46 protein-coding genes and 3 pseudogenes (2 of these 49 running past the window's edge) are annotated in these 57,671 nt (G+C 59.4%); 21 read left to right on the forward strand and 28 right to left on the reverse strand.

Annotation, left to right across the window (positions count from 1 at the left end):
- The 3 genes from M6G53_RS00750 to M6G53_RS00760 all read left to right on the forward strand — a co-directional run.
- A protein-coding gene (locus M6G53_RS00750; protein WP_253328321.1) for an efflux RND transporter permease subunit crosses the window boundary here: on the forward strand, window positions 1-970 show its 3' end. 2,168 nt of this gene lie to the left of the window's left edge; 970 of the gene's 3,138 nt are visible here — the last part of the coding sequence; its start codon lies off the left edge, out of view; it ends in the stop codon at window positions 968-970.
- A gap of 1 nt (window position 971) precedes the next feature.
- A complete protein-coding gene (locus M6G53_RS00755) occupies window positions 972-2,414 on the forward strand; it encodes an efflux transporter outer membrane subunit (RefSeq protein ID WP_366519466.1) in 1,443 nt (480 codons plus the stop codon).
- A gap of 156 nt (window positions 2,415-2,570) precedes the next feature.
- Window positions 2,571-2,924, forward strand: a complete 354-nt coding sequence (locus tag M6G53_RS00760) for a DUF1493 family protein (protein WP_253328322.1) — start codon at window positions 2,571-2,573, stop codon at window positions 2,922-2,924.
- Between the two features lie 7 nt (window positions 2,925-2,931).
- Here M6G53_RS00760 and M6G53_RS00765 read toward each other — a convergent pair whose 3' ends face one another.
- Window positions 2,932-3,501: a DJ-1/PfpI family protein gene (locus tag M6G53_RS00765; protein ID WP_253328323.1), complete on the reverse strand. Its 570-nt coding sequence runs from the start codon at window positions 3,499-3,501 to the stop codon at window positions 2,932-2,934.
- A 135-nt stretch (window positions 3,502-3,636) separates the two neighbouring features.
- Here M6G53_RS00765 and M6G53_RS00770 point away from each other — a divergent pair, with 135 nt between their 5' ends.
- The gene (locus tag M6G53_RS00770; RefSeq protein ID WP_253328324.1) at window positions 3,637-5,175 is read left to right on the forward strand and encodes a long-chain-fatty-acid--CoA ligase; all 1,539 of its coding nucleotides are present in this window, start codon (window positions 3,637-3,639) and stop codon (window positions 5,173-5,175) included.
- A 39-nt stretch (window positions 5,176-5,214) separates the two neighbouring features.
- On the opposite strand, the gene M6G53_RS00775 is transcribed toward M6G53_RS00770, so the two are convergent.
- Window positions 5,215-6,489 carry a Glu/Leu/Phe/Val family dehydrogenase gene (locus M6G53_RS00775; protein ID WP_253328325.1) on the reverse strand — a complete coding sequence of 425 codons (1,275 nt, stop codon included), beginning with the start codon at window positions 6,487-6,489 and terminating at the stop codon, window positions 5,215-5,217.
- Between the two features lie 618 nt (window positions 6,490-7,107).
- Between M6G53_RS00775 and M6G53_RS00780 the strand changes: the two genes are divergently transcribed.
- Entirely contained in the window at window positions 7,108-8,565 is a 1,458-nt protein-coding gene (locus M6G53_RS00780; protein WP_253328326.1) for an amino acid permease, read from the forward strand.
- 110 nt (window positions 8,566-8,675) lie between these two features.
- Complete coding sequence (locus M6G53_RS00785; protein WP_253328327.1) at window positions 8,676-9,296, forward strand: helix-turn-helix transcriptional regulator; 621 nt, start codon at window positions 8,676-8,678, stop codon at window positions 9,294-9,296.
- 33 nt (window positions 9,297-9,329) lie between these two features.
- Here the strand turns inward: M6G53_RS00785 and M6G53_RS00790 are convergent, their stop codons facing one another.
- From M6G53_RS00790 to M6G53_RS00805, 4 genes are read right to left on the reverse strand one after another with little or no spacing between them, the layout of a single operon-like run.
- Window positions 9,330-10,775 carry an NAD-dependent succinate-semialdehyde dehydrogenase gene (locus tag M6G53_RS00790; RefSeq protein ID WP_253328328.1) on the reverse strand — a complete coding sequence of 482 codons (1,446 nt, stop codon included), beginning with the start codon at window positions 10,773-10,775 and terminating at the stop codon, window positions 9,330-9,332.
- Window positions 10,772-11,818: an aldo/keto reductase gene (locus M6G53_RS00795; RefSeq protein WP_253328329.1), complete on the reverse strand. Its 1,047-nt coding sequence runs from the start codon at window positions 11,816-11,818 to the stop codon at window positions 10,772-10,774. Before M6G53_RS00795 ends, M6G53_RS00790 begins: the two co-directional genes overlap by 4 nt.
- A 10-nt stretch (window positions 11,819-11,828) precedes the next feature.
- Window positions 11,829-12,332 carry a formaldehyde-activating enzyme gene (fae, locus tag M6G53_RS00800; RefSeq protein WP_253328330.1) on the reverse strand — a complete coding sequence of 168 codons (504 nt, stop codon included), beginning with the start codon at window positions 12,330-12,332 and terminating at the stop codon, window positions 11,829-11,831.
- A gap of 34 nt (window positions 12,333-12,366) precedes the next feature.
- Window positions 12,367-13,728, reverse strand: coding sequence for an MFS transporter (locus tag M6G53_RS00805; RefSeq protein ID WP_253328331.1), 1,362 nt, complete (start codon window positions 13,726-13,728; stop codon window positions 12,367-12,369).
- Window positions 13,729-13,958: 230 nt separating this feature from the next.
- Here M6G53_RS00805 and M6G53_RS00810 point away from each other — a divergent pair, with 230 nt between their 5' ends.
- Both M6G53_RS00810 and M6G53_RS00815 read left to right on the forward strand, forming a co-directional pair.
- Complete coding sequence (locus tag M6G53_RS00810) at window positions 13,959-14,864, forward strand: LysR substrate-binding domain-containing protein (RefSeq protein ID WP_253328332.1); 906 nt, start codon at window positions 13,959-13,961, stop codon at window positions 14,862-14,864.
- A 72-nt stretch (window positions 14,865-14,936) separates the two neighbouring features.
- Window positions 14,937-15,521, forward strand: coding sequence for a glycerol-3-phosphate responsive antiterminator (locus M6G53_RS00815; protein WP_253328333.1), 585 nt, complete (start codon window positions 14,937-14,939; stop codon window positions 15,519-15,521).
- Here M6G53_RS00815 and M6G53_RS00820 read toward each other — a convergent pair.
- From M6G53_RS00820 to M6G53_RS00830, 3 genes are read right to left on the reverse strand one after another with little or no spacing between them, the layout of a single operon-like run.
- The gene (locus M6G53_RS00820) at window positions 15,502-16,950 is read right to left on the reverse strand and encodes an FGGY-family carbohydrate kinase (protein WP_253328334.1); all 1,449 of its coding nucleotides are present in this window, start codon (window positions 16,948-16,950) and stop codon (window positions 15,502-15,504) included. The genes M6G53_RS00815 and M6G53_RS00820 overlap by 20 nt on opposite strands.
- A 24-nt stretch (window positions 16,951-16,974) precedes the next feature.
- Complete coding sequence (locus tag M6G53_RS00825; RefSeq protein ID WP_253328335.1) at window positions 16,975-18,258, reverse strand: MFS transporter; 1,284 nt, start codon at window positions 18,256-18,258, stop codon at window positions 16,975-16,977.
- Complete coding sequence (locus M6G53_RS00830; protein ID WP_253328336.1) at window positions 18,228-18,401, reverse strand: hypothetical protein; 174 nt, start codon at window positions 18,399-18,401, stop codon at window positions 18,228-18,230. Before M6G53_RS00830 ends, M6G53_RS00825 begins: the two co-directional genes overlap by 31 nt.
- Window positions 18,402-18,635: 234 nt before the next feature.
- On the opposite strand from M6G53_RS00830, the gene M6G53_RS00835 reads away from it, so the two are divergent.
- Together M6G53_RS00835 and M6G53_RS00840 are read left to right on the forward strand one after the other, a co-directional pair.
- Entirely contained in the window at window positions 18,636-19,421 is a 786-nt protein-coding gene (locus M6G53_RS00835) for an SDR family oxidoreductase (protein ID WP_253328337.1), read from the forward strand.
- Between the two features lie 57 nt (window positions 19,422-19,478).
- Window positions 19,479-20,933 carry an FAD-binding oxidoreductase gene (locus tag M6G53_RS00840; protein WP_253328338.1) on the forward strand — a complete coding sequence of 485 codons (1,455 nt, stop codon included), beginning with the start codon at window positions 19,479-19,481 and terminating at the stop codon, window positions 20,931-20,933.
- A 100-nt stretch (window positions 20,934-21,033) separates the two neighbouring features.
- On the opposite strand, the gene M6G53_RS00845 is transcribed toward M6G53_RS00840, so the two are convergent.
- Complete coding sequence (locus tag M6G53_RS00845) at window positions 21,034-23,223, reverse strand: TonB-dependent siderophore receptor (protein WP_253328339.1); 2,190 nt, start codon at window positions 23,221-23,223, stop codon at window positions 21,034-21,036.
- Window positions 23,224-23,425: 202 nt separating this feature from the next.
- On the opposite strand from M6G53_RS00845, the gene fes reads away from it, so the two are divergent.
- Genes fes through entS form a run of 4 tightly spaced genes read left to right on the forward strand, consistent with a single transcriptional unit; the run spans window position 23,426 to window position 34,894 of the window.
- A complete protein-coding gene (fes, locus tag M6G53_RS00850) occupies window positions 23,426-24,733 on the forward strand; it encodes an enterochelin esterase (RefSeq protein ID WP_253328340.1) in 1,308 nt (435 codons plus the stop codon).
- Between the two features lie 30 nt (window positions 24,734-24,763).
- Complete coding sequence (locus tag M6G53_RS00855; RefSeq protein ID WP_253328341.1) at window positions 24,764-24,988, forward strand: MbtH family protein; 225 nt, start codon at window positions 24,764-24,766, stop codon at window positions 24,986-24,988.
- Window positions 24,989-25,039: 51 nt separating this feature from the next.
- Complete coding sequence (locus M6G53_RS00860) at window positions 25,040-33,550, forward strand: non-ribosomal peptide synthetase (RefSeq protein ID WP_253328342.1); 8,511 nt, start codon at window positions 25,040-25,042, stop codon at window positions 33,548-33,550.
- Window positions 33,551-33,610: 60 nt separating this feature from the next.
- A complete protein-coding gene (entS, locus tag M6G53_RS00865) occupies window positions 33,611-34,894 on the forward strand; it encodes an enterobactin transporter EntS (protein ID WP_253328343.1) in 1,284 nt (427 codons plus the stop codon).
- 63 nt (window positions 34,895-34,957) lie between these two features.
- Here entS and kdpC read toward each other — a convergent pair whose 3' ends face one another.
- From kdpC to M6G53_RS00915, 10 genes are all read right to left on the reverse strand, one after another.
- Window positions 34,958-35,578 carry a potassium-transporting ATPase subunit KdpC gene (gene kdpC / locus M6G53_RS00870; RefSeq protein ID WP_253328345.1) on the reverse strand — a complete coding sequence of 207 codons (621 nt, stop codon included), beginning with the start codon at window positions 35,576-35,578 and terminating at the stop codon, window positions 34,958-34,960.
- An 11-nt stretch (window positions 35,579-35,589) separates the two neighbouring features.
- Window positions 35,590-37,659, reverse strand: coding sequence for a potassium-transporting ATPase subunit KdpB (gene kdpB / locus M6G53_RS00875; RefSeq protein ID WP_253328346.1), 2,070 nt, complete (start codon window positions 37,657-37,659; stop codon window positions 35,590-35,592).
- Between the two features lie 36 nt (window positions 37,660-37,695).
- On the reverse strand, window positions 37,696-39,423 hold the full coding sequence (gene kdpA / locus M6G53_RS00880) for a potassium-transporting ATPase subunit KdpA (protein WP_253328347.1): 1,728 nt from the start codon (window positions 39,421-39,423) through the stop codon (window positions 37,696-37,698).
- Between the two features lie 587 nt (window positions 39,424-40,010).
- Window positions 40,011-40,490, reverse strand: a complete 480-nt coding sequence (locus M6G53_RS00885; protein ID WP_253328348.1) for a GNAT family N-acetyltransferase — start codon at window positions 40,488-40,490, stop codon at window positions 40,011-40,013.
- A gap of 130 nt (window positions 40,491-40,620) precedes the next feature.
- Complete coding sequence (locus M6G53_RS00890) at window positions 40,621-40,782, reverse strand: hypothetical protein (RefSeq protein WP_253328349.1); 162 nt, start codon at window positions 40,780-40,782, stop codon at window positions 40,621-40,623.
- Window positions 40,783-40,923: 141 nt separating this feature from the next.
- On the reverse strand, window positions 40,924-42,990 hold the full coding sequence (locus M6G53_RS00895; RefSeq protein WP_253328350.1) for a TonB-dependent copper receptor: 2,067 nt from the start codon (window positions 42,988-42,990) through the stop codon (window positions 40,924-40,926).
- A 225-nt stretch (window positions 42,991-43,215) separates the two neighbouring features.
- Entirely contained in the window at window positions 43,216-43,617 is a 402-nt protein-coding gene (locus M6G53_RS00900; protein ID WP_072265387.1) for a DUF2946 domain-containing protein, read from the reverse strand.
- Window positions 43,618-43,981: 364 nt separating this feature from the next.
- Window positions 43,982-45,283 (reverse strand): PQQ-dependent sugar dehydrogenase, encoded by a 1,302-nt coding sequence (locus tag M6G53_RS00905; RefSeq protein WP_253328351.1) that lies wholly within the window; start codon window positions 45,281-45,283, stop codon window positions 43,982-43,984.
- Window positions 45,284-45,293: 10 nt separating this feature from the next.
- Window positions 45,294-45,719 (reverse strand): DUF2231 domain-containing protein, encoded by a 426-nt coding sequence (locus M6G53_RS00910; RefSeq protein WP_047730692.1) that lies wholly within the window; start codon window positions 45,717-45,719, stop codon window positions 45,294-45,296.
- A 326-nt stretch (window positions 45,720-46,045) separates the two neighbouring features.
- The gene (locus M6G53_RS00915; RefSeq protein WP_253328352.1) at window positions 46,046-46,378 is read right to left on the reverse strand and encodes a VOC family protein; all 333 of its coding nucleotides are present in this window, start codon (window positions 46,376-46,378) and stop codon (window positions 46,046-46,048) included.
- A gap of 842 nt (window positions 46,379-47,220) precedes the next feature.
- Here M6G53_RS00915 and M6G53_RS25560 point away from each other — a divergent pair.
- A complete protein-coding gene (locus tag M6G53_RS25560) occupies window positions 47,221-47,292 on the forward strand; it encodes a DUF4113 domain-containing protein (RefSeq protein ID WP_366519472.1) in 72 nt (23 codons plus the stop codon).
- 92 nt (window positions 47,293-47,384) lie between these two features.
- Here the strand turns inward: M6G53_RS25560 and M6G53_RS00920 are convergent, their stop codons facing one another.
- A complete protein-coding gene (locus M6G53_RS00920) occupies window positions 47,385-47,633 on the reverse strand; it encodes an Ltp family lipoprotein (RefSeq protein ID WP_253328353.1) in 249 nt (82 codons plus the stop codon).
- 73 nt (window positions 47,634-47,706) lie between these two features.
- Here M6G53_RS00920 and M6G53_RS00925 point away from each other — a divergent pair, with 73 nt between their 5' ends.
- Window positions 47,707-48,222 (forward strand): hypothetical protein, encoded by a 516-nt coding sequence (locus tag M6G53_RS00925; RefSeq protein WP_253328354.1) that lies wholly within the window; start codon window positions 47,707-47,709, stop codon window positions 48,220-48,222.
- A 62-nt stretch (window positions 48,223-48,284) separates the two neighbouring features.
- Here the strand turns inward: M6G53_RS00925 and M6G53_RS00930 are convergent.
- Window positions 48,285-48,419, reverse strand: a pseudogene (locus M6G53_RS00930) (LacI family transcriptional regulator); the annotation flags it as partial.
- Here M6G53_RS00930 and M6G53_RS00935 point away from each other — a divergent pair.
- A pseudogene (locus M6G53_RS00935) lies at window positions 48,417-48,836 on the forward strand (sugar phosphate isomerase/epimerase family protein); the annotation flags it as partial. The pseudogenes M6G53_RS00930 and M6G53_RS00935 sit on opposite strands and share 3 nt — an antisense overlap.
- A 36-nt stretch (window positions 48,837-48,872) precedes the next feature.
- Here the strand turns inward: M6G53_RS00935 and M6G53_RS00940 are convergent.
- Window positions 48,873-49,805, reverse strand: coding sequence for an AraC family transcriptional regulator (locus M6G53_RS00940; RefSeq protein ID WP_253328355.1), 933 nt, complete (start codon window positions 49,803-49,805; stop codon window positions 48,873-48,875).
- Between the two features lie 166 nt (window positions 49,806-49,971).
- Between M6G53_RS00940 and M6G53_RS00945 the strand changes: the two genes are divergently transcribed.
- Both M6G53_RS00945 and M6G53_RS00950 read left to right on the forward strand, forming a co-directional pair.
- Window positions 49,972-50,994, forward strand: a complete 1,023-nt coding sequence (locus M6G53_RS00945; RefSeq protein ID WP_253328356.1) for an MBL fold metallo-hydrolase — start codon at window positions 49,972-49,974, stop codon at window positions 50,992-50,994.
- Window positions 50,995-51,059: 65 nt separating this feature from the next.
- Window positions 51,060-51,920: an oxidoreductase gene (locus M6G53_RS00950; RefSeq protein ID WP_253328357.1), complete on the forward strand. Its 861-nt coding sequence runs from the start codon at window positions 51,060-51,062 to the stop codon at window positions 51,918-51,920.
- A 64-nt stretch (window positions 51,921-51,984) separates the two neighbouring features.
- Here the strand turns inward: M6G53_RS00950 and M6G53_RS00955 are convergent, their stop codons facing one another.
- Together M6G53_RS00955 and M6G53_RS00960 are read right to left on the reverse strand one after the other, a co-directional pair.
- Window positions 51,985-52,665: a DUF3223 domain-containing protein gene (locus M6G53_RS00955; protein WP_253328358.1), complete on the reverse strand. Its 681-nt coding sequence runs from the start codon at window positions 52,663-52,665 to the stop codon at window positions 51,985-51,987.
- Between the two features lie 260 nt (window positions 52,666-52,925).
- Window positions 52,926-53,846, reverse strand: coding sequence for a LysR family transcriptional regulator (locus M6G53_RS00960; RefSeq protein WP_253328359.1), 921 nt, complete (start codon window positions 53,844-53,846; stop codon window positions 52,926-52,928).
- A gap of 113 nt (window positions 53,847-53,959) precedes the next feature.
- On the opposite strand from M6G53_RS00960, the gene M6G53_RS00965 reads away from it, so the two are divergent.
- Together M6G53_RS00965 and M6G53_RS00970 are read left to right on the forward strand one after the other, a co-directional pair.
- A complete protein-coding gene (locus M6G53_RS00965) occupies window positions 53,960-54,424 on the forward strand; it encodes an NAD(P)H-binding protein (protein WP_253328360.1) in 465 nt (154 codons plus the stop codon).
- Entirely contained in the window at window positions 54,337-54,840 is a 504-nt protein-coding gene (locus tag M6G53_RS00970; RefSeq protein WP_253328520.1) for an NmrA family NAD(P)-binding protein, read from the forward strand. Before M6G53_RS00965 ends, M6G53_RS00970 begins: the two co-directional genes overlap by 88 nt.
- A 60-nt stretch (window positions 54,841-54,900) precedes the next feature.
- Here the strand turns inward: M6G53_RS00970 and M6G53_RS00975 are convergent, their stop codons facing one another.
- The 3 genes and pseudogenes from M6G53_RS00975 to M6G53_RS00985 form a co-directional block, all read right to left on the reverse strand.
- Window positions 54,901-56,436 carry a phospholipase D family protein gene (locus tag M6G53_RS00975; RefSeq protein ID WP_253328361.1) on the reverse strand — a complete coding sequence of 512 codons (1,536 nt, stop codon included), beginning with the start codon at window positions 56,434-56,436 and terminating at the stop codon, window positions 54,901-54,903.
- 301 nt (window positions 56,437-56,737) lie between these two features.
- Window positions 56,738-57,055: a cupin domain-containing protein gene (locus tag M6G53_RS00980; protein ID WP_253328362.1), complete on the reverse strand. Its 318-nt coding sequence runs from the start codon at window positions 57,053-57,055 to the stop codon at window positions 56,738-56,740.
- 236 nt (window positions 57,056-57,291) lie between these two features.
- Window positions 57,292-57,671 (reverse strand): annotated as a pseudogene (locus tag M6G53_RS00985) (NAD(P)/FAD-dependent oxidoreductase) (it continues 663 nt past the right edge of the window).

Raw genomic sequence — 57,671 nt, forward strand, 5'->3', positions numbered from 1 at the left:
GCAGGTGGAGATCGACAACGGCAAGCTGCAGGCGCTCGGCCTGAGCGCCGCCGACGTCAACAGCACCCTCAGCAGCGCGTTCGGCAGCACCTATATCAACGACTTTATCGATCGCAACCGGGTGAAAAAAGTCTATATGCAGGGCGATGTGCAGTACCGCGCCAAGTCGGAAGATCTCGACCGCTGGTTTGTGCGCGGCACCAACGCGTCGGGCGCCAGCAGCATGACGCCGTTCTCCGCCTTTGCGTCTTCGCACTGGATCTACGGGCCGGAAAACCTGTCGCGCTATAACGGGCTGTCGTCGTTCGAGATCACCGGGCAGGGTGCCGCCGGCGTCAGCTCCGGTACGGCGATGAGCGAGATGGAGAAACTGGCGGCCACATTCTCCGCCGGCAGCAGCTATGCCTGGAGCGGGCTGTCCTATCAGGAGCGGCTGACCAGCGGCCAGGCGTCGTCGCTGTACGCCATTTCGCTGATCGTGGTGTTCCTGTGCCTGGCGGCGCTGTATGAGAGCTGGTCGATTCCGTTCGCGGTGATGTTGGTGGTGCCGATGGGCGTGGTGGGCTCGCTGCTGGCGATCACCCTGCGCGGGCTGGAAAACGACATCTACTTCCAGGTGGCGCTGCTCACCATCATCGGCCTGTCGGCGAAGAACGCCATTTTGATCGTCGAGTTCGCCGAGGAGATGCATCAGCGCGGTGAAACGCTGATTGGCGCGGCGGTCCACGCGGCGCGCATGCGCCTGCGGCCGATCCTGATGACCTCGCTGGCGTTTACCGCCGGGGTGCTGCCGCTGGCGGTCTCCAGCGGCGCCGGCGCCAACAGCCGCATCGCCATCGGTACCGGCATTATCGGCGGCACCATCACCGCCACCGCATTGGCCATCTTTTTCGTCCCGCTGTTTTATGTGTTGGTGCGCCGCATGTTTACCCGTCGGCCCGCCAACCCGCCGTCACAGGCAGGAGAATAACGTGTTGCAACGAGTCATGATGTTAACTTTACCGCTGCTGCTGGCCGGCTGTCTGTCGCTGGATCCGCACTACCAGCGCCCGGCGGCGCCGGTGCCCGCCAACCTGCCGCAGGACGAGGCCGGCGGCAACCAGGCGCTGAGCTACCCGGACGTCGCCTGGCGCGACTATGTGCAGGACGCCCGGCTGCGCCAGGTGGTGGCGCTGGGGCTGAACAGCAGCCGCGATCTGCGCGAGGCGATCGCCAATATCGCCTCGGCGCGCGCCCTGTACGGCGAGCAGCGTTCGGCGCTGTTCCCGACGGTCAATGCCACCGCCGACGGCAGCCGCGGGCGGGCGCTGACCGGCAGCGGCAACGCCACCGCGCTGAGCCAAAGCTACGAAGCCGCGGCCGGCGTCAGCGCATTCGAGTTGGATCTGTTCGGCAAAAACGCCAGCCTGTCGCGCGCGGCGTTCGAAACCTATCTGGCGAACTCGGAGGCGGCGAAAAGCACCCGTCTGACGCTGATCGCCGATATCGTCACCGACTGGGTGGCGGTGGCGGCCGAGCGCAGCAATCTGGCGGTGGCGCAGCAGACGATGGCGAGCGCCAAACGGTCGCTGGACGTCACGCGCAACAATCAACAGCACGGGATTGCGTCGCTGGTTGACGTGGCGTCGGCGGAAACCGTCTACCAGCAGGCGCGCTCGGACGCCGCTAGCTACGCCACCAGCGCCGCGCAGGCGAAAAACGCGCTGGATTTGGCGGTGGGGCAAAGCGTGCCGGAAAACTTGCTGCCGAGCGGTATCGAGGCGCTGGGCGGGATCATGCGCGATCTGCCGGCCGGCGTCGCTTCGCAAGTATTGCTGAAGCGGCCGGACGTGCTGCAGGCCGAGCATAACCTGAAATCCGCCAACGCCAATATCGGTTCGGCGCGGGCGGCGTTCTTCCCGTCGATCAGCCTGACCGCCAGCGGCGGCGTGGGCAGCGGTGAACTCTCCTCGTTGTTCAGCCACGGAGCCGGCGTCTGGTCGTTCGCACCAAGCATCAGCCTGCCGATCTTCAGCGGCGGCTATAACACGGCTCAGCTCAACTACAGTCAGGCGCAGAAAGACCTGTATGTCGCCACCTATGAGAAAGCGGTGCAGACGGCATTTCAGGAAACCGCCGACGCGCTGGCGCGCAAGGCCACGCTGCAGGAACAGCTGGCGGCGCAAAGCGGCTATGTGGCGGCGGCGCAGCAATATTATCGTCTGGCCGAGCTGCGTTACCGCCAGGGCGTAGACAGCTACCTGACGCTGCTGGACGCGCAGCGCACGCTGTACACGGCGCAACAGGCGCTGATCGCCGCGCAGCAGACCGCGTACGACAATCAGGCCACCCTGTATAAAGTGTTGGGCGGCGGCGTTACCGCCGAGCGGCAGGGGGACGACGTCATCGCCGACAAGACGACGCTCAGCCGCTAACCGTCGACCGCGCGCGCCAGGCTTTTGGTTGTGCGCGGTTTTTTTATGGAAAGTGTAAAGAAACAGAAAACCCGGCCAGCGGCCAGAACTCGCCGCGGTGAGCAGAGTCAGACAGAGAACCGCATTCACCTTTATTCATATCGGCTCGAGGTCGTCATGGCAGAAGACATTCAGCAACAGGTCATCGCGCTTATCGCCGCCTTCAACGCGCCAGGGCGGCTGAAAAAGGGCGTGGCCATCACCCCGGAAACCGAGATCAACACCGCGCTCAACCTGTCGTTCAGCGATTCCAATACGCTGATGCGCCGCTACTTCGATACCTTCGGCGTCGACAGCGGCAACTATAACCACGAGCTGTATTTCCAGCCGCCGAGCAACACCGGGCGCTGGTTCTCCCCCTCCGCCTGCAAAGAACACCCCCGGCCGCTGTGCGTGTCGATGCTGGTGCGTTCCGCGCGCGCCAAGCGCTGGCTGTACGACATCCACTTTCTGATCGAGCAGCTCCGCTAGCGCCGCGTTACTGCTCCAAGAGCTCGGCGAACTTGGCCAGCCACTGCGGATGCGCCGGCCAGGCCGGGGCGGTGACCAGATTGCCGTCGACGTGCGCCTGATCGATGCCTATCTCCGCATAATGGCCGCCGCCGAGCCGCACCTCCGGCGCGCAGGCCGGGTAGGCGCTGCAGGTGCGGCCTTTCAACACCCCGGCCGCCGCCAGCAGCTGCGGGCCGTGGCAAACGGCAGCGATCGGTTTTTTCGCGGCGTCAAACGCCTGCACCAGCGCGATCGCGTCGGGATTCAGGCGCAGGTATTCCGGCGCCCGACCGCCGGGGATCAACAGCGCATCGTAGTGCTCTTCTTTGGCGGCGGCGAAGTCGGCATTTAAGGTAAAACGGTGGCCGGGTTTCTCGCTGTAGGTCTGCGCCCCGTCAAAGTCGTGGATTGCGGTTTGGATGTAATCGCCGACGGCTTTGCCGGGGCACACGGCGTCCACCTGATGGCCGATCATCTGCAATGCCTGAAACGGCACCATGGTTTCGTAATCTTCGGCGTAGTCGCCGACCAGCATCAGGATCTTTTTCTTGCTCATGATCACAACTCCTGCGGGATAGGGATTGCCTAAGGTATAGCCCAGCGCCCCTGGGAATGCGAACCGCAAAGCGCCTATCTATACTCGTGATACTGCGGCATTTTTCCCGCCGCTCAACCCCAGGGAGGATCCCCGATGCTGAATCTGGCTACCTTGCTTGAAGAGAGTGCGCGCACCTGGCCGGAGCGGCCGGCGGTGATACAGGACGACAACCCGCTCAGCTATCGGGCGCTGAACGAAATGGCCAATCGGGTGGCGAATTTGTTGGCCGCGCGCGGCGTGCGGCCCGGTGAACGGGTGGCGCTGGCCTGCCCGAACCGGCCGGAGTTTCCGGCTATCTATTACGGCATTCTCAAAAGCGGCGCGGTGGTGGTGCCGCTGAACATTCTGCTTAAAAGCGCGGAGTTCGACTATTACCTGGCGGATTCGGCGGCGGTGGCGCTGTTCTGTTTCGAGGGTAGCGGTGGCCTGCCGCTGGGGGAGGAGGCGCTGCGGGCGGCGGCGAGGGCGGAGCCATGCCGCGAGGTGTTTATCATCGGCGATAGGCTATCGCTTGAAGGGGAGCGTTTCAGCGCGGCAATAGCCGAACAGGCTACCGAATTCGCGTCGGCCGCAACGCTCGAAAGCGACACCGCGGTGGTGTTGTATACCAGCGGCACCACCGGCCGCGCCAAAGGCGCGGAGCTGACCCATGCCAATCTGGTGCTCAACGCATGGGGGTCGGTGCGGCTGTTCGACGGTTCGGAGACGGCCCCCGATCGTCACCTAGTCACCTTGCCGCTGTTTCATACTTTTGGTTCGACGGTGCAGATGAATGCCGGGTTCGCTTCCGCCGCCACTCTGGTGCTGGTCGAGCGCTTCGACGCCGCGCAGGCCATTGCGCTGATGCAACGGCACGGCATCACCTTCTTCGCTGGGGTGCCGACCATGTATTGGGCGCTGTTGAATGCGCTGAATGAACACACGGATATCGAAAGCTTGCGCAGCACGCTGCGTATGGCGGTGTCCGGCGGCGCCAGCCTGCCAGTACAGATCCTGGAGGATTTCTCGCGCCGCTTCGGCGTCAACATTCTCGAAGGGTATGGGCTGTCTGAGACCAGCCCGGTCGCCACCTTTAACCATCCCCATCGGATGACCAAACCCGGCTCTATCGGCCAACCGATCTGGGGCGTGGAGGTGCGCCTGCTTGATGCCACCGGGCAGCCGATCGACGGCATCGACCAGGTCGGGGAGATCGCGGTGCGCGGTTACAACATCATGAAAGGTTACCTGAATCGCCCCGAGGCGACGGCGGAGGTGCTGGAAAACGGCTGGTTCCGTACCGGCGATCTGGCGCGCCGCGACGCCGACGGCTTCTATTTCATCGTCGATCGGGCCAAGGACATGATCATTCGCGGCGGCTTTAACGTCTATCCGCGCGAGATTGAAGAAGCGTTGATTCGCCATCCCGCGGTGTCGTTGGTGGCGGTGATCGGCGTTGAACATCCCTCGCTGGGCGAGGAGATCAAAGCGGTGGTGGTGTTGAGGGAGATGGAGGAGCCGATTGAGGAAGAAATGCTGATCGCCTGGAGCCGGGAGCGGCTGGCGGCGTACAAGTATCCGCGTATCGTCGAGTTCGTCGAGCGTTTGCCGATGACCAGTACCGGCAAGGTGTTGAAGCGCTGTTTGCGCTGAGGAAAATCCGGCCTGCCGGGGCAGGCCGGGATGCGGGCATCAGCCTGGGTAGATGCCGCGCTCTTTACGTGCGGTCAGAATGCGCTCACAGGCCACGATGTAAGCGGCGGTGCGCAGGCTGCACTCTTTCTCGGCCGCCTTGTTCCAGACGTGGACCATGGCGTCGGTCATGATCTTGTCCATACGCTCGTTGATCTCGGACTCGCTCCAGAAGTAGCTCGCCATGTCTTGCACCCACTCGAAGTAACTGACCGTTACGCCGCCGGCGTTACAGATAACGTCCGGCACCACGGTGATGTTACGGGAACGCAGAATATCGTCCGCATCCGGGAAGGTAGGGCCGTTAGCGCCTTCCAGCACCAGCTTGGCGCTGAGGATTTCGGCGCGCTGACGGGTGATTTGGCCTTCCAGCGCGGCCGGGATCAGGATGTCCATGTCCACAGACCAGAACGCTTCGCTCTCGATCTCGCTGGCGCCAGGGAAGCCGGCGATCTGCTTGTGCTTGGCCTGGTATTCGGTCAGCGCGGCCAGGTCGATGCCGTTGGCGTTGAACAGGGTGGCGGAGTGGTCCTGGATGGTGACGACGCGCGCGCCGACGCCAACGAACAGGCGAGCCGCTTCGCTGCCCACGTTACCGAAGCCTTGTACCGCCACTTTGGCGCCTTCGATCTGCACGCCCAGACGCTTGGCCACTTCGCTGCCGGTGACGAATACGCCACGGCCGGTGGCTTTCTCACGGCCCAGGGAGCCGCCGAGGTGGATTGGCTTGCCGGTGACCACGCCGGTGATGGTGGTGCCGTGGTTCATGGAGTAGGTATCCATCATCCAGGCCATCACTTTGGCGTTGGTGCCGACGTCCGGCGCAGGAATGTCTTTCTGTGGCCCGATGATGAAGCCGATTTCGCTGGTGTAGCGGCGGGTCAGTCGCTCCAGTTCACCTTCAGACAGTTTGAACGGGTCGACGCGGATGCCGCCCTTGGCGCCGCCGTACGGCAGGTTGACCGCGGCACACTTGATGGTCATCCAGGCGGAGAGGGCCATCACTTCGTTCAGATCGACGTCAGGGTGGAAGCGGATACCGCCTTTGCCCGGCCCACGCGACAGGTTGTGCTGTACGCGGAAACCTTCGAAGTGGCGGATGGTGCCATCGTCCATCTGCAGCGGGATATCAACAATCAAAGCGCGCTTAGGGTGACGCAGCGTATCAACCCAGCGTGACAGCTCGCCGAGGTAAGGGGCGACGCGATCGATTTGTTGCAGATATGTAGCCCAAGCGGTGGTGCTGCTGTCTGAAGCGTAGGATAGCTTTTCCATAACCAACCTTTATATATTAGAGGTATTTATTTCGTTTAACCGTGGATTAGCAAGCGCATAACACTTTGCGCCGCTAAATTTACCACTAATTATGCCGGTTGTTAGCCCCCCTCTCATCGGGCCAGCGGACGGTTTTTCGCCGCCTGCGGGGCGGTAAATGAATAGTTAATTACTTTTCGTTGGCAGCGGGTGAGTACATGCATAATTTATGCATATAAAACGCATAAAAACCCTTTTTATCTATTTTTCAGAAGCTTGAATGTGATCAAAAAGTTTCATTTTATTTAACTGCCATGTTGACAATGGCAATTCCCCTCGCCAGAGTTAAATTAATGTTAAAACGGCTCCGGCGTCGTTTTTTTGTTGCACAAGGGAAAGTATAACTATTTGATATTTTAGTGTTTACCCACCACGCTCAGGCTTTGTACGCCAACCGTGGCGATACAACGGCTCACGCGAGCATTTTCTCGGTACCCATTATTATGACCACCCTGTCACAACGGGGCGGGCGGCGTTTGGTCTGAATTTTTTTGCCGGTTAGTGCGCCCACGGGCGTTTCGCTCCTGCTGCAGCCGCACAACGGTTGCTTAATCGCCTTAATGACGGACAGGTAACACCATGACAAAAAATCACTGCGATCGGCTGAACCCGGGTTCAGCCGAGGGGCCTCACTGTGCCCAAACCCTGCAGCGCGGCCTGAGCGCGCGCCACATTCAGCTGATTTCGATCGGCGGCGCCATCGGCACCGGGCTGTTTATGGGCTCGGGCAAGACCATCGCGTTGTCGGGCACGTCCATCGTGCTGACTTACGCCATCGTCGGCTTTTTCATGTTCATGGTGATGAGGGCGATGGGGGAATTGCTGCTCACCCGGCTCGATTACCGCTCGTTCGCCGATTTCGTCTCCGAATACCTGGGGCCGCGCGCCAGCTTTTTTCTCGGCTGGTCCTACTGGCTGAGCTGGGTGGTGACCTGCATCGCCGACGTGGTGGTGTGCGGCGGCTATATACAGTATTGGCTGCCGAACGTCTCGCCCTGGCTGCCGGCGCTGCTGACGCTGGGGTTCCTGTGCCTGTTCAACATGCTGTCGGTCAAGATGTTCGGCGAGGCCGAATTCTGGTTCGCGATGATCAAGGTGGTGGCGATCGTCGCGCTGATCGCCACCGGCGCCTGGATGGTGTTCAGCGGCTGGACTTCGCCGGACGGCGTGACCGCTTCGCTGCATAACGTCACCGATCCCGCCATTTTCATGCCGCACGGCATCTTCGGCTTCTTCGCCGGTTTCCAGATCGCCATTTTCTCCTGCACCGGCATCGAGCTGCTGGGCACCATGTCGGCGGAGACCAAAAACCCGCAGAAGGTGCTGCCGAAGGCGATCAACGCGATCCCGGCGCGCATCATTGTGTTCTACGTGTGCTCGATGCTGACCATTATCGCCGTCACCTCGTGGAGCCACATCTCGCCGGACAGCAGCCCGTTCGTGATGCTGTTCGATCGCGCGGGGCTGCCGGCCGCCGCTGCGGTGATCAACTTCGTGGTGTTGACCTCGGCGATGTCTTCGGCCAACAGCGGTGTCTATTCCAGCACCCGCATGCTGTACAGCCTGTCGATGGAAAAACACGCCCACGGCCAGTTCCGCATTCTGTCGCGCACCACCGCCATTCCGATCCGCAGCCTGCTGTTTTCCTGCTTCTGCATGGTGGCCGGCACCTTGCTGCTGGTGCTGGTGCCGAACGTGATGACGCTGTTCACCCTTGTCTCCACCGTGGCGGCGATCCTGGTGGTTTACAGCTGGGGCATGATTTTGGTCGCCTACCTGGTGTATCGCCAGAAGCGGCCGGATCTGCACGCCGCCTCCCACTTTAAAATGCCGGGCGGGGTGGCGATGGCCTGGCTGACGCTGGCGTTCTTCGCCTTTACGTTGGTGCTGATGGTGTTCGATCGCGATACCCTGATCGCGCTGTGCAGCATGCCGCTGTGGTTCACTGCGCTCGGCCTGATCTGGCGCTATCGGGTCCGCGACAGCGTGGCACGCGAGAGTTATGTGTTTTATCGGCGCGGCGTCGAGGCGGAGTAACCGGCGAAGGATGCGCCGCTTGCCGCCCGTCCCCTCGGCAAGCGGCGGCAACTGCGGTATGCTAAGCGGCTGAACAACAAACCAAACCGGGCTATACGGAGACCCCCAGCGTGCCGAACTCTTCTTCTCAACTCGACCTTTTGCGCTCGGTCGCCGACGGCATCGCGGCGCTGTTTTTCCCGAATGCGGAAGTGGTGATCCACGATCTGGCCACCAACAAGATCGCCTATCTGGCGAACAACCTGTCGAAGCGCAAACCGGGCGACGACGCCGGGCTGGAGGACTTTGAGCTCGATGGCGGTGCCGGCGTGACCGGGCCCTATGAAAAACTGAACTGGGACGGCAAAAAGATGCGCTCGGTGAGCATCGCCGCCCGCGACGAGGAGGGCAAGCCCAGCTATCTGCTGTGCATCAACCTGAGCACCGCGATGTTCGAAGACGCCCGCAACGCGCTGGACATGTTCCTGTCGGTCACCCGGCTACAGCCACAGCCGCAAGCGCTGTTCAAAGATGACTGGCAGGAGAAGATCAACACCTTCTTGCACGACTGGCTGCGGCGCGAGAACGCCGCGCTCGGCGCGCTGAGCCGCGAACAGAAACGGCGGCTGGTCAGCGATCTCTATCATCAGGGGGCGTTCAAGGCCAAAAGCGCGGCGGACTACATCGCCAACGTACTGTCGATGGGGCGCGCCACGGTGTACAAACATCTGCGGGAACTTAAGCAGGAGTAAACGGCAGGCGGATTTCTACGCCTGCCTGTAAGGTTAGTGTATTTGCCCCAGGTTGACGTACTTGGTTTCCAGGTACTCTTCCAGACCGATATCCGATCCCTCGCGCCCCAACCCGGACTCTTTGACTCCGCCGAACGGCGCCACCTCGGTAGAGATAATGCCTTCGTTGACGCCAACAATGCCGCTTTCAAGCAGCTGGGTGACGCGGAATGCGCGCGCCAGATCGCGGGTATACAAATAAGCCGCCAAGCCAAATGGTGTCGCGTTGGCGCGAGCGATCGCCTCGTCCTCATGTTGGAACCGGAAGCAGGCGGCCAACGGGCCAAATGTTTCCTCATGTGCCAGCCGCATTCGTTCGTCGGCGTCCGCCAAGACCGTTGGCTGGAAGAAGGAACCGCCGAGTGCATGGCGCCCACCGCCGCACATCAGACGGGCGCCCTGGTTGAGAGCATCCTGCAGATGGCTTTCCACTTTTTCGAGCGCCTTTTCATGAATCAACGGGCCTTGCTGCGCGCCAGGCGTCATGCCCGGAGCCACCTTTAGCGCCCGTACCGCGGCGGTGAGCTTTTCAACGAACTGCGGATAAATGCCGGCCTGAATATAGAAGCGATTGACGCACACGCAGGTCTGGCCGCTGTTGCGGAATTTGGCCGCCAGGGCACCGGCGACCGCGGCATCGAGATCGGCGTCGTCGAACACGATAAAAGGCGCATTGCCGCCCAGCTCCAACGACAGCTTTTTGACCGTATCGGCGGCCTGACGCATCAGCAACTTTCCAACCGGTGTAGAGCCGGTAAAAGAAACCTTGCGCACCGCCGGGCTGGCCATCAGCGCTGCGCCGATGGCGGTGGTATCGCCGGAAACGGCATTAATCACCCCGGCCGGGACGCCGGCTTGTTCTGCCAACACGATCAGCGCAAAAGCGGAAAGCGGCGTTTCATTGGCGGGTTTGATCACCGCCGTGCAGCCGGCGGCCAGCGCCGGCCCCAGTTTGCGCGTCAGCATCGCCAGCGGGAAATTCCATGGTGTGATGGCAGCGATGACGCCGACCGGCTCTTTGAACGTCAGAATACGGTTGGCAGCCTGCGGGGCTGGAATGGTTTTGCCGCAGGCGCGCTTGCCTTCTTCGGCAAACCATTCGATAAAGCTGGCGGCGTAAGCGACTTCACCCAAGGCTTCGCTCAACACCTTGCCTTGCTCCAGCACCATCAATTCCGCCAACGCCGCCTGATGGTCCATGATAAGCCGGAACCATCGCTGCAGGATCTGCGAACGCGTCTTGGCCGGCAGGGCACGCCATGCGGGGAGCGCGGCGGCGGCGGCGGCGATCGCCGCTTCGGTCTCAGACGCACCGGCGCTAGCCACCTCGGCAACCACCTTGCCGTTGGCCGGGTTGTACACCGGGTAGCTAAGCTGCGCGGTGCGCCATTCGCCATCACAGTACCACCCGTGGCGCAGTAATGAAGAGTAGGCAGTCATGCGATGTTCCTCGTGTCGAGATTATCCTGAATAAATACGCCGCGCGCCGGGCGGCCGCTGCGGGCAATGCGTTTGCCGGCGGTATAGTCATTGATGACGTCGCACGGCGTGTAGTTGCGTTCTAACTCATAGCGTTCATCGTCGCTGAGCTGGGTGGCCAGCGCCGCCATCGCGCTGTCGATCTGCTGCACCGTATCCGCGCCGACCAGCATGCAATCAACGCCCGGGTGACCAAGCACCCAGGATTGGGCGATTTGTGCGGGGGAAACCCCGCGCAGTTGCGCGACCTGGCTGACCGACTGCGCCACACTGAGCGAAGTTTGATCGGCGTACATCTCTTGGGTAAAGAAATCGGTCTGGTTGCGCACCGAGTTGAAATCACAGCTCAGCAGCCCCCGAGCCAGCGGGCTGAATACTGAGACGCCCAGCCCCTGATCGCGGCAGAAGGGGATCATTTCCCGTTCCTCTTCGCGGTAAGCGCAGTTAAGTTGCAACTGCATATTGATGGGTTTTACATAGCCATGGCGTTCGCAGAACCAGAGGATCTTCGCCAATTGCCAGGTATACATGGTAGACACACCGACGTAGCGCGCTTTGCCTGAGCGAACGATGTCGTTCATCGCCGACCAGGTTTCTTCGATAGGGGTGTTGACGTCGAAGTAATGCAGCATGTAAATGTCAACGTAATCCGTGCCCAGGCGCCGCAAGCTGGCCTCAATGCCGGCCATAATGTGCTTGCGCGAATGGCCCTGATTGTTCCGGCCGCCGCCAATCGGGTAACCGACCTTGGTGGTCAGCACCAGTTCGTCGCGGTTCCCCAACCGCGCGATGATGCGGCCTACCACTTCTTCACCGGCGCCGCTGGAGTAAAAATCGGCCAGATCGATAAAGTTAATCCCGCATTCCAGCGCGTGTCTGATCAGCGGTTCGCTCTGCGCCTCGTCGAAGATCCACGGTTTCCACTGCTTGCTGCCCATATTCATGGTGCCGAGGCACAGACGAGAGACCTGCAGCCCACAGTCGCCCAACGTAAGGTATTCCATGTATTTCTCCTCAGGACTTCGGGGTATAAAAAGGATTGCCCAGTTGCGGCAGCGCACGCATCAGTTGGTCGCGATCTGGCAGTTGGCCCATCGCCGCACGGATCGCCTGGCTGCAGGCACGGTAATTGTTCCGATACACCTCATCGAGGTCGTCACAGCCTGGGTTTACCCAGTTGGCGGTGACGATGCACCAGTGGTCTTCGGCCTCCGGCGGCAGAATGCCTTCCAGCAGCGCTTCGGTCACCGCTTTGGCGATGGCAGCCTGGGAGGCACCCCAGGTGGCGTTGCCGTGCAGCTCGCTGCCGATCGCCGCTTTATTGACATACAGCGTCATCGGTTTGGCCGGCACGTTGGGTTTGATAACCACCATGAACGGGCAGTGCCCCTGGCTGGGCGACGCCAGGCTGGAGGAGAACGCCTGGCCTACCGCGCCGCTGCGCGGCCCGATCATGATATTGATATGCGACGCGTTAACGCCGTTCCCTTCAAAGCCTTCACCGATATACATTTCCACGTCGTTGCTCCTGTTTTCAGTCATCGAGGGTGGGTTATTTGGCCGGCGCGGCCAACGGGTCGTCCGTCCGTCGGGCCGGTGCCTGCGCCGCATCCACCAGGGAAAGCCCCTTGGTTTCCGGTGCCCAGGCGATGGAAACGATAGCGCCTGCAGTCAACACCAGCGCCAGAATGCCGGTGGTGGCGGGCATGCCATAATTGAGGATCGCCAGTGGCAGCAGGCCGGTGCCGATCGCCGAGCCGAGACGGCTCATTGAGGTGGCGAAACCAACGCCCATCGAGCGCACTTCGGTCGGGAAGCTTTCTGCCGGGAACACGCCCACCAGATTGCTCACCGCCGACATCACCAGCGTAAAGGCGGCGAACAGGGCGATCAGCCAGGTGGTCTGGCTAGAAGGGATGACGCTCAACAAGACCAGGCAGGCGGCGAGAAACAGGAAGGAGCCGATCAGGAAGCCACGGCGCGAGCAGACCACCGTCAGCAGGATACCGAGCAGCGCGCCGACGATCAGCAGGCCATTAAGCAGCAGATCGGTGGCAAAGTTCTGAGCCAGCCCCATCACCTGCAGTATCGACGGCAGGAAGGTGTAGATGGCGAAGTAGGGGATCACCAGGCAAACGAAGAACAGACTGTTAAAGGCGGTGCGGCGGCGATAGCGCGGGCCGAACAGCGACAGAAAACGCTGTTTACTCAGGGTCGGCGCTTCGTCGATCAGCATGACGTGCGGACCGAAGTGGCGATGCACGATTGCCATCGCCTGCTCCCGACGCCCCTTACCCATGAGCCAGCGGGGCGATTCCGGCGTGCCGATACGCATCAGCAGGATGATCAACGCCGGCACGGCGGAAGATGACAACAGCCAGCGCCAGGCATCCGGCCCCATCGCCGTCAGGAAGTGCCCGGCAAAACCGGCGGCGACATAGCCGAAGGTCCAGATAACGCTGAATGAGCCGAGCAGCACACCACGATGTTTGCGCGGTGAGAATTCCGCCAGCATGGTGTGGCCGACGGAGAAATCGCCGCCCAGGCCAATGCCGACCAGCACCCTCAGTAAAAACAGCTGTTCCGGCGTGGTGGCGAAGAACTGCAGCGCCGAAGCTAACGTGATCACCACAAAACTGAAGCAAAAAATCTTTTGCCGGCCGATGTAATCGGCAATCCAGCCGAGAAACAGGCTACCGAGAAACAGTCCGATCAGCGCCGAGCTGCCGAGCATGCCTTCCCAAAAGGCGGAGAGTCCCATCTGCGGCTTGATTTGCGCCAGTGCGAAACCGATGACGCCCAGCACGTAGCCGTCGGTGAAATGCGCACCAAAGGTCAGCCCGGCGATTTTGAGATGGAATCGGTTCAACGGTACGTCATCCATACGGATTTGTTGTTGTGTCAGCTGTTGCATTTGACCTGTCCTCCGGTGTTGGAGCGGTGTAGGGTTATTGTTGTAATTACGTTAACAATGTGGCAGTTGGCAGGAGGTTAGGCGAGTGCGTTTTAGTCATACCCTCAGGTGCAAAACGCATGTGATCTGCTTCCGGTTTTACGCAAATAGCGCTGCGGCCATCGTCGAAGTACTGCAAATTGGCAACGTGGAATTAACATTTTTGCGCATGGGGAGAGGCTAAGCTGATCGTGAGAAAACTTCCGTCACTCAGTATGTTGCGTGTTTTTGAAGAAACTTGCCGAACGCTGAGCGTCAGCAAAGCGGCGGAAGCCTTGTTTATCACTCAGAGCGCCGCCAGCCGCCAAATCAAACAGCTGGAATCCTTTCTCGGCAAATTGCTGTTTGTCCGCAGCCACAGCGGGCTGGCATTGACCCAAGACGCCATATTACTGTTGCCGGCAGTGCGCCAGTCGCTGGATATCCTGGAAGAGGGCATTCAGCATGTTCAACTGCGTAACCCGCTGCAGCATTTGCGGCTGCAGGTGGCGCCCACCTTCGCCACTCGCTGGTTGGCGCCGCGCCTGGTGACGTTGCGCCGTCGCAATAGCCAGCTGCAGATTGCGTTGATCAGTGAAACCCGACAGAAATACTGCGACTTCGACTGCGCAGTCCGTTTCGGCACCCCGGCCGACTGTGCCGACAACGGTGAGTGGCTATGCCACGAACGTCTGGTGTTGGTCGGTAGCCCGTTGCTGATGGTTAACGGTGTGTTTCCGCCGTTGCACACGCAGCCTCAACTGCACGTGCTCAACGGCGACGTGCGTCTGGACAATTGGCCGTACTGGCTGAACGCCGCCGGCCATGATGCCCGATCTCTGCAGGGTGGTCTGGAGTTCAGCACCCAGGATCAGGTGATCAATGCCTGCATCACCGGTGCGGGCTATGCGGTGCTCGATCGCATGATGATCCGTAACGAACTGCAAAGCGGCCTGCTGCTGCGGCTTGCCCCGCTGGAGCTGGAAAGCCGCAACGGCTATTGGCTGGAGATCCCGCCCGGCAAGCGAAACTTGCCGCGTGTAGGCTACTTCCATGATTGGCTGCAAGAAGAGGTCCGGGAGGCACGGCAATCTGCCGAATCCGTGGCTGAATACTGAGGGATCGGCATGTTATGCTGGGGTTTATCGCATTGTCATATCCTGCCGCGGCGGGTTTTTCAGGGGAATAGCGTGTCTACCATCGTTGAAGTGTTAAAGTTGCATCCGATCATTGCGGCGGTAAAAGATAATGCCAGTCTGCAGGTAGCAGTGAAGTCCGATTGCCCGATTGTTTCGGTACTTTATGGCAACATCTGCAATATTGGACGTATCGTCCAGCAAATCAAAGAAGCGGGTAAATACGCTTTTGTGCATGTCGATTTGTTGGAAGGCAGTTCCAATAAAGAGATTGTGATTAACTTTCTAAAAATCGTCACCGCCGCCGACGGTATTATCAGCACTAAATCGGCGATGGTGAAAGCGGCGCGCCAGCAAGGCTTTTACGCCATTCATCGCCTGTTTCTTCTCGACTCCATTTCTTTCCATAACGTTGACAAGCAGGTGGCGCAATCGACGCCTGACTGCGTCGAGATCTTGCCGGGCTGCATGCCGAAGGTGTTGGGATGGGTAGCCGATAAGATAGATTTGCCGATCATCGCCGGCGGTCTGGTCTGTAATGAAGACGACGCGCAAAACGCGCTGAAGGCCGGCGCCATCGCCGTCTCCACCACTAACCACGAGGTATGGAAACTCCGCCTCAATCCATCAGCGAACTGAGCGAGCGCAACAGCGGATCGAGATGTTGGTTTAGCCGCTGGTACACCTGCTGGTTTAGCCGGCAATAGAGGCCATGGTTGCGCTCGTTCGGGGTAAAGCTGTCTCCGGCTCGCACCAGCTTTTCGGCAGCCTGCTCGTAGCTGTCGAATACGCCGATCGCCATGCCGGCGTTAATCGCACAGCCGATCGCCGCCGATCCGTTCATCAGGTTGCGTTGGGTTGGGATACCGAAGACATCGGCGAAAATCTGCATAAACAGATCGCTGTTGGCGCCGCCGCCGGAGATGATCAGACGGCTGAAGGGCGTTTTCAACTCATGGGCCATTTTGTCCATGTGGTTCTTCATGGTGAAGGCGATACCTTCCAGGAGAGAACGATACATATGCGCCCGCGTGTGGCGGCCATCGAAACCGATCATCGCACCTTTGCGAAATTCGGCTTCGGCTGGCGGCGCCCAATCATGGACGGTAATCAAGCCTTCGCTGCCGGCGGGCACCCGCGTTGCCTCCTGATTCAGCAGTTCCTCGATGCTGACGCCGGCGTCATGGGCGGCGGACAACGCTGCCGCGCCGAATTGATCGCGGAACCAACTGACGGTCCACATGCCGCGGCGCACACCCATGCATTCATACAGGTAACGGCCGGGGATCGATGCCTGGAACGGCCAGAAATTTTGCGCATTTTTCAGGTTGGCGGTGCCATGCACCATGGCGCCTATGTAGGTGCCCAGGGAGATAAGCGCCACGCCGTTACCGAACGAACCGGCGCCCAGCGCCTCCACCGCTTTGTCATGCGCCGTCGCCACGACAGGGATGCCGGCCGGCACGCCGATTTGCTGCGCCACCTGTGCGCTGAGCTGCCCGAGGATCTCACCGGGCTTGACGACTTCGAATACCTGCTCACGCTGCAGATTGCAGCGCCGCCAGGCCTCCGGGTCGCGGCTCCAGTCCAGACTGTCGTTATCCATCGGCCACCAACCGATATAGTTGGCGCAAGTATCTTTGAACTCACCGGTCAGCCGGTGGGTGATGTAGCCCGAGGTGGTGGTGACATAGCGAACCTGACGGTAGGCATCAACATATTCATAGGGCTTGTTCATACGCTTATCCATCCAGTTAATCACCGGATAGGCCAACTCGCCGTTTTCTTGCAGCAGCGCCCGGCAGCAGCGAACGATGCAGATCCCCATCGCCAAAATATCATGCCGCTGGCCGCCGCCATCGGTAAAACGCTGCATCGCGCGGCGAAAAGCGACCTTCAATGCATCCCACAGATCGTCGTGCGGATGTTCGGCCAACTGCGGTGCGGGAATATCCAGCGCACGCAACTGCTGCCGACCTTCACACAGAATATTGCCGTCCAAATCGAAAAGGGTGACCTTAGCGCTTTGGGTACCCACATCCACCCCCATCAAATACTGCTTTTTCATCCGTTAACTCCTTAAGAAAAGACGTTACTCAACGGCCGGACGTGGCGCGTTCTTTTTTGTTTCGGCGCGTTTGATATTGTTTGCCAACAGCAGGGTAAACACCACCACCACTGCGGTGGAGCCCAAGCCCATCAGCCACATATTGCGATACGCGGCGGCGGCGGGCAGGCTGTCTTGCCAGTGGCCGACCAACGGATAGACGAACACGTCGGGCAAAAAACCTATTACCGAACAGATGCCAACGGTGGTGCCCATAATGAACCGGGGCGTACGAGCCTCACCGATGCAGGCGAAATACAGGCCGCGCGAGGCATAGCAGGCGAAAGCCAGCAATAAAATCAGCCCGATGCCCACCGCAACCGACGCCGGATGGTTATTGGTGAACAACAGGGCGCACAGCGTGATCAGGCTAACCAACGCCAATAGCTGGATCACCCGGGTAGGAGACCTGAGGCGGCTGTAGGTGGTGATCAACCCTCCAACCGGACCGCACATGGCGCGGAAAATTTTGTTGATCACAATGCCCATGTAACTGGCCGCGACCAGCGTCATTCCGTACATTTCGGTCAGGTAATTGGTGGAGTAACTCAAAATAGCGTAGATGGTATAGACACCGAAGATGATCATGCTGCAATACCAGGTGGTGCTGATGCGCAACACGCGCAGGATGTCGGTGAGGCTAAAACGGCGCGCCGTTTCGGCACTGTCCGTTGCCGGGGTGAAACCGTCGTTGACGAAGAACCAACACAACACCCCGAGCAGGATGTAGACGCCGCTGTAAATCAAAATAACCGCTTTCAGACTACGGGGATCTTCAGGGGCGAACAGGGAAAATATCCACATGGTGAAGACAGCCAGCGCCATGACGCCGACGCCGCGCAGGCCTTCCATCCAGCCCATGATTTTCCCTTGTTCCTGATGGCTGCCCAGTAGTGATGCGGCTTTGATGGATACCGACCACAGCATCAAAATGGTCGTCAGGGCGAATGCCACCTGGATCAGGATCATCACCCAGAACGACGGGTAAAAGGCCATCACGCAGCCCAACAAGCCGGAGGCGATCATGGCGGAACTCATCATTTTTTTATGGGAAAATTTATCGGCGACAATGCCACTGGGGGCATACAAAATAATGGCGGTAATGCCGAAAGTGCTCATTATCAGCCCGATTTCGGTGTTGGAAAACCCCATAAACTTCGCCATGGGTATTTGGTAAATATAACGCAGGTAGGCCAGATCGAAACTTACGCCGCCGCTGATGCTTATTATCGCCAACGTTAACCATCGGTGAGAATTTGATTTTTCCATGGTACGGTCTCGCCAGTAAAGTTAAACAAAAAAAAGAGAAAGGCAGACTCCCCGCCAAGCAGGAAGTTACTTTTCTCTTCGGCTCTTTCAGTAACTGCGGTAATAAATAGCATGACGGCATTAATGCCTTCTGTGAATATCATCACAAAACCATGAGCGGGTGAATTGTCGTTGTTTTATGTGGGAAATGAAATGACGCATTGCACTTATTTTTTATCTGATAATTTTGCGATAATCATCACGGAATAGGGTGAAGACGATATGTTAGCGTGTTTCCCAGTTACTGGAGACGATGAGAAAAGTAACTTCTCTGCCACCCGCAGAGAAGCTTGCTTTTCTCTTTTTTTTTGCATTTTTCCGGGCCAAGGGGCAGGAGCATGTCACTAAACGCATTGAATGAGTTCTCACTGGATTTCTTTTCGCTGAAGGGTAAGACGGCGATCGTAACCGGCGGCAACAGCGGCCTGGGGCAAGCGTTTGCCGTTGCGTTGGCCAAGGCCGGCGCCAATCTTTTTATCCCAAGCTTCGTGATGGATAAGGGGCAAACCCGTGAAATTATTGAACAACAGGGCGTGCGCGTCGAATTTATGCAGGTGGATATCACCGAGAAAGGCGCGCCGGCGAAAGTGATCGCGCAGTGTCTGGAGGCCTTTGGTGCGGTTGACATTCTGGTGAACAACGCCGGTATCTGTAAACTCAACCAGGTTCTGGATTTCGGCCGCCAGGACTGGGATCCCATGATCGACGTCAACCTGACGGCGGCGTTTGAGCTGAGTTATGAAACGGCGCAAGTCATGGTGCCGAGAAAACAGGGGAAAATAATCAATATTTGCTCCTTGTTTTCCTACCTCGGCGGCCAATGGTCACCGGCATATTCAGCCACCAAGCATGCTCTGGCCGGGCTAACCAAATCTTATTGCGATGAATTGGGGCAATATAATATTCAGGTCAATGGCATTGCTCCTGGTTATTACGCCACCGATATTACTGCGGAAACACGTAAGAATCCGCAGACTAACCAACGCATACTGGATCATATTCCGGCCAACCGCTGGGGTGATACGCAAGATTTGATGGGTGCGATGGTGTTTTTAGCCAGTAGAGCGTCCGATTATGTTAATGGCCATTTATTGGTGGTGGATGGCGGTTATTTGGTTCGTTAATAAAACATTATTTTTACGGAATCTCACTTATATTCTGACTATCAGGAAGGGTTAATTATGTCTCTGACTCGAGAAGCTATCGTCAGTCATTTGAAAGAAATCGTTGGGCCGACACGGGTGATTACCGACGAAGAGGTGCTGAAAAAGAACAGCGTTGATCGTTTCCGTAAGTACGCTGATATTCATGGCGTATTTACGCTGCCGCTGCCGGCGGCGGTCGTGAAGCTGGAAAATACCCGCCAGGTTTCTGACGTGCTGGCATTTATGAACGCCAACGGCGTTAACTGTGTGCCGCGTACCGGCGCTTCCGCCACCGAGGGCGGGCTGGAGACGGTCGTGAAGAACTCCGTGGTGCTGGACGGCTCTGGCATGGACCAGGTTATCAGCATCGACATTCGCAATATGCAGGCTACGGCGCAGTGCGGCGTGCCGCTGGAGGTGCTGGAAAACCAGCTGCGGGCGCAGGGGTACACCACCGGCCATTCCCCGCAGTCCAAACCGTTGGCGCAGATGGGCGGGCTGGTGGCGACACGCAGCATCGGCCAGTTTTCCACGCTGTATGGCGCGATCGAAGATATGGTCGTTGGCCTGGAGGCCGTGTTCCCCAACGGCCAGATCACCCGGATCAAAAACGTGCCGCGCCGCGCTGCGGGTCCGGATATTCGTCACGTGATCATCGGCAATGAAGGCGCACTGTGCTTCATTACCGAAGTGACGGTGAAAATCTTTAAATATCGCCCCGAGAACAACCTGTTCTATGGCTATACCCTCGACAATATGCAGACCGGCTTCGATATCCTGCGCGAAGTGATGGTCGAAGGTTATCGGCCGTCGATCGCCCGATTGTATGATGTCGAAGATGGCACTCAACACTTTACCCACTTCGCCGCCGGCAAATGTGTGTTAATTTTCATGGCGGAAGGTGCGCAGGGCATAGCACAGGCGACAGGCGACGGCATCGAGGCCATCGTCAAATGCCATGCCGAATGCAAGAAGGTGGATTCGCGACTGATTGAAGAATGGTTCAACAATTTGAACTGGGGACCGGAGAAGGTAGCTGCGGAACGCTTGCAGATCATGAAGACCAACAATATGGGCTTTACGACCGAAGTGTCCGGCGATTGGGCAAGCATCAACGTCATCTATGAGAGCGTGCTGCATCGCATCCGTGAGGAGTTTCCGCACGCCAAAGACATCACCATGCTGGGCGGCCATTCCTCCCATAGTTATATCAATGGCACCAATATGTACTTTGTTTACGATTACAACGTGGTGGACTGCAAGCCGGAAGACGAGATCGAAAAGTACCACAACCCGTTGAATAAAATCATTGTGGAAGAAACGCTGCGGCACGGCGGCTCTATGGTGCACCACCACGGTATCGGCAAACACCGTGTACATTGGACCAAAGATGAACACGGCAGTGCTTACTACATACTGAAGGGGTTGAAAGCGGTTTACGATCCTAACGGCATCATGAACACCGGCACAATCTACCCGATTGAAAAATAACGTCTCATTGGCCCGGCCTACCGGGCCTGTTCACGACCTGCCTGAAATACAACAAGCCGGATAAACGGAAGAAATGGGCGGCGCTGGCCGCCCATTTTTGTTACCAGCGGTAGTTGACCGAAGCGATGATGCTGCGGCCGCTGCCGTAGAAGCAGGCATATTCGCCGCTGCATGAAGAAACGTATTTCTTGTCCGTCAGGTTCTGCACGTTGAGCTGAATAGCCGCACCACGCAGCGCCGACGAAGCCTGGCCGAGGTCATACTTCACCATGGCGTCGTACAGCGTGTAGTGCGGCACATCGTACTGGCCGATGGCGTCGGCCGGCGCATTGCCGATGTAACGCACGCCGCTGCCGACGGTCAGGCCGTTCAGCGCGCCGCTCAGGACGCTGTAGCTACCCCAGGCGGACGCCGCATGGCGCGGAATGCCCGCCGGGCTGTGGCCGATTTCGTCCGCCGAGTTGGAGTCTTTGGTCACCACGTCGGTGTAGGTATAGGCGGCGGTCAGCTTGATCTCCGGCGTTGGCTGAGCGTGCACTTCCGCCTCAATCCCTTTGGATTTCACCTCACCGATCTGCTCGTAGGCGGAGGTAAGGCGGTTATAGGACGCCACATTGCGCTGGGTAATGTCGAACCAGGAGAGGGTCAGCAGGGTATTGCCGCCCGGGATCTGGTATTTCACGCCCACTTCGGTTTGTTTGCCGGTGGTCGGTTTGAGCGGATCGGCACCCGGCGCGCTCGGGTACAGATTAGGATCGAACGAGGTGCTGTAGCTGACATACGGTGAAATGCCGTTGTCGAAGGCGTAAAGCAGGCCCGCGCGGCCGGTGAACTGGGCATCGTTGTAGGTTTGCTCTTTACCGCCGCTGGTGCGATCGCGCGTGTTGACCTGCGACCAGTCCTGGCGGCCGGACAGCAGCAGGTTCCAGTTATTCCACTCCAGCTGATCCTGCAGATACACCCCGACCTGATTCAGCGTCTTCAAGTCGCTGGAAGCCAGCGCCAGCGTGCTGCCATCGATGCTGGGGCGAACCGGGTTGGCCCAGTCGATCGGGTAATCGTTGCCGCGATCGCGGTACATTTTATAATCGCTATGGCTGTAGCGGTAATCCAGCCCGCCCAGCACCGTGTGCTTCACCTCGCCGGTGTCGAACACCCCCTTCAGCTGATTGTCCACGCCAAACTCGTTGGTCATCTGCGTTTCATGCTGCGCCATGCGCGTGACGGTATGGTCGTTGACCTTCGAGTTAACGTTATAAACCAGATATTTATAGTCTTCATCGCGGTGGGTGAAGCGCAGGTTCTGGGTGAACGACAGCGCATCGCTGAAGTTATGTTCGAGGCTGTAGCCGATCGACGCCTGCTCGCGCCGCGACTTGTTGAAGCTGGGTTCGCTGATGTTAAAGTCATAGGGCACATAGCCCGCACTGGTCGGGAACAGCGTGCCGGCACGCGGCAGGAAGTTGCGCGATCCGGCTTTCGGATCGTTCTGGTAGCTGGTCAGCAGCGTAAAGCTGGTGTCTTCGTTCGGCAGCCAAGTGAAGGCCGGCGCGATGGCCACCCGTTGCTGCTTGCTGTCTTTGACAAACTCATGCTCGGTTCTGGCGATGCCGTTCAGGCGGTAGAACAGGGTATTATCGTCGTTGAGCTTGCCGCCGAAATCGAACGCCGTTTCCGCCAGATGGCGGTTGCCGGTGCTGAATTTGACTTCATGAATGCTCTGGGCGGTAGGGCGCTTGCTGGTCATTACCACCACGCCGCCGGGGCTGACCTGGCCGTACAGCACGCCGGCCGGGCCGTGCACCATCTCCACGCGCTCCAGCAGCCAGGGATCGATCTGGCCGGCGCCGCCGTTTTGGCTCGAAAGGCCAAAGTGCAGGCCGTCGAGCAGCTTGGGCGCATAGCGGAAGCCGCGGCTGATCACTTCGTCATTGCGGTTGGAGTTGCCGCGATAGGTGGTGATCACGCCGCTGGTGTAGTTCAGCGCGTCGGCCACCGACGCCGGCTCCTGATCGTTCATTTGTTCGCGCGTGACCACCGAGATAGCCTGCGGTGTTTTACGCAGCGGAACGGCGGTCTTGGTGCCGGCCGCGCTCTCTTTGGCGACGATCCCTTTGACCGGCGCAGTCACGCTGTTTTGCGCGTCGGCGGTCACCACGATCGTCTCGTCCGCCGTGGCGGCGGCGCTTTGCGCGAGGGGCAATAAGGCCAGCGCCGATCCCAGCAGCAGACGCGTGGCGGACATCGCATCCGCATTCCCGTTGGTTATCCCTTTGTTTTTAATCTTCATTATCTCTCCTGCATACCTGCTTTAGTGTGTAATGCCACCCTGATAAATCCCGAAATGCCGACAGGCAATCTTCTCCTCGTCGACGCGGCAGCGCCGTGTCTGCACGACGGTAAAAATCCGACAAATAGTATTGAAAATGATAATGAGTATCAATACGATTGTCAGGTTTTGTAAAAATCACTCATGTTGTGTAAGGGGCACTATGGAGTTTTTGCCGGAAAAAGAGCCAGAAAGCGGCCATGAGGGATTGGCAGCACAATGGCTGCGTGAAGAGGCGGCGGGGCAGCCTGACTGGTGGCAACGGGTGGCCTCGCATGGCACGCCCATCGTCGAGCCGCACGATGACCACCACGTCAAAATGACCTGGCTGTGGCGCGATCCGGCCGGCGATGAACGGCACTCGCCGATCCGCCGCGTGTACGCCGACATCAACGGCATTACGGATCACCACAGCACGGCCCCCAGCAGCCTGACCAGGCTCCCCGGCACCGACGTTTGGTACGGCGCGGCCGTTATCGATCGCCGCTGGCGCGGCAGCTACAGCCTGATCCCCATCACAGAGCGAGATCTTCCCCCCGTCTTCAGCGACGACGAAACGCTGCGCGATCGCCAGCAGCGCGCCTGGTGGGTATCGCTGTTTCCGCTGGCGATCGCCGATCCGCTGAATCGCCTCTCGCTGGGGCCTTCGCATCGTCCGCGCCCGCTTTCCCTGGCCCAGGGGCCGGATGCCGACGACCAAAGCGCCTGGCAGGCCGCCGATCGGCCGCTGGATGAGGCGCGATTGCACCGTTTTCAATGGCACAGCGAACGGCTCGGCACGCCGCGGCGCGTCTGGCTGTATGCCAGCGGCGACGCAGCGGTGAAAGCGAACCGCCCGTTGGTGTTATTGCTCGACGGCCAAAACTGGATCGAAAGGCACGCGCTGTTGCCGGTGATCGAGCACGAAACCGCAAAAGGGCGGCTGCCGCCCGCGTGTTGGCTGCTGATCGATGCGATCGACGGTGAACACCGGGAAAACGAGCTGCCCTGCAACGCCGCCTTCTGGCAGGCGGTGATCGACGAACTGCTGCCGCAGGCGCAGAAGCGCGAAGCGTTCAGCGAGGAAGGGGCGCGTACCGTCGTCGCCGGCCAAAGCTACGGCGGGCTGGCGGCGTTATACGCCGGTCTGCACTGGCCAGAGCGCTTCGGCCTTGTGCTGAGCCAGTCCGGCTCCTTCTGGTGGCCCACGGTGCAATTCGTTACCCAGTTCGAAAAACGCCACGAACTGGAGGAAGGCTGGCTGATACGCCAGGTTCGGCAACGCAACGTGGCGGCGCCCACGCTCACCGTGATCCAACAGGCCGGCGATCGCGAGGCGGATATCGAATTCGTCAATCGCCAGATGCACGAGGCGCTGACGGCGGCGGGGCACCGTGCTGAATACCGCGTGTTTTCCGGCGGGCACGATGCGCTTTGCTGGCGCGGCGGTCTGGTGGACGGCGTGCGCCAGCTGCTTTCCGGGATGGAATAACCCACACATTTTGACAGACAGGTAATGCAAATGACTCAGGAACAACAAAACCCGTTCGATGACGAAAGCCTCCGTTTCTCCGTTTTGGTCAACGCGCAGCAGCAGTATTCGCTGTGGCCGCAGTTCGCCGATACGCCGCAGGGGTGGCGCGTGCTGATGGGGCCGGCATCGCGCGGCGAATGCATCGAGTACATCGAAACGCACTGGCAGGACATGCGGCCGGCGACGCTGAAAGCGGCGGATGCGGCGCGTTAAGCGCCAGGCAGCCACATCGATACATTCCGTTTAAGGAAAAGGACAGACACCATGTCAGAAACGCTTTCTTTGCCGGATACTCAGGTCGAGTATCGGGATTATCCGCTGGTTGCAGCGCAACCGGGGATCTGGATCGCCGACCAAATCGCGCTGCGCCGCAACAGCTTCGCCGTGGCGCACTACACCGAACTGCATGGCGCTATCGATCGTTCAGCGCTGGAGCGCGCGATCCGTCAGGGGTTGGCCGAAGCGGATACGGTGCAGGCGCGGTTCTTTGAGGCGCAGGACGGCCAGCCGGTGCAGCGTTTGCCGCTGATCGCCGATCCTGCACGCGTGCAGGCGCCGGAGTGGTTTGATTTCAGCGCGCGGCCGGACGCCGAACAGGCGGCGCTGGCGCTGATGAACGACGATCTGGCACAGGATCTGCCGGCAGACGGCGAGCGGCCGCTTTACCGCCATGCGCTGATCCGCGTCAGCGCCGATCGCTGGTTCTGGTACCAGCGCTTTCATCATTTGACCCTGGACGGCTTCAGCTTCGAAGCCATCACCCGCCGGATCGCCGATATCTATCGCGCGCTGCGCCACGGGCTGTCCCCGGCGACCTCGCCGTTTACCCCGTTCGGCAAGGTGGTGGAAGAGTTTCAGCAATGGCAAACGTCGCCCGCACGTCAGCGGGCGGCCGAGTTCTGGCAACAGCATCTGCGCGATCTGCCGTCGCCGCTGTCGTTATCGACGGAAAACCGGGAGGTTGAAGCGGGTGCCCGGCCGCTCAAACAGGCGCTGGTACTGCCTGAATCGCTGTTTGACGAAGCGCGGCGCGATAACGCGCTGCGGTCGCTGCAACCGGCCGATATCGTCACGGCGGCGCTGGCGATGTACCTGGCGCGCATGAGCGGCGAAACCCGCTTTGCGATCGGTTTTCCTTTCATGCGCCGGATGGGGTCGCAGGCGCTGGCGGCGGTCGGCCCGGTCGTCAACGTGCTGCCGCTGCTGCTGAATGTGACGCCGGAACTGTCGCTGGCGGACGTCTGCCAGGCCACCGTGGCGGAAATCAAGCAGGCGCGCCGCCATCAACGCTATGAGGCGGAGCAGATCAAACGCGATCTCGGCCTGGTCGGCGGCCATCAGGAACTCTACGGACCGGTGGTCAACGTCAAGGTTTACCACAGCGCCTTGTCGTTCGACGGTCAGGCGGCCGTGACTCACACGCTGGCGATGGGGCCGGTCGACGATCTGGAGTTTGAGATCGGTTTTCGAAGCGGCGTGCTGACGCTGTCTTTGGTCGCCAACCCGGCCAAATACTCGCCGCGCACCTTGCATCATCACGCGCAGCGCATCGGCCATTGGCTGCAGCAGCTGGCGCGGCAGCCGCATCAGCCGCACGGTCAACTGGCGTTGATCGGCGAAGGGGAACTGCGTCAACTCGCAGCCTGGGGGCGTGGCGCAGAGCTGACGGCGCCGGCCGGCATGGTCTCGATCATGGATGCGTTCCAGCGCCAGGTTGCGCGCCAGCCCGAGGCGCTGGCGGTGGCCTGCGGCGAGGTGCGCCTCAGCTACCGGCAGCTCTCCGAACGGGTGATGCAGCTGGGGCGAGTGCTGATCGCAAGCGGCATCGGTGCCGAAGACGTGGTTGCCATCGGCATTCCGCGCTCGGTGGACACGCTGGTCGCGCTGTTCGCCGTGCTGGCCAGCGGCGCGGCCTATATGCCGCTCGATCTGGACTATCCGCGTGAACGTTTGGCGCTGATGTGCGACGACGCGCGGCCGGTGATGCTGCTGACCCATCGCGCCACGCGGGCCAACATGCCGGATCTGCCGCAGGTGTTGTGCCTGGACGACGCGCCATGCCTGGCGCGCTGCGCGGCCGCCGAGGCCACGCCGATAACGGATGCCGAGCGGCGGGTGCCGCTGAGCGAAGCGCATCTCGCCTACATGATTTACACCTCCGGCTCGACCGGCAAACCCAAAGGCGTCATGTCCACGCACCGCGGGCTGCTCAACCTGTTCCTGTCGCACCAGGCCTCTCTGTTCGGCCCGGCGATCGAAAAATTCCAGGCTCGCCACGCGCGCCGCTTGCGCGCCGGCCATACGGCATCGTTTTCCTTCGACTCCTCCTGGGAACCGCTGTTCTGCATGATGATGGGCAGCGAACTGGTTATCTTCGATGAGGAGCTGCGCCGCGATCCCTGGGCGCTGCTGGAACAAACCCAACAGACGCCGATCGATCTGCTGGACATCACGCCGTCGTTCTTCTCGCAACTGGTGGACTGCGGCCTGCTGAAGGGGCAGTTCCCACTGCCGTCGTTCGTGATGATCGGCGGCGAGGCGGCGACGCCGACGCTGTGGAACCTGATGCAGCAGCATCCGGAGGTGGAGATCCACAACTATTACGGCCCGTCCGAATACACCGTCGATACCCTCGGCGCGCCGGTGACGGCCGCAGACCAGCCGGTGATCGGCCGTCCCCTCGCCAATACCTCAGTTTGGCTGCTCGACAGCCGCCTGCAGCCGGTGCCGATCGGCGCGGCGGGCGAGCTGTACATTTCCGGCAAGGGCATCGCGCGCGGTTACCTGCGGCGCCCGGATCTGACGGCGGCGCGCTTTGTCGCCAACCCGTTCGCCGAAGGCGAGGTGATGTACCGCAGCGGCGATCTGATGCGCTGGAGCGCGGAGGGCCAGCTGGTGTTCATTGGCCGCACCGATCACCAAATCAAGGTGCGCGGCTTCCGCGTCGAGCTGGGTGAGGTGGAAAGCGCCTTGGCCGCCTTGCCGGACGTGGGGCGGGCGGTGGTGATCGCCGAGCCGATCGGCGCCACCTATCGCCTGATCGGCTACTGCTCGGTACAGGATGACGCTCGCCGCGCCGCGCCGGCGCTGCAAAACGAGCTGCTGGGGCAGCTGGCGCAGCGTCTGCCGGATTATATGGTACCGGCGATCCTGGTGGTGATGCCGGAGCTGCCGCTCAACGTCAACGGCAAAATTGACCGCCAGGCGCTGCCCAAACCGCAGGAGACGCTGGCGCAAAGCATTCGCGAACCGGCCACCGAGCAGGAAAGGCTGATTTGCCGCGCGATGGCGCAGCTGTTGGGGATGGAGCGCGTCGGCGCCGACGACGATTTCTTCGCGCTCGGCGGCGACAGTATCTCGGCGATGGGGCTGGGCACCGCTCTGCGGCGCAACGGTTATCTGCTGCGGCCGCGTGAGATCTTCGCGCTGCACACCCCCGCGCGCATGGCGCAGGCGATGCAGCCGCTGGCCGCTGACTCTCAGACCGCGCGCAGCGTGCGGCAAGGCCCGATCGACGGGCTGCCGATCCTGCACTGGTTTGCCGAGACGGGCGATATGCATCGCCGCTTCGCGCACGGCGTTTTCCTGCACGTGCCTGCGGAGCTGCAACCGGAACAGCTGCGTGATGCGTTGGACCAGCTGCGCGCGGCACACCCGGCGCTAGGCGCGCGGATCCGCGATGGCCAGTTGGTGGTTGAGGAAGCCGCTAGCGCTGAGTTCATGCAGGTTCTGGCCGTATCCGGCGAGCTGGAGTCGGCGGCGGAACAGGCTTTCGACGCCGCACTCGAGCATCTCGACCCGGCGGCCGGCGCCATGATGCAGGCGATCCTGTTGCAGCGTGACGGGCAGAGCCTGGGGCTGGTGCTGGCGATCCACCACCTGGTGGTCGACGGCGTTTCCTGGCGCATCCTGCTCGACGAGCTGCGGCAAGTGGCCGACGGTGTCATGCAGGGGCAGCCGATCACGCTGCCGCCGGAAGAAACCTCGCTCTATGAGTGGTCTGCGCGTTTACGCGCCGACGTGGAACGCCGGGAAGCCGAGCTGCCGTTCTGGCGGCAAATGCTGGCGGACGGCGTGCCGCGTTTGGGCCGGCGCGCGCTGGAACCGCAGACCGATCGCCTTGCCTCGGTGAGCGAACGGCGCACGCTGCTCGACAGCCGGCTGACCGCCGCGCTGCTCGGCACATTGCCGCAGGGATATCGCGCCCAGGTTGAAGAGATCATGCTGTGCGCGCTGGCTTTGGCCTGCCGCCGCCGTTTTCAGGCCGCGTCGCTGCGTTTCTCTCTGGAGTCGCACGGCCGCGCCGAGCTGGACGACGGCCTCGATCTGGCCCGCACCGTCGGCTGGCTGACGGCGGAGTATCCGCTGCGCATCGAACTGCATGACGCCGAACACAATGAGGCCGTGCGCGCGGTGAAACGGGCGACGCGCGCGGTGGTCGATCGCGGCGTCGGTTACGGCCAGCTGCGTTATCTGCATCCGCAGCGTGACGACCTGGCGGCGCTGGCGCAGCACAACGCCCCGGAGATTTTATTCAACTACCTCGGACGTTTCAGCCAGGATGAGGGGCACTGGACGCCGCAGCGCAGCCAAACCCGCTTCCGCGATGCCTTCGCCGTGGCGCAGGATGCGCAGCAGGCGCTGTCTTACGGGCTGGAAGTGAACATCTTTGTCGAGGAACGGCGCGACGGCGCCTGCCTGGCGATTAACTGGAGCTGGCTGGAGGCAATCTTCAGCGAGAGCGACATTGCGCAGCTGCACAGCGGCATCGAGCAAGCGGTGCGTTCACTGTGCGAGTTTGCCGAACAGCATCCCGAACGCGCGGCGGCGACGTTGGTGGCGGCCGAGATCGCCCAGCCGGGCGTCGACGATCAGGCGGTGCGCGCCTGGGAGCGGGAGTGCGGGCCGTTAACCGCGGCGCTGCCGCTGTTGCCGTTGCAACATGGCCTGCTGTTCCATGCGCAGACGGCGCAGCAGGGCGGCAGTTATAACTCGCTGACGCGCCTGAGCCTTAGCGGCGAACTGGACGTGCATCAGCTTCAGCAGGCGCTGGATGCGGTGATCCGCCGCCATCCGCAATTGGCCGCCCGATTCAACCGCGAGGGGGAGCCGCTGCAGCTGATACCGCAGCAAAGCCATTGGCCGCTGGACAGCCACGCGCTGCCGCCGCTGACGGAAGAACAAGAGGCGCAGGCACTGCACCGGCTGGAGCAGCAGGAGCTGCAGCGCGATCTGTTCAACCAGCCGGGCGCGATGCTGCATGCGCTGCGGGTCAAACACGGCGATAGCGAACGCTACACGCTGTTCCTTAACGCGCACCACCTGATCGTCGACGGCTGGTCGACGCCGGTGGTGCTCAACGATCTGATGCTGGCCCTGCGTGAAGGCGAGCAGGCGTTGCCGCCGCTGCGTTCGAACTATGCCGATATCGTGTGCCGCCTGACCGCGCGGGATGCCGAAGCCTCGCGCCGCCTGTGGCGCGAGACACTGCAGGACGTGCGGCCGACGTTGCTGTTCGGTGAAACGCAGGACGAGCGCGTGCATGAGCTGGAAATGACGCTGCCGCCGGCCGAGGAAAGGCGCTTGCTGACCCTGTGCCGCGAACGCGGGTTGACGCTCAATACCCTGATGCAGGGCATTTGGGCCTTGCAGTTGGCCAGCTGTTGCGGCCAGCAGGACGTGGTGTTCGGCTCGCCGGTTTCCGGCCGTTTTGGCCAGATAGAAGGGATCGAGGAACACGTCGGCCTGTTCAGCAACACGCTGCCGGTGCGGGTTCGTCTGCAGCACGATCGTCCGTTGACGGAGCAGTTGACCGACCTGCAGCACCGGCAGATTGAACTGCTGGAGCACGACGATTTGGGGTTGGGGGAAATTCAACAGCTGGCCGGAGCGGGCACGCTGTTCGATACGCTGTTGGTGGTGGAGAACTACCCGGACAACGACGCTCTGCTGGGCGGCGCAGGTTCGCTGCGCTGTGATGCCATCCGCAACAAAGGCTATACCCACTATCCGCTGACGCTGTTGGTACTGCCGGGCGAACGTCTGCGCCTGCTGATGGAGTACCGCGCCTCGGTGCCACAGCCCGAGCGCTTCGCCGCGCGGCTGCTGGCGCTGCTGCAGCAGTGGATCGCCGAGCCGGATCTGCCGCTGCCGCGCTGGCAGTTGCAAACCCCGCAGGAGCAGGCGCTGATCGCGGCGGTCAACCGCACCGGGCAGGCGGTGGCGGACACCACCTTGCATCAGGCGATCGCCGATCAAGCGCGGCGCACGCCGGAACGCATCGCGCTGCAGGATGCCGGGCACAGTCTCAACTACCGTGACATGCAGCGCCAGGCCGCGCTGCTGGCCGAGCGACTGACGGCGGCCGGCATTCAGCCGGGGGATATCGTCGCGGTGGCGTTGCCGCGCTCCGTGCGCCTCAGCCTGGCATTGACGGCGATTGTACAGACCGGCGCCGCCTGGCTGCCGCTGGACACCGGCTACCCGGACGAACGTCTGGCCTACATGGTGGAGGATGCCAAGCCGCGGCTGATTATCACCGAAAGTGCATTGGACACCCGCTTCGCCGCGCTGGCGCCGACGCTGCTGTTCGATGCGCTGGACGACAGCGGGCGCGAACCGGCGCCGCGCGAACCGGCGGGGAACGGCGATTATCCCGCCTACGTGCTGTATACCTCCGGCTCTACCGGGCGGCCGAAAGGCGTGGTGGTGAACCACCGGGCGATCGTCAACCGCCTGTTCTGGATGCAGCATGAGTATGCGCTCGATGCGCAGGACGTGGTATTGCAGAAAACGCCGTGCAGCTTCGACGTTTCCGTGTGGGAATTCTTCTGGCCGCTGATGGTCGGCGCCCGCCTGGTGATGGCGCCGCCGGAAGCGCACCGCGATCCGCAGGCGCTGACGACGTTGATTGACGATTATGGCGTGACCACGCTGCATTTCGTTCCGTCCATGTTGGCTATCTGGGTGGAGGCATTGAACGAGCGGGCGCCACGGCGCGCCGCCGCCAGCCTGAAACGCGTGTTCTGCAGCGGTGAGGCGCTGTCGTGTGAACTGGCTTCCCGCTATCAGGCGTTGGTTACCGCGCCGCTGCACAACCTGTATGGCCCGACGGAGGCAGCGGTTGATGTCACTTATCAACCGGCGTCCGGCGCGGCATTGGCGGCGGTGAACGGCGCCGGCGTGCCGATCGGCAAACCGGTCTGGAACACCCAACTGAGCATTCTCGACGCCATGTTGCGGCCGGTGCCCGTTGGCTGCGCCGGCGATCTCTACCTGCGCGGCATTCAGCTGGCGGATGGCTATCTGCATCGGCCGGGGTTGACGGCGCAGCGGTTTGTCGCCGATCCCGCCGGCAACGGGGCTCGCATGTATCGCACCGGCGATATCGCCCGCTGGCTGGAAGACGGCAGCGTCGAATATTTGGGGCGCAGTGACGATCAGCTGAAGATCCGCGGCCAGCGCATCGAGCTGGGCGAAATCGAGCAGGCGCTGCTGGCGCAGCCGGGGGTAGCGCAAGCGGCGGTTAGCGCCATCGAGCTGGGCGAGGGCGCGACGGGGCTTGGCGGCGCCGATATGCGCCAGCTGGTCGCCTGGCTGATCGCCCAACCGGGCGTGACGCTGGATACCGGCGTGCTGCATCAGGCGCTGGAGCAGCGTTTGCCGGCGCACATGATGCCGGTCAGCTATGTCATGACCGACCGCTTCCCGCTCAGCGCCAGCGGCAAGCTGGATCGCAAGGCGTTGCCACGGCCGCAGCTGGCCCGGCAAGCCGGGCGCGCGCCGCACAGCGACAGTGAACGCCTGCTGGCAGGGCTGTTCGGGGAATTGCTGGGGCGCGAAAACGTATCTGCCGACGACGACTTCTTCGCACTGGGCGGCCATTCGCTGCTGGCGATGCGCCTGGCGGCGGAGCTGCGGCGGCGCGTGCCTCGGCCATTGAGCGTCGGGCAGATCATGTTCGCCCGCAGCCTGGAGAAGATGGCGCACCTGCTCGATGACGCGCAGGCGGCCAACTCGGCCGAGAGCCGCGGCGTCGGCGAGTGCCTGCAACTGCGGGCCGGCCAAGGCCCGGCGCTGTTCTGCCTGCATCCGGCTTCCGGTTTCGCCTGGCAGTACTCCGGGCTGAGCCGTTACCTGCCGGGGAACTACCCCATCATCGGCCTGCAGTCGCCAAGGCCGGACGGCGCCATCGCCACCTGTGAGGATATCGAGCAGATGGTCGATCGTCATCTCGCCCATCTGCGCCGCCTGCAGCCGCAGGGGCCTTATTACCTGCTGGGCTATTCGCTCGGCGGCACGCTGGCGCATTCGATGGCCGCGCGCCTGCAGCAGCAGGGCGAAGAGGTGGCCTTCCTTGGGATGCTGGATACCTATCCGCCGGAAGGCCAGGATTGGACCGGCCCCAGCGAGGAGGAGGCGCAGAAAGAGGTGGCCCAGGAGCAGGCTGAGTTTATGGCGGAAGATCATGGCGATCCGGCGCTGATGGCGGAGAAGGCGGCGATGTTCGACAGCATCGTCGCCAACTACCGTGACGCGGTGCGCATTCTGTCTCAGGCGCGCAGCCGGCGTTTCCACGGCACGGCGACGCTGTTTGTCGCCGACCGGACGCTGCCGCCGGAGATGGATATCGCCGCCGTGTGGGCGCCGTATCTGGATGGGCTGATCTGCCATCACCAGCGCTGCGAACACGCGGACATTCTGTCGCCGGCTTCGCTGGAGACGCTCGGCCCGCTATTGCACGAGCTGCTGACGCGGCAATACGGGTTGGTATAACGCAACCGGGCCGGGGGGCGTGCGTCCCGGCCCGCACCAAAACATGATATGCAGGACACTATGGCCAGACCTTCTTTTTTTCTTGATTTCAGTTTGCTGAGAAGCAATGCGCATTTTCGCGCGATTTTCTGCGCCCGCATGCTGTCGGTGTTTTCCCTCGGCATGTTGGCGGTAGGGGTGCCGATCCAGATCCAGGCGATGACCGGCTCCACGTTGCAGGTGGGGGTCGCGGTGGCGCTGGACGGGGTGGGCATGTTTATCGGCCTGATGCTGGGCGGCGTGCTCGCCGATCGCTACGATCGCCGCAAGCTGATCCTGTTTGCGCGCGGCACCTGCGGGCTGGGTTTTGTCGCCCTGAGTCTGAATGCCTTCGCCCCGGCGCCGTCGCTGTGGGCGCTTTACCTGCTGGCGGCCTGGGATGGGTTCTTCGGCGCGCTGGGCATGACGGCGCTGATGGCGGTGATCCCGCTGCTGGTCGGGCGCGAAAACCTGGCGGCGGCGGGAGCCTTGAGCATGGTGACGGTGCGCATCGGCGCGATCCTGGCACCGGCGCTGGGCGGGATCATCATCGTATTTGGCGGCGTGGGACTGGCGTTCGCCGTGGCCGCCGCCGGGACGCTGGGCACCCTGGTCCCGCTGGTGCGCCTGCCGACGCTGCTGCCGCAGCAGCAGGAGCCGGAACACCCGTTGCGCGCGCTCGCCAGCGGCTTCCAGTTTGTCTGGCGCAATAAGGTGGTAGGCTCGGTGGTGCTGCTGGGGATGCTGATGAGCATCGTCGGCGCCGTCAGGGTGCTGTTCCCGGCGCTGGCGCAGGACGCTTACCACGTCGGGGCCTCCTCTATCGGCCTGATGTATTCCGCGGTGCCGCTCGGTGCGATGCTGGGCGCGCTGACTAGCGGCTGGGTGGGGCGTTTATCTCGGCCCGGCGTGCTGATCCTGGTCGCCGCCATCGTCGCGTTTACCGCTATCGCTTCGCTGGGGCTGTTCAGCCACCTGGCGCCGGCGCTGCTGGCGCTGGTGTGCTACGGCTATGCCAACGCCATCGCCTCGCTCCTGCAGTTCATGCTGATCCAGAGCAACACGCCGGATCATCTGCTGGGGCGGGTGAACAGCCTCGGCACCGCGCAGGACGTGACCGGCGATTCGATCGGCGCGCTGGGGCTCGGCGTACTGGGCAGGGTATTCACTCCGCTAATGAGCGTGCTGTCGTTCGGTGCTTTCGCCGCTGTGCTCGGCGTGCTGGTGGCCTTCAGCGTGCGCACGCTGCGCCAGTGCCGGCCGGCGGACGCGCTGGTCGAGCACGATGATCCCGCGCCGGCCACCTCAGCAGCGGCGGACAACTAACCCCTCACGGCACCGGCTGTTCCGGCCGGTGCTGCTCCCCCCAGTGGCACATCATGTCGATGTCTATTTCTCCTTCGCCCTCTTTTCTAACGCAATATTCAGCTCCAGTACGTTTATCCTTTGCTCCCCGAAGATATCCATAATGGGCGGTTGAATATGCGATTGGATAAGATCTTCAATCTGCGAAACCGGTATTCCACGTGACTTTGCAACCCAGGGGGCCTGAAGAAATGCGTTATCGGGGCTGATATCCGGATCGAGTCCTGATGCTGAGGTCGTCAGCATATCGGCTGGTAACAAGCGATTGCGCAGTTCCGGATGGGCGGATTCCAGCGCCTGGCGATCGGCAGTGATTCGATCGCTTAGCGTTTTACTGGCCGGCCCCAAATTAGATCCCGACGAGTTATTTGCGCTATAGGGCGCAGCAATCGTTTTGGTTGCATCACTCGGATCAGTCATCAGAGTTGCCGATGGGCGACCATGAAACCATTGCGCTCCGTTCCATTGTTGCCCTATCAGGTGTGAACCTAATGGTTTACCCGCAGGGGTAATTATCAGACTGCCATTGGCCTGGGCCGGGAATAAAGCTTGCCCCAGCCCATTGACCAGGAAGGGATACATCAAGCCACAAAGCAGCCAGGTAATGATGCTGACACGCAGCGCGCTGTTTAATATGCTCAACATGGTGTCGCTCCTTACATGATAAGAGACAAAAACAGGTCAATCAGCTTAATGCCGATAAAAGGGGCAATTAACCCGCCTGCACCGTAGATAACCAGATTGCGATAGAACATCGCATCCGCGCTCTTTGGTTTAAATTGCACGCCGTGTAGCGCCAGTGGGATCAGCACCGGAATGATCATGGCATTGAAAATTAATGCGGAAAGGATGGCGCTTTGTGGGGTGGATAGTGCCATCACGTTCAACACAGAGAGCCCAGGCAGTGCCGTAATGAACAGTGCGGGCAAAATGGCGAAATATTTCGCGACATCGTTGGCAATGGAGAATGTTGTCAGGGCACCGCGGGTAATAAGCATTTGTTTACCGATACTGACCAACTCCAGCAGCTTCGTCGGGTCGGAATCCAGATCAATTATATTTGCGGCCTCGCGTGCAGGTTGAGTACCGGAGTACATCGCCACGCCCACATCGGCCTGGGCTAATGCCGGTGCATCGTTGGTACCATCGCCGCTCATGGCGACCAGTTTCCCCTGGCGTTGCTCATTACGGATGAAATTCAGTTTGTCTTCAGGTTTGGCATTAGCAATAAAGTTATCCATGCCGGCTAACGCGGCAATAACGCTGGCAGTCACAGGATTATCCCCCGTGACCATCACGGTATGGATTCCCATATATCTAAGCTGAATTGCACGCTCCTTTATGCCGGGTTTAAGGACATCCGTCAGCGCAATAATACCAAGGACACTGCCATTAACGGCCACTGCCAGTGGTGTGGCACCTTCACGGGCCACCTTTTCTGTAAGTGCAGATAAATCTCCAGGGATCGGCGTATGCCACTGTTTCTGAACATAGCTGACAATGGCATCCACTGCGCCTTTGCGGATAACTCGGCCATCAGGCATATTGGTACCGCTCATTCTTGTCTCAGCAGAGAAGTCTGTACCGGTTGCCTTCTCCTGGCCGGGTTCAGCATGCCCGCCCATCCGTAATGTGTAGCGCACCGTTGATTGTCCTTCCGGTGTTGAGTCAAAAAGTGAGGCAAGGTAAGCGGCCTGAAGCAGATCTCTCTGGTCTTTCCCCTGCACGGCAAAGCATGCCGTTGCCTGCCGGTTACCGGTTGTAATGGTTCCCGTTTTATCCAGAATCAGAGTACTGACATCGCCGGCAGCCTCCACGGCCTTTCCTGATGCTGCGAGCATATTAAAACGCATCGTTCTATCGATACCCGCAATGCCAATGGCTGAAAGCAATGCGCCGATGGTGGTTGGAATGAGGGCAACAATAAGAGCAATCAGGTCGGCGATGTTAATTTGCGCATTGAGATAACGGGCAACGGGCGCCAGGGCGGCGACGACAATCACGAAAATCAATGTCAACACGGATAACAGGACGGTCAGGGCGATTTCGTTTGGCGTTTTCTGTCGTTTTGCGCTTTCGACCAGATGGATCATGCGATCAAGAAACGTGTTGCCGGGTAATACCGTCACACGAATGACAAGAGCATCCGACAACACCCGGGTTCCTCCTGTCACGGAGGAGGCGGTATCAGAGCCGGGTTCTTTGATAACCGGTGCAGACTCACCGGTTATCATTGACTCATCGACATAAGCGACACCCTCGATAACCTCACCATCTATCGGGATGATCTCCTCCTTCTCGGCTTTGACCAGGTCGCCAGGTTTGAGGTCTGTTGCCGGGATTGTCTGGTACGAACCATCGGTTAACTGTTGATGAGCGGTTAATTCACCCACGGCACGGCGTAAGGATTGCGCTTTTACTTTGCCACGCCCCTCCGCCAGCGCCTCAGCCAGATTAGCAAACCAGACGGTAATCACCAGAATGAGTGTCACGATGCCGTTATAGCCAGCGCTGGCGTGTGTTGGCCCAAACAGTGACGGGTCAACGGTTAACGCTGCTGTTATCCATGCGCCAATCCACACGACAAACATGACCGGATTGCGTATCTGCGCACGGGGACTAAATTTCGCCAGTGAAGCGGCCAGCGACTGCCGGAAAAAGGCTACGTTATATCCAGGGCGCTTATCTGTAACATCCGACGTGTATGAAACAGTACTCTTTTTCATTTTCGTTGTTCCTGTGAACCGCCACCAAAGGCACACTTAAAATAAGGTGTGACTGAGCATGGCGAATTGTTCCGCGATGGGACCAAGCAACAACGCTGGCAAGAAAGTCAGCGCACCAACAACCAGGATCACAACCAGCCACCAGGCACCAAATAACGGCGTGTCTGTGCGCAGTGTGCCCGCACTTTGCGGTACTGTGGGTTTGGCCGACAGAGACCCGGCAACGGCCATCAAAAAAATAATCGGTGGGTATCGCCCAAGGAAGATGACCAGCGCGATGGTCAGGTTATACCAAGGCGTATTGGCGTTAAGCCCTGCGAATGCCGACCCGTTATTCGCTGCCGCAGACGTAAAGGCATACAGCACCTCCGAATAGCCATGCATGCCAGAATTATTCAGTGAAGAAATGGCTGTTGGAAGTATCATTGATATTGATGAAGGGATCAGAATCACCATGGGATGAATCAGCAGCGCAAGGGATATCAGAATGATCTCGCGTTTCTCAATTCGTTTGCCCATAAACTCCGGCGTTCTGCCCACCATCAGCCCCGCCACAAAGACCCCGATCAGACCGTAGATTAAAAAACTTAAAAAACCGACTCCTTTACCGCCAAAGACGCATTGCAGCATCATCTGCATAAACATTGACACACTTGCTACGGGGGTAAAGCTGTCGTGCATGGCATTAACGCTGCCGGTTGTGAAGGCTGTGGTGTAGGCCGCGTACAGCCCGCTCAGGGTAATACCGAAACGCAGGTCTTTTCCCTCCATATTACCGCCAGGTTGCCCGGCGCTGGCATGCAGATTAATACCCATCTGCTGTAATAACGGCGTACCTGCCTGCTCAGAAATAAGAACGACTGCCAGGAAGGCAACCAGCATGACAGCCATCACGCCATAAATCACCCGGGCCTGCCGTTGTTGATGGATCATGCTGCCAAACATAATGACCAGGGCTGCGGGAAGCCCTGCCATCAGCAGAAGCAAGACAATATTGGTGAGTGGATTTGGATTTTGGTAGGGATGAGCGGCGTTAACATTAAAGAAGCCCCCCCCGTTAGTTCCGAAGTTTTCGATAGACTCCTGCGCCGCAACGGGACCCAGACTTAATGTCTGATGCCCGCCTGCCAGCGGGGATACGAGGGTGCCGGCACTCATCGTTTCGGGAACGCCCTGCCAGATCAAAAAGAGTGCCGCCAGAACAGATACCGGGAGCAGAACACGGGTGATAAAGCGAATCAAATCCCGGTAAAAATTACCCAGACCGCCGCTCTCGCCCTGTGACAGAAAAGCGCGGATAAATGCGACCGCAACAACGAAACCTGTGGCTGCAGAAGTAAACATAGGGAAGGTGATGGCGGTCATCTGACTAAAGTTAGAGAGCGTACTTTCGCCAGCATAACTTTGCCAGTTGGTATTGGTGATAAAACTGATGGCCGTATTAAATGCCAGTATGGGGTCCATGCCATCCAATTTCAGCGGATTAATCGGTAAAACACCTTGAAATACCAGAATGAAATAAATAATTAACGCCATCACCAGGTTGGTAATCAGCATATTAATAGTATAGCTTTTCCAGTCCATTTCCCGGTAACAACTCTCCTTCCCGATAAGACGATAAATTGTATTGTCGATAGGATTTAAAAGTGGGTCGAGAAACGTTTTCTGGTCGGTAACGACCTGAGCCAGATATCGCCCTGCGACGATACTTATCGCCAGCGTCATTAAAAGAACAAAACCGACTTGCAGCCATAGATGCAGCATATCATGACTCCTTTAGAGCAGGTGATGTGACATGCCGTACGAATCAGAACTTGTCCGGATGGATCACGGCATACAGCAGATAAAGCACTACGCTGAAAAGCAGCGTGATTAACAAATAAATAGCCATAGTGACCTCTGATAAATAACCAACTTATCTTCCTCTCTTTTCGGTTGTATCGATAACACCTTCAGCGAAGCGGATCAATAAACCGCAGATGGCATAAGTTGTGACGACTAACACGGCCATGATGATTATTAACCACATACTGAACTCCTTGCGGTCTTCGCTGTATTAAAAAGCGATACTTCAGGTATAGGGAACAACCTATAAAAGGAGGGTAAAAAAAATAGCGGGCGAGATAAAAATAATGTAAACACAGGTCTCGCTGAGACGCAGGTGCATTAAGGCCACGACAGACAAATACTATTTTTATGATGTAAAACCATAGTTCTGATACGAAAGATCTTCAGCCACTCGCCGATCTTATTGCTCTGTGCTTTCGCCGGTATCTGGCTTCTCCTCTAAGCCCTTGAAACCTAGAGGAGATAATGGCAGAGCCTGTGTGGGGGGAGCCGATGCTGCCGGCTTAAACGGAAAAGCGCTTTTTGATTCTATCGATCAGCGTGCCATCGCTGAGTGGCACCTGCGGCAGGCGAGCATACTCGCGAAAGCCCATTTTTTGATAATAGGCGAGGCCGCCGACGTTATCCGCCCGAATGGTGGCATTGATGTGCTTGAAACCGTGCGACTTCGCCGCCGCCAGCGTTGCGGGAAACAACGCGCTGCCGACACCGTGCACCTTGGGGGTCAGGCGGGAGAAGGTAGCAATATCTGCGGTATCGGGCGGCAGGGCATCGTCAGCGCTCAGCGACTGGAAGCCCACCAACAGCCCATCCAGCTCCGCGACCTGGCAACTTCGCGCGTTGCTGCCGCTGATGAACCATTCGCTGAATTCGGCTGGGGTGAGGGGCGTTTCTATCGCGGTGGTGCCGCCGGCGCTGATCACCTCATTCAATAACAGCGTCAGTGCCTCGGCGTCTTGCGGGGTTACCGTTCTGATCTTCATTGCGTTGCTATCTCCTCGACGGTGGTCGTTTCAGGCGTGATGAATTTGCTGGAACCATCGAAACAAGATAGACGCAGACGTCCGATAAGGAAATATCGGAACGTGCCGGACAAAAAAACAGTGAGGGGAATTACATGAACAGGAAGCGGTCGGCCAGCGGAACCCCACGTTCGAGGCGCGGTGGCAACACGTCGTCACGATCGTCAGGCTGAGCAGCCTGCGGCGCGGCGTCTTCGGCTTTTTCAATCATCAGCTCGCCGAGCAGGGCCAGAAAACGAGTGAGCTTTTGCATATTCCCTCCGGATCCTTGATGACAGTGAGAGTGATACTAATCGCCGCTCAACCGAATGGGAAAAACTTAAAACTCATATCCTAAGAACCGGATCGCATATCGCCTGACCGGGCGACGGTTGCCCATCGCCCGGTGTACGGTTTAGAAGGTGACGTTAACCTTGGCCCACAGGGTGCGGCCCGGTTCATTCACCGCGCTGTTGGCCGAATACCCGAAGGCGCTGTTGCCCGCCAGGTTGAGGTGCTCGCTGTAGGTCTTGTTCAGGATGTTATCCAGACCGGCGCTCAGCTTGACGTTTTTATTCACCTTGTAGGCGGCGTTGGCGGAGAGCACGCCGAAGCCGGCGCTTTCGGCAAAGTCTTTGCCCACCACGTTGCCTTCGTTGATCGCCACGCGGTGTTGGCTGCTGACCAAACGCCACAGGCCGGTGCCGCTCCAGTCGCCGTACTCATAGGTGAGCCCCAGACGTGCCTCCAGCGGCGGGATCTGCGGCAGCGGCCGGCCGTCGCTGGTGTTTTTGCCCCAGGAGTAGGCCAGGCTGGCATCGGTTTTCCAGTGCTCGCTCAGCTGGTAACCCATGCCCATTTCACCGCCCATGATGTTGGCGTTGACGTTATCGACCTGGCTGAGACGCGCGTTGTGCGGATCGTATTTGAACAGGATGAAATCATCGACGCGGCCCACGTAAGCGGAGACCCAGCCGTTGAAGCGCTTGCCGTTGTACTGTGCGCCGATATCGAGCTGCGTGGTTTTTTCGCTCTTGACGCTGGAGAACGGATCCTTGCTGCCGTTCGGGCCGAGCTTCGGCGAGAACAGCTCCCAATAATCCGGGAAGCGCTCGGTATAACCGACGCCGGCATACAGCATCAGCGGCAGGTCGGCCAGCGTATGCTCAAGACGCATAAAGCCGCTCGGCAGGGTGTCTGAACGCTCCCCGTCGCTGCCGCTGCGGAAATTCTCCACCAGGGTGCGGTCAAGACGCGCGCCGCCGATCAGTTTATCCTGTTCGCTGGTGGACCAGGTCAGTTCACTGAAGGCGCCGTAGCTGTTGAACTGGGCGTCTTTTTCCCAGCTGCCGCGGCTCATGCTGCGGTGGGTGTTGGTTTGGGTGTCCAGGCCGCTTTCAAGCTTCACGTCCTGCCACTGCCAGGTGCCCATCACGCGGCCGCCGACGGTGCGGCGATCGAGCTGCATCGTCATGCCGGAGGACATCATGTGCCCGCCGTGGCCGCCCATGCTCATACCGCCATGGCCCCCGTGGCCACCCATGCCGCCGCTGCCCGGCGAGCGCAGGGTGACGTTGTCCATCACGTGGTTGGCGTAGTTGTAGTAGACCTGCGCTTCCAGCTTATCCAGCACCTCGCCGATGTTGGATTTTTCCACCCGCATACCCAGGCTTTCGCGTTTGAACTGCGAGCCGTCCATGCTGCGGCCGGCATAGCGCGCTTCGCCGTTGCCGCGACCCATGGTCACTTCCAGCAGCGTGTCGTTGTCCGGCGTCCAGCCGAGCGCCAGATCGCCGTTCCACTTGTCCCAGCGCGACGGCACGCGCGTATTCGTACCATCCTGATAATCGTTGGAGCGGGATTTGTTGGCCATCACCCGCAGGTAGCCTTGTTCGGCGCCGAGGCTGGCGTCGATATTCTCGTCCCAGCGGCCGTTGGAGCCGGTCAGCACGCTGGCGCTGCCCTTGATGCCCGGTTTGTCGAAGCGCGGGCGTTCACGCTCGAAACGCACCGTGCCCGCCGACGATCCCGGCCCCCACAGCACCGTCTGCGGCCCTTTGGTGATGGTCAACAGATCGAAGCTTTCCGGCGAGATGTAAGAGGTGGGCGCATCCATCCGCGATGGGCAGGCGCCCAGCATTTCCGAACCGTCGGTGAGGATCTTCAACCGCGAACCGAACATGCCGCGGAACACCGGATCGCCATTGGTGCCGCCGTTGCGGATCTGCGAAAAGCCGGGGATGGTTTTCAGGTAGTCCGAACCGTCGCTGGCCGGCACCGGCTGGCGAGGGGTTTTCGGCGAGGTGACGATGGTCAGCGGGGAGTAGAGCGGCGCGGTGACGGTGATCACGTCGCCATCATTCACCTGTGCGTCGGTAGGGTGCTGATGCGCCTGCGCCGCGTGGCCGGCCAGCAGGAACAGCGGCATGGCGGTGGTGATGGCGCGGGTAACGGCGTTCTTTTTATAAGTCGGTTTAAACATCATCTTTCCTTAAGCTAACTTTTTTCCGTTCTTGGCCGAGGGATTATTCAGGCGTGGGGCGGCCTGGCGAAAATCACCATCGGAAAATACGGGGGTTAATTCCATCAACATGGAAATAACCGGATTAATAATGTCGTCTCGATGATTAACCGTCGGGCGAATTAATTCCGCCGTGTTGAAGCGATCAACGGCAATACAGAGAACGGCAATGGGCTTATTGTTAAATCAGAGGAAAGAGACGGGGGGCGCGCGCGGCTGTAATTCGGTGTGAACGACGTGGGCAAACAGGGGAACGAGATAGTGAATCGGCGGCGGGCGCGAAGCCAGCAACTGGGACCAGAACAGCGGGGCGTGGCTCACGTCCAGCAGCGGCGCGTGCAGCAACAGCACGCAGTAGCCGCAGGCGCTGTCGTCCATCATCATCGCCATGTTGTGATGGCCGCCGCCGTGCTGCATCAGCGGCTGTGAGGCTTTTTCAGGCTCAGGCGGCGGCGAGTGCATCCCGTGATGCATCGGCATCTCCATGCCGCAATCCGCCATGACGGTCGTTCCAGCACTTCCGGCGCGTACATGCTCCAGGGATCGCGAGACCACCGGCGCAATGAACAACATCAGAATGGCAAACATCCCTAACCAGGCGGCGGCCCGATGTCGCGATGCAGAGCGCTGAATTAACGACACAATCAACCTAAAAAAAGGGTTAACACAGGGTAGGGAATTGTACTGGTTTATGTCGAAATGTTAAAACCTTTTATTTCTGGTCACGGTCTGTTGATGAATATATTATCGAAATGTCGCTTTAATTTTGACCAAAGGCTATTTTTTAGCGCCGATAATGGCACAGGCCCAATATTAATGGCGGAAAACTGGCGAGCACGATTATCCCGCTTTATGACGAACATGCCGCCTGTGGGGCAAGAACGGTCTGGTTGGCACCGACCTATTGAGTGACAATGTCACTGGCAGGTTCACCTGATCCTGCCCGTTAACGTTATTTAGCGCTGACGCGCCAAACGGTGTTGCCCACGTCATCCGCAACCAACAAGGCGCCGGTCTTGTCGACCGCTAATCCTACCGGTGCGCCATAGAGTTCCTTCTGGTCGTCGGAGACAAAGCCGGTGACCACCGCGTTGAGTTTGCCGACCGGCTTGCCTTGCTCAAACGCCACGTAACTGACCCGGTAGCCGTTCAGCGGCGAGCGATCCCAGCTGCCGTGTTCGCTGACAAAGGCGCCGCCGCGATACTCGGCCGGCAGTGCGCTTGCGGTGTAGAACAGCAGCCCCAGCGGCGCGACGTGCGAGCTGAGGGCGTAATCCGGCTTGATGGCTTTCGCCACCCGATCCGGCCGCGCCGGCTGCACCCGCCGATCGACGTGCTGGCCGAAATAGCTGTAAGGCCAGCCGTAGAAGCCGCCGTCCTGCACCGAGGTCAGGTAGTCCGGCACCAGATCGGCGCCGATCTCGTCACGCTCGTTGACGATGGCCCACAGCTTGCCGCTGTGCGGTTCCCACTGCAGCCCGGTTGGGTTGCGCAGGCCGCTGGCGAAGACACGGCTGGCGCCGGAGGCGGTGTCCACTTCCAGCACGGCGGCGCGCCGGTACTCTACGGCCAGGCCGTTTTCGGTGATGTTGCTGTTGGAACCGACGCCGACATACAGCTTTTTACCGTCCGGGCTGGCCAGCAGGGCCTTGGTCCAATGATGGTTGATGGTGTCCGGCAGATCGGCCAGCTCTTTACCCGCATCGCTGATGCGCGTTTCGCCCGGCTGATAGGCGTACTGCATGATGTTGCCGGTGTTGGCCACGTACAGGGTGTTGCCAATCAGCTGGACGCCGAATGGGGAATCGAGCCCCTCGAGGAAAACATGCTTTTCCCAGCGGCCGTCGGCGGTTGGGCGCAGCAGGGTGATGCGGTTACCGCCTTTGCCCCCTTTACCGGACTGGCCTTTCACCAGCCCGGCGATCAGTTGCTTGGGCGTACTCACCGCCTCCGTGCCCGGCCCGTTGGCTTCCACCACCAGGACATCGCCGTTGGGCAGGGTAAGCAGCTGGCGCGGATGCAGCAAACCGTCCGCCACCTTGTCGATTTTCAAACCCTCGGCCACTTTCGGCATCTGGTTCTGTTGCCAGCCGACGCCCTTTGGCACCTGCATCGGCGGCATCAGGAAGTCTTGCGCCGCCGGCAATACCGGATCCGGCCCCATTTGTTGTTCCGGCGAAATGACGGCGCTGTTATCGCAGCCGGCCAGCGCCAGCACGGCGGAAAGCGCAATCGCGGTGGATGATAGCTTCATGAAAACCTCCTTATTTTGCGCGGGCGCCCACGGCCAGCAGAATGTTGGCGAGGCTCAGCAGCGCGACCACGATCGCAGACAGCACCAGGCCTTGCGGCACCACGGCATACGCATCCCGGCTATGCACGAAAGCGTTGATGATGGCGAGAACGATGGCGATCAGATTCAGCCAGAAATGGAGCTTGACCGGTGAACCCTGCAACCGGCCGCTGCCGAACCACACCTGAACCAGGTTAATCAGCCGGGGAATGATGGCAAAAACCAGGCCGATGGCGATCAGCCAGCTGGCGCCATTGACCCACTGAATATTCGCCGTGCAGGCATAGATGATGTCGAAAATCAGCGCCGCGGTGAAAAATCCGTAGGGTAGCGGATTGAGCCATTCATAGACGGCCACCGCGACCGCTGAAGGCCTTGCTGTGGTTTGCGTGGTCATGCAGGTATCTCCATGAAAAATGATAGGTAAAAAAGGCCCAGGCCCCTTAAAGCTTTGTTCAGATTCACCGATTTGAACAATTTTGATTCTCATTTTTAGCATGCGATGTTAAAACCTGAACCCTCACTGCGGCATTATCAATGGCTTAGCAACATCGGGAGGAAGAACATGAGTAGTGAGAATTGCGCCACAACGCCTGGCCAGCATCACCGGAGCAGAGTGGATTGACGTGACGGGGTAACGTTAAGTGACGATGTCACCATTATGTTATGTTAAATGTGGTGCATTTTATCGTGATTAATATACTGTTTTAACAGGAAAAATCACTAGCTCATCGGGTTATGGCAAACCGCTTCGATATTGTGACCATCCGGGGCGATCACAAATGCCGCATAGTAGTGGGCAGGGTAATTGGGCCGTAAACCGGGCGCACCATTGTCTATGCCGCCGGCATTTAGCGCAGACGCATCGACCTGTTCACGGCTGCTTGCGGCAAATGCCAGGTGCAGGTGTGCCGGCTTTTCATTGGTTTGAAACAGGCACAATGACACGTTACCCCGACCGGAACAAAGTTCGACGCCATAGCCGGGCTCGCCTGCGGCAACGATCTTTACGCCCAGCGGCGCCAGCGCATTGAGGAAAACGCTTTTAGCATACAAATAGTGCCCGTTTAAGTGACGCGTTTGGGAGAAATCTGCAGTATCGTAGCCGCCACGTTTTATCAGATTTCACGTAGCGCGATCAAAAAAGCAGGGGATTTCTGGCCAATATCGGCAGGTATGCGCCTAAGAAAATAATGTCCGGTCATCATTACTGAAGCGGGAAATGGCAGAGCGCAGCATCACGGTCGAGGGCTATGATCTTTGGAACACTATCAAGATGAAGCGCTGAAACTACGCGAGATATTGGCTGGTGTGTTAACGGCAATTCATCATATCGGTAGTACAGCAGTGCCAAGCCAACGCTTGTTATCTTGAACGACATTACCGGCAGACGTTGCTAGCAAGTGAACAGACGATCAGACAGTTGGCGTTCAGAGATTTTCTGCGCAAGCATCATGGTATTGCTGAGCAACACAAACACCAGGCAGCAGAAGACCGCCGGCAAAACCCGGCGGCTTATGGTCGGCTGAAAAACGAATTATTTCATCGGCATGAGCAGCCGGCACGGGCATGGTTGGCCGCAGGAGAAAGCCCATGAATCAGGCCCGGACGTCATAATCCACCTATCACCACTTAGGTGCGCATAATGTATATTATGTTAAATTGCCTGCATTGATTATAACTTCATGTGTACCTCTACCACTGCTATAAATCTGACGATTACTCTTTGTGATGGCACTCGCATTCAGGCCATCAAGCTCTTCTATGAGTTCTGGTTGTAGAAACACAGTGTGACGTTTGCCACAGTTTCAATGTATCCATGCACAGCAAGCCGGATAACCGATGCTTTACGCGCGCAGGCCGTTATCCGATTCAGGTTGACGTAGGGTTGACGTAGAATACGCAGGGAACTCCTGTCCCCTGCATACACGACACGTTGGAATGATATTCCGATTGCCAGGCTGCCATGAGTGACCTGACGTTATGGTTGGGGGCCCGCCTGGAAAACGGAAATTATCCTACGTTAATAAAATCGGTGGTCATCGTTTGAACCACGCCGTTTTTAGCAGCCACCGGCCTTTTTGGCACCGTAGGTTGCTTGGTCAACAGTGTATTTGTCTCCGGCACTTGAGGAAAGTTGCTGAATGAGGCCTTTGCACGAGAAGCCCATCATACTGAGATACTGCTTCGCAGATCTAACGGCATTTTTTTGAGGCCCAGTCAAATCTCCCGCCCATGTTGGCGCAGCGAAAAACAAAGCGGCAGTCAGTACTATCTTCAAATAATTCATTGAAATATCTCCATAATCCATACGGCGCCTTTAACGCCCCCGAAACTCTTCTTGTATAGCTTTCTATCTGGTTATCGCTATTACGATAATAGTCTTGCTCAATTCAGATCTTTCTGTTACTGGCATTATGATTGCCCTGTTTTCTTTTCTTGCAGCAGGCTTTATTTTTTTATGCTTTGCCATTTTACTCAAGGATATGTACTCAACGAAAAAGTATATATTAACTGCCATAAAGCAAATAAAAAAGAAAAACCCAATTGATTTCAAAGGAATGCCAGAATTCAAAAGCGGAATTTTTTGCTATAAAAAATCATGGTATGCCCTCTACTCCCCCTCTTTGAATTTACTTGAGATAGGCGTTAATGCGTTTGATAGCCAACCTGAGATTGGCAAAAAGTTCACCCTACGAACGTTGTCTAAGCGTGTTATCACATTCGTTCCTGAAGTAATTCCTGATGAAATCAATGATGACACTGAACTATTCGGCCAACTGGTGATTTTTTGTGAAATATCTACAAGAAATCAGATTATGGCGGAAAATTATATTGAAGCCATAAAAAATGGCTCTGCTACACCCTGGCTTATCCCTGTGCCAGATAAAACGCCATAATTTTAGCATGGCGGAAATGTTATCCGCCATGAGCTCAATCAGCGATCTGAATTCCGTCTTTTGACCACATCAATGTGTTCGCTTTCCGTATTGCGGCACACCTGCACCAGCGGGATCTGATGCAGATCTTGCGCGATCGCCACCCACTCCTTGGTTAACACCGTCGCCAGGAACAGAATGCCATCGACCTGCAGCTGCTGGTGTGGAATCCGGAAACGCTGTTCCGGCTGCGCGAGGCGGTTGGCCCGATGGTGGGCCTGAACCTCGATCCCAGCCACCTGATCTGGATGGGCGCGGATCCCATCGCGGTGGCCCGCGCCCTCGGCCCCGCCATTCACCATGTGCACGGTAAAGACGTGCGCCTTGAGCGCGGCGTCGTTGAGGTTAACGGGCTGCTGGAGACCAGACCGATCGACGACGTGGCCGGCCGGGCCTGGAACTATGTCGCCGTCGGCTGCGGACGGGATCTGCAGTGGTGGAAGGCGTTCTTCTCGGTGGTGCGCATGGTGGGCTACAACGACTGGGTGTCGCTGGAAATGGAAGACCTGACCATGTCGGTCGATGCCGGCATCACCACCTCCGTTCAGGCGCTGCAGCAAAGCCTCAGCCAGTAAAGCCAGGCGCGGCGGCCACGGCCGCTGCGCCCCCTTTCACTCCGGTTCACTTGCCCCGGCCGGCGTTTGCCGCCGATACTGCGACGGCGACTGCGCCATCACCCGCTTGAAGGCGGTGCTGAACGCGCTTTCCGAGCCGTATCCCAACGAGTAGGCGATCGACGCGACGTTTTCTTTACCGGCCCGCAGGCGATCTGCCGCCTGCAACATACGCCAGCGCGCGAGGTATTCCATGGCGGTGCTGCCAACCAGCCCTTTGAAACGTTGAGCGAATACGGTGCGGGAAATGCCGGCGATGCGGGCCAGCTCTTCCAGCGTCCAGTTGCGCGCCGGCTCGGCGTGCATGGCGGCGATCGCCAGGCCGATCTGGCGGTCGGTCAGCGCCAGAAACCAACCTTTCGGCAGCCCATGGGCCGTTTCGAGGAACTGGCGAAACACCTGCACCAGCATCAGGTGCGCGAGGTGGGTCGACATCAGCGCACCCCCGAGCTGCGGATGGCGCAACTCGTTCGTCCACTGTTCGAGCGTCCAGCGTAAAACGCCCGCCTGGCTCGAGGCTTTGGGGATGTTGATGATCGGCGGCAGCGCATCAAACAGCAGCGCTGCATGTTGGCCGGAAAAACCGAAACGCCCGCTGATCAAAAAGACCTCGCCACCGCCGTTATGCACGGCGATGCCGTCGCGCGTCGCCTCGGCCATGATCTGCTCCCCTCCCTGCGGCGGCAACGCCGGATCGGACGCAACCCTGAAGCGCCGCCGACTGTTCAGCAAAAAGCAGTCCCCTTCGCGGAAATGGATCGGCTGCGCCAGATCGTCGGTCATGCCCCAGCAGGCGCCGCGCATCACCGCCGTGAATTTGATGCCTTCATGAGGGGGAAACTCGAACGACCAGTCCCCGGCGGCGTCGAAACCGGCGTAAAACTGGTTTTGGGGTTGCAGCAGCGACAGCACGTCTGACAGCGGGTCCATAATGAAATCCGTACTATTGATAAACAAACAAGTACTTTAGCGCATGGATCGTCCGTCTCTCAAGGCTTATTCTTGACGACAAGTTTTATCGCGTCGTACGGACAAAGGTGACCTGAACCGCGTCGCTGCCCGAATCATCCATTGTTGTGCTGAAGGAGTTCTGACTTTGAGCCGTTGTTCCAAATTGCGCCCGGCAGCGGGCGGCTATGCTTCATCGCCACAATGGCGCGATCGGCGCTTTAACAATCAGCGGCCGCCGGCGCCGGGTGACCTGCCCGAGTCTACCCTGCGCGTGTGGTGGGACGTATTTTTCAACAAACCCAAAGGCACGGTGCCGGCGACGCCGGTGCCGACTCAGCGCCTGTCGTGCGCTGAGCTTGAGGCAGCGCCCGATCGTAGCCTGTACCGTCTGGGGCATTCCACGGTGTTGCTCAAGCTGAGCGGCCAGTGGTGGCTGACCGATCCGGTGTTCTCCGAGCGGGCGTCGCCGCTGCCGTTCGCCGGGCCAAAACGCTTTCACGCGCCGCCGATCGCGATCGAGGAGCTGCCGCCGATCCGCGCCGTGATCCTCTCGCACGATCATTACGACCACCTGGACCAGGCCGCCATTCGGGCGCTGGACGGCAAGGTGGGCCAGTTCGTCGCACCGCTCGGCGTGGGCGATCGCCTGGCGGCCTGGGGCGTGGCGCCGGACAAAATCCGCCAGTTCGACTGGTGGCAAGGCACGGAAATCGACGGCCTGCGGCTGACGGCCACCCCGGCCCAGCACTTTTCGGGCCGGAGCCTGACCGACGGCAACTGCACGCTGTGGTGTTCCTGGGTGATTGAAGACGATGAGCTGCGGGTGTTCTTCAGCGGCGACAGCGGCTATTTCGCCGGCTTTGCCGAGATTGGCCGCCGTTTTGGCCCCTTTGACCTGACGCTGATGGAAACCGGCGCCTACGACAAACGCTGGCCCTATGTGCATATGCACCCGCAGCAAACCGTGCAGGCGCACCGGGATTTGCTCGGCCGCTGGCTGCTGCCGATCCATAACGGCACCTTCGATCTGGCGATGCACGCCTGGCAAGACCCGTTCGACCAGGTACTGCGCCATGCCGCTACCTCTAGCGTGCAGGTCGCGACGCCGATGATCGGCGAACGTGTCGATATCGTCCGGCCGCACCCCGGCAGCCGTTGGTGGCGCTAAGCGCCGTTTTATTGATTCGCAGGAAACGTGAAATGAACAATGACCATAAAACGAGGAATCTCGATATGAACAAAACCTGGTTTATTACAGGCGCATCTTCCGGCTTCGGCCAGGCTTTGGCTGAGGCCGTGCTGGCCAAGGGCGACAACGTGGTGCTCACCGCCCGCCGCCAGGAGCCGCTGCAGGCGATCGCCGCCGGCCACGGCGAACGCGCGTTGGCTCTGCAGCTGGACGTGACCGATCCTGCGGCGCGCGCCGCCGCCCTGAAGAAGACCGTAGAAACCTTCGGCCGCATCGACGTGCTGGCCAACATCGCCGGCGCCGGTTCTTACGGGGCACTGGAAGAGTTCACTTCCGAACAGATCCGCGCCCAGATGGAGCTGAACTTCTTCGCTGCCGCCGAGCTGTCGCGTGAAGTGCTGCCGCAGATGCGCGCTCAACGGTCCGGCCATATTCTCAATCTGACCAGCATCGCCGGCCTGGTGGCCTTCCCCGGCAGCGGTCTGTACAACGCCACCAAGTTCGCGTTGGAAGGGTTTACCGAAGCGCTGCACCACGAGGTCAAGCCGCTGGGGATCCACGTCACGCTGATCGAGCCGGGCGCCTTCCGTACCGGTTTCGCCAGCAGCGCCGCCATGAAGGCCGAACACGAAATCGCTGCCTATGCGCCACTGGATGCCGGCATGGAGGAGTATTACCGCACGCAGAACGGCAAACAGATGGGCGATCCGGTCAAGGGCGCTCGCGTGATCGTCGATATGGTGGCAAGCGCCACCCCGCCGGTGCGTTTGATGCTCGGTAAGGACGCGTATCAGCTGTGGGACAGCGCGGTAGCCTCCCGCAGCCGCGATCTGGCGCCGTGGCGTGAACGCGGTGAAGATACGGCCTTCCCCGGCGCCGCGATGAACCCCGTTCAGGCGCTGTAATACCCACCTTTCAAACGGGCTGCCTATGTAGCCCGTCAGGATATTGATACTTGCAATTTGCGCTTCACTCTATCGTTGCCATAAATTTTTGATACCCTCCTCCTTTTTTAATATTGTACTCTTTTAAGGTCGGTTGTAGTTTTGCGTTTCTCTCATGAAACTTAAAGAAACCACGGCTAACAGTTTCGTCAATAAGACGCAAATATTCACCTGAGCCTGACGTTTCAAGTTGCTCCAAGGTTAAGCTTTCTTCTTCAAGAAATTCAGTGACCAATTCCCAAAAAGGAATGTGGTGGTCAATATGAAGCTCGTCATTGTTATGAATAAGTTTGCCCGAGATTGCACACCGAACAGGAAACTGCAACGAACGCCTAAAGTCTATCATCTGCTGTCTAATGATAAAACGGAGTGCCTCGACAGTTTTGGCTCGCCGTGTTTGGCGTTCGCCATCAATACATGCCTTGTATGAAAAACGCTCTCTGCTGTTGTCTTTTCTTATTATTTCAAAACCTTTCCCAGCCCCTTGGGTATTAGATGTCACTGAAAAATCTTTTACTCCAACGCCTATTTTGCAGGCTGCTTTAGGGTGCATAACTAAAAGATAGTGGAGTTTTTCTATCGTCTCTGGGTGGGTTACTATTCCCTCTCTTGCTCTCTGAAGGAAGTTCTTGATGCTCTCTTTCAATTCATTTTTATTTTTGTATACATAATCACCTAAATGGAAAGAATAATTATCTCGACTCATTATTAAACCCGGTATTAGTGCACAAATAGTATTATCGGTATGCCATTCTTTCAGAGGACTGTCAATAATCGGAGGTATTCCTCAGCGACTGAGGACAGTAGAGTTCTATATTCACCATTTAGCTGACGACTTATTTGTAAAACAATAAAAATGACAATGGTTACATTTCCGCCAACATCAACGACAGCGCTCGACACCATTCCCCACGGCGTCGAGCCGATCGCCGGCCGCACGGCGACGGTCAGTTTGAGTGAAACTCATTAAGCCTGTCCCTCCGGCGTCAACCCGGCGATCAGCGCCTGCAGTAAAGCGCTGACCTTCGGCTGCGCCCGGCGGCTTTTCAGCCAGACCACGTTGATCGGCAGGCCGTCGGTCGCCAGATGCGGCAACACCTCGGCCAACGCCCCTTCCTCTAGCTGCCGTTTGACCAGCCAGGTCGGTAACTGGGCAATGCCGTGCCCCGCCAGCACCGCCGTCAGCTGCCCCTGTGCATCGCCAATGGCCACCCGCGGCGTCAGCGTTCTTCGCTCTACCGGCTGGGCACCGCTTCCCGAGAAATGCCAGGGCGTCTGCACGCCGTCGTTTTCCTGATACAGCACGCAATGATGATGCGCCAAATCAGCGGCGGTGGTGGGTTCACCGTATTTATGCAGGTAACCGGACGCAGCGCAGAAGATATGCCGCTGCTTACCAAGGTAGTGATGCCCCAGCGTATTTGGCCAAACATCTGAACCGCCGATGCGCACCAGGATATCGATGCCTTCGCTGACCGGATCGGCGAAGCGGTCCGAGAACGTGATATGCGGCACCAGCAACGGGTGATCCTCAATACATCGCAGGATCACCGGCAGCGCATGCAAACGGCCAAAGGAAGCAGGAAGATCGATGCGCACCCTGCCGCGCGGCTCGGCGTTTTCCGCCTGCATCGCCAGTTCGGCCTCTTCCAGCTCGGCCAGCACACCGGTACAGGTGCGATAAAATTGAGCGCCGGCGTCGGTCAGCGCCAGCCGCCGCGTGGTGCGCTGGAACAGCTTGGTCTGTAACCGGCCCTCCAGCCGGGCGATCCCTTTGCTGACGGCGGAGGCGGTCAGGTTCAGGCGTTCCGCCGCCAGCGTAAAACTGCCCATATCGGCCACGCAAACAAACAGGCCGATCCCTTTAAGACGTTCCGAAGAAAACATGCCCCACCTTATTGATGAATTTATTTCCTGCAACTCGGTAATTTATAGCGTAAATCATGATTTTTATTCCGATAGACTTTCCCTCGAAGCGTTAAAAACCGCAAGAGGTAAATATGAAGAACAACAAGCCCCAGATCCTGATCACCGGCGCCACCGGCCAGATAGGCGGCGCGACCCTGCGTCTTTTGCAATCCCAGGCAGAGATCGAGCCGGTTGCCGCCGTGCGCTCTCCCGCCAAGGCGGCGCCCTTCGAAAAACTGGGTATCCGCACCGTCCTGCTCGACTTTGATCGGGAAGAGACGCTGGCACCGGCGCTGGCCGGCATCGAGCGCGTATTTCTGGCCACCGGCTACACGGTGGACATGCTGCGGCAAAGCAAGGTGTTTCTCGATCGCGCGCGCCAGGCCGGCATGTCGTGCACCTCGGCGCCTGCGGCCGTGACGACACCACCGTCGCGCATTGGGCCTGGCACCAGCTCATCGAGCGTTACATCGAGTGGTCGGGATTTTCTTTCACCCACCTGCGGCCGGAGTGCTTTATGCAGAACCTGCTCAACTACGACGGCGTACCGGCGGTGAAAAACGGCGTGATCCGGCAATATACCGGCGATGCGCCGTTCAGCTGGGTGGACGGCGACGATGTAGCGCAGGCGGCGGCGCTGGCGCTGCTGCACCCCGAGCGGCACGGCGGCCAAACCTACCGCATGGGCTATGACGTTAAATCCTACGGCGAGATCGCTGCCATGATGACGGAAGAGCTGGGGCAGCCGTTCCGCTATGAAGCGCAAGATCCGCAGATTTTTCTGGACGAGATGCGCGCGACGGGCGCCGAAATGGCCTATATGAGCTGCGTCTACGACAATTTTCGCCGCATGGCGGCGCGCGATATCCCAGGCGTCGAGGAGGTTTTCGATAATTTCCCGCAGATTGCGGGGCGAGAGCCGATGCGGCTAAGGGCGTTTATCCGTAAGCACCGCGACAAGCTGGCCTACTGAGCCTCGCAAGGTTCGCCGGTTTTGGCCGGCGAACCTTTTTTGCGCCCTACCGCCGCGCCGTTACAGCATCCACTCGATAGGCAGCCAGCCGGCCAGGGTGAGAATAATGCGTTTTACCCAGCCGGCGCCAGGCTCTTGCTGATGCACCTCGGTGTGGCCGTCTTCGAAGGCTTCGTTCCACACCATTTTGCCTTCGGGCGTCAGCGCCGGGCGGTAGGCGGCGTACTCAAGCGGGCCATCAAACAGTTGGCGAGTGTCGGCCGCCAGCGTCGGGCTGTCGATCAGGAAGCCCATTTCGCAGTTCAGGTGTGCCGATCGCGGATCGAAATTGAACGAACCGATAAACACCCGCTTATCGTCGATGGCAAAAGTTTTCGCGTGCAGCGCTGCGCCGGACAGCCCCAACGGCTTGAGTTCCTTGCGCCCGGTCAGTTGACCGGCGCGCAGCTTCAGTTCAAACAGCTCCACGCCCGCCTGCAGCAGCTCACGCCGGTATTTGGCGTAGCCGGCATGCACCACCAGCACGTCGGTGGTGTTCATCGCGTTGGTCAGCACGCGTATGGATTTACCCTGTTTGGCCAGCGCTTCAAAGAAGGTCGCGCCTTCCCGGCCCGGCACGAAATAGGCGGAAACCAGTTCCAGCTGCCGGCTGACACCGCCGATAATCTGGCCCAGCTGCGTCACCATCAAATGTTCACGTGAAGCCTGGCCCAGCCCTTTCACCGGATCGTCGGCCACCAGCTCTACCCTGGTGAATTCAGGCTGGACGGCGCCATCACGCAAGCGCACCGCGCTGGTTTCCAACTGCACCGCCAGTTTGCGGGCGCGCTCGCTGCTTTCGGTCGCGGCGGCCTGCGCCAGGAAGGCCGAAAGGTTGCCTTTGCCTCGGATAATCTGTTCAACGCCAAACACCGACGCGCTGTTCCAGTAGCGATCGAAGACCTCTGCGGTCTCCGCCACCACGTTGCCGACGCTCAGCACGTCAAGATCGAGGAAATAGTTTTCGTCGCCGACCTGGAAATACTCGTCGCCGATGTTGCGGCCGCCGATGATCGCCGCAGCGCCGTCGACGATGTAAGACTTGTTATGCATGCGGCGGTTCATGCGCATAAAGTCGAAGGCGTAGCCGGCCAGCTTCGGCGTGCGCACGGTCGATGGGTTGAACAGGCGGATCTCGACGTTTTCCTGCGCGTTCAGCGCCGCCAGGGTCTCGTCCATGGCGACGCCGTTATCGTCCAGCAGCAGCCGCACGCGCACGCCGCGCTGGGCGGCGTCATACAGGGTTTTCAGCAGGATCTGCCCGGAAGTGTCGTTATGCCAAATGTAGTACTGGGCGTCGATCGACCTTTCCGCCATCCGCGCCAGCGCCAGACGGCTGGCGAACGCATCGTGCCCGCTGGCCAGCGGCACCACGCCGCTCAGTCCTGGATGCGCCGCCATCAGTTCGGCGGCCCGCGCCGGCAATGGCGCGGTAGGATCCGCCGGCAACGCCGCCTGCGGCAGACGCTGGGAAATATCCGGCAAACGAAAGAGGACTCTTGCTGCAATAATGGCGATCGTCACGGCGAGAATCAGATACACGACAATTTTTATCACGGGAAGCGGCCTCGGGGGTTGACTGCTTTGCTTTATACGTCATTAGGTTGCTTCAATCTATAGGAGAAGCGCGCTATGCAAGACGGCTATAGCGTAAAGCGCGAAGGCGAAACGCCAAACCGTTTTTTGGACGCCACCGAATGTGACGTTCTCGCAAACCACACCAGGGGCCTTAAAAGCGCGGCGGAACGAATCAGGAGGTGAACGCATAATCGGCAGGTAGCTCAGCCTGGGAGGCGGCTCGATGCTGACAGGATATGGAGAGCGCCAGGTCTCTCCTCTATCCATTTTCGTGATCCCGTCAACGGGCCAACTCGGCGCCGTCCAGCTCGGAAATCGCCAGACAAATCACCTCCGTGATGGCCTGTACGGTATAGGCGGTATTGGCAGGTATGATTAACATCTCATGAGGCTGCAACGTCTGATCGTCGACGTTCAGTTCACCGCTCAGCACCATCAGTTTCACCCACCCCGGATGAAAACGCGCCGGTTGTCGGCTGCCCGCATCCAGTTTCAGCAACGCCGTATGGCCTGGCGACTCCCGTTTCAAGATATGGTAGTGCACCCCATCGTAAGGCATGTTTTCGTAATGCAGTGACGCCAGTGTTCTCTTATGCATGGTAAGTGTCCTCGTGACCTGTGAGTAGCTGCTCCGCCTTCGGTCGCCGAAAAAACGATTGGCGGCTGTCCCTACCGAAAGCTCCGGCTCGCAGCCTCTTGGCGAACCGATTAACTGCCGTACTTGCCGCGGCCCGAGCGGCCGCGCTTCATGCCCAACCGGCCTCAGGCATGCTAATAAATATATAAGAGCCTCGCCGAGGGCGCAAAAAAACCGCTGCGCGGCTGAGCGTATATTCATTTCCCGTCGTCAAATCGCTCGGGGCGATAAGCGTGCGGAATGGCAGGATTGACGCCATACAGCAGCTCGTCGCTGACCAGCCGGCCAAGCGTTGGCGCGCACATCACTGCCGGGTGCATCACCGCCACATAGAGCCGGGTAGCGCCCAGTGGCCCGATGATGGGATAACCGTCGCGCGGCCGGGGCCGCATCCCCACCGAACACGCCTGCAGTTGCAAGGGTGCCGTATCCGGCAGGCGGTTTTTAATCGCCGATTGCGCGTCGTTTTCCACCCGTTTAACGTCCCCCTCCGGCAGGTAATCCTCCGCCGCCAGCAGATCGCCGTTTTGCGTATGGCGCACTTCAACGTCATCGCCCGCAATCAGCGTGTTCACTG

The sequence above is a fragment of the Serratia nevei genome (genome assembly GCF_024160145.1).
In the GTDB taxonomy this organism is placed as follows: Bacteria; Pseudomonadota; Gammaproteobacteria; order Enterobacterales; family Enterobacteriaceae; genus Serratia; species Serratia nevei_A.

Bases quoted from the DNA above. Each gene is read 5' to 3' on its own strand.
- M6G53_RS00760 (WP_253328322.1), top strand. From the start codon at position 2,571: ATGGCAGAAGACATTCAGCAACAGGTCATCGCGCTTATCGCCGCCTTC.
- M6G53_RS00765 (WP_253328323.1), bottom strand. From the start codon at position 3,501: ATGAGCAAGAAAAAGATCCTGATGCTGGTCGGCGACTACGCCGAAGAT.
- M6G53_RS00770 (WP_253328324.1), top strand. From the start codon at position 3,637: ATGCTGAATCTGGCTACCTTGCTTGAAGAGAGTGCGCGCACCTGGCCG.
- M6G53_RS00775 (WP_253328325.1), bottom strand. From the start codon at position 6,489: ATGGAAAAGCTATCCTACGCTTCAGACAGCAGCACCACCGCTTGGGCT.
- M6G53_RS00780 (WP_253328326.1), top strand. From the start codon at position 7,108: ATGACAAAAAATCACTGCGATCGGCTGAACCCGGGTTCAGCCGAGGGG.
- M6G53_RS00790 (WP_253328328.1), bottom strand. From the start codon at position 10,775: ATGACTGCCTACTCTTCATTACTGCGCCACGGGTGGTACTGTGATGGC.
- M6G53_RS00795 (WP_253328329.1), bottom strand. From the start codon at position 11,818: ATGGAATACCTTACGTTGGGCGACTGTGGGCTGCAGGTCTCTCGTCTG.
- M6G53_RS00805 (WP_253328331.1), bottom strand. From the start codon at position 13,728: ATGCAACAGCTGACACAACAACAAATCCGTATGGATGACGTACCGTTG.
- M6G53_RS00820 (WP_253328334.1), bottom strand. From the start codon at position 16,950: ATGAAAAAGCAGTATTTGATGGGGGTGGATGTGGGTACCCAAAGCGCT.
- M6G53_RS00825 (WP_253328335.1), bottom strand. From the start codon at position 18,258: ATGGAAAAATCAAATTCTCACCGATGGTTAACGTTGGCGATAATAAGC.
- M6G53_RS00830 (WP_253328336.1), bottom strand. From the start codon at position 18,401: ATGATATTCACAGAAGGCATTAATGCCGTCATGCTATTTATTACCGCA.
- M6G53_RS00835 (WP_253328337.1), top strand. From the start codon at position 18,636: ATGTCACTAAACGCATTGAATGAGTTCTCACTGGATTTCTTTTCGCTG.
- M6G53_RS00840 (WP_253328338.1), top strand. From the start codon at position 19,479: ATGTCTCTGACTCGAGAAGCTATCGTCAGTCATTTGAAAGAAATCGTT.
- M6G53_RS00845 (WP_253328339.1), bottom strand. From the start codon at position 23,223: ATGAAGATTAAAAACAAAGGGATAACCAACGGGAATGCGGATGCGATG.
- fes (WP_253328340.1), top strand. From the start codon at position 23,426: ATGGAGTTTTTGCCGGAAAAAGAGCCAGAAAGCGGCCATGAGGGATTG.
- M6G53_RS00855 (WP_253328341.1), top strand. From the start codon at position 24,764: ATGACTCAGGAACAACAAAACCCGTTCGATGACGAAAGCCTCCGTTTC.
- M6G53_RS00860 (WP_253328342.1), top strand. From the start codon at position 25,040: ATGTCAGAAACGCTTTCTTTGCCGGATACTCAGGTCGAGTATCGGGAT.
- entS (WP_253328343.1), top strand. From the start codon at position 33,611: ATGGCCAGACCTTCTTTTTTTCTTGATTTCAGTTTGCTGAGAAGCAAT.
- kdpC (WP_253328345.1), bottom strand. From the start codon at position 35,578: ATGTTGAGCATATTAAACAGCGCGCTGCGTGTCAGCATCATTACCTGG.
- kdpB (WP_253328346.1), bottom strand. From the start codon at position 37,659: ATGAAAAAGAGTACTGTTTCATACACGTCGGATGTTACAGATAAGCGC.
- kdpA (WP_253328347.1), bottom strand. From the start codon at position 39,423: ATGCTGCATCTATGGCTGCAAGTCGGTTTTGTTCTTTTAATGACGCTG.
- M6G53_RS00885 (WP_253328348.1), bottom strand. From the start codon at position 40,490: ATGAAGATCAGAACGGTAACCCCGCAAGACGCCGAGGCACTGACGCTG.
- M6G53_RS00890 (WP_253328349.1), bottom strand. From the start codon at position 40,782: ATGCAAAAGCTCACTCGTTTTCTGGCCCTGCTCGGCGAGCTGATGATT.
- M6G53_RS00895 (WP_253328350.1), bottom strand. From the start codon at position 42,990: ATGTTTAAACCGACTTATAAAAAGAACGCCGTTACCCGCGCCATCACC.
- M6G53_RS00900 (WP_072265387.1), bottom strand. From the start codon at position 43,617: ATGTTTGCCATTCTGATGTTGTTCATTGCGCCGGTGGTCTCGCGATCC.
- M6G53_RS00905 (WP_253328351.1), bottom strand. From the start codon at position 45,283: ATGAAGCTATCATCCACCGCGATTGCGCTTTCCGCCGTGCTGGCGCTG.
- M6G53_RS00910 (WP_047730692.1), bottom strand. From the start codon at position 45,719: ATGACCACGCAAACCACAGCAAGGCCTTCAGCGGTCGCGGTGGCCGTC.
- M6G53_RS00920 (WP_253328353.1), bottom strand. From the start codon at position 47,633: ATGGATTATGGAGATATTTCAATGAATTATTTGAAGATAGTACTGACT.
- M6G53_RS00940 (WP_253328355.1), bottom strand. From the start codon at position 49,805: ATGGACCCGCTGTCAGACGTGCTGTCGCTGCTGCAACCCCAAAACCAG.
- M6G53_RS00950 (WP_253328357.1), top strand. From the start codon at position 51,060: ATGAACAAAACCTGGTTTATTACAGGCGCATCTTCCGGCTTCGGCCAG.
- M6G53_RS00955 (WP_253328358.1), bottom strand. From the start codon at position 52,665: ATGAGTCGAGATAATTATTCTTTCCATTTAGGTGATTATGTATACAAA.
- M6G53_RS00960 (WP_253328359.1), bottom strand. From the start codon at position 53,846: ATGTTTTCTTCGGAACGTCTTAAAGGGATCGGCCTGTTTGTTTGCGTG.
- M6G53_RS00965 (WP_253328360.1), top strand. From the start codon at position 53,960: ATGAAGAACAACAAGCCCCAGATCCTGATCACCGGCGCCACCGGCCAG.
- M6G53_RS00980 (WP_253328362.1), bottom strand. From the start codon at position 57,055: ATGCATAAGAGAACACTGGCGTCACTGCATTACGAAAACATGCCTTAC.